Annotated in this window: 50 protein-coding genes and 4 tRNA genes; 45 read left to right on the forward strand and 9 right to left on the reverse strand. The window is 64.1% G+C overall.

Annotated elements, in window-relative coordinates; all coding sequences use genetic code 11:
- The first annotated feature begins 22 nt into the window (after positions 1–22).
- From ADE01S_RS06755 to ADE01S_RS06785, 7 genes are all read left to right on the forward strand, one after another.
- Positions 23–229 (forward strand): cold-shock protein, encoded by a 207-nt coding sequence (locus tag ADE01S_RS06755; RefSeq protein WP_006216596.1) that lies wholly within the window; start codon positions 23–25, stop codon positions 227–229.
- 3,407 nt (positions 230–3,636) lie between these two features.
- On the forward strand, positions 3,637–5,556 hold the full coding sequence (mnmG, locus tag ADE01S_RS06760; RefSeq protein WP_062680805.1) for a tRNA uridine-5-carboxymethylaminomethyl(34) synthesis enzyme MnmG: 1,920 nt from the start codon (positions 3,637–3,639) through the stop codon (positions 5,554–5,556).
- Between the two features lie 140 nt (positions 5,557–5,696).
- A complete protein-coding gene (rsmG, locus tag ADE01S_RS06765; RefSeq protein ID WP_062681093.1) occupies positions 5,697–6,353 on the forward strand; it encodes a 16S rRNA (guanine(527)-N(7))-methyltransferase RsmG in 657 nt (218 codons plus the stop codon).
- Complete coding sequence (locus ADE01S_RS06770; protein WP_062680807.1) at positions 6,350–7,150, forward strand: ParA family protein; 801 nt, start codon at positions 6,350–6,352, stop codon at positions 7,148–7,150. Before rsmG ends, ADE01S_RS06770 begins: the two co-directional genes overlap by 4 nt.
- 9 nt (positions 7,151–7,159) lie before the next feature.
- Positions 7,160–7,984, forward strand: a complete 825-nt coding sequence (locus tag ADE01S_RS06775) for a GNAT family N-acetyltransferase (RefSeq protein ID WP_062680809.1) — start codon at positions 7,160–7,162, stop codon at positions 7,982–7,984.
- 43 nt (positions 7,985–8,027) lie between these two features.
- The gene (locus ADE01S_RS06780; RefSeq protein ID WP_062680811.1) at positions 8,028–8,948 is read left to right on the forward strand and encodes a ParB/RepB/Spo0J family partition protein; all 921 of its coding nucleotides are present in this window, start codon (positions 8,028–8,030) and stop codon (positions 8,946–8,948) included.
- On the forward strand, positions 8,941–9,945 hold the full coding sequence (locus tag ADE01S_RS06785) for an asparaginase (RefSeq protein ID WP_062680813.1): 1,005 nt from the start codon (positions 8,941–8,943) through the stop codon (positions 9,943–9,945). Before ADE01S_RS06780 ends, ADE01S_RS06785 begins: the two co-directional genes overlap by 8 nt.
- 16 nt (positions 9,946–9,961) lie before the next feature.
- Here the strand turns inward: ADE01S_RS06785 and ADE01S_RS06790 are convergent, their stop codons facing one another.
- Positions 9,962–10,837: a LysR substrate-binding domain-containing protein gene (locus ADE01S_RS06790; protein ID WP_062680816.1), complete on the reverse strand. Its 876-nt coding sequence runs from the start codon at positions 10,835–10,837 to the stop codon at positions 9,962–9,964.
- 114 nt (positions 10,838–10,951) lie between these two features.
- On the opposite strand from ADE01S_RS06790, the gene ADE01S_RS06795 reads away from it, so the two are divergent.
- The 4 genes from ADE01S_RS06795 to ADE01S_RS06810 all read left to right on the forward strand — a co-directional run bounded on the left by ADE01S_RS06795 (position 10,952) and on the right by ADE01S_RS06810 (position 15,489).
- Positions 10,952–11,539 (forward strand): cysteine dioxygenase family protein, encoded by a 588-nt coding sequence (locus ADE01S_RS06795; RefSeq protein WP_062680817.1) that lies wholly within the window; start codon positions 10,952–10,954, stop codon positions 11,537–11,539.
- A 2-nt stretch (positions 11,540–11,541) separates the two neighbouring features.
- Complete coding sequence (metC, locus tag ADE01S_RS06800) at positions 11,542–12,726, forward strand: cystathionine beta-lyase (protein WP_062680819.1); 1,185 nt, start codon at positions 11,542–11,544, stop codon at positions 12,724–12,726.
- A gap of 5 nt (positions 12,727–12,731) precedes the next feature.
- Positions 12,732–14,330, forward strand: a complete 1,599-nt coding sequence (locus ADE01S_RS06805; RefSeq protein WP_062680821.1) for a rhodanese-like domain-containing protein — start codon at positions 12,732–12,734, stop codon at positions 14,328–14,330.
- Between the two features lie 163 nt (positions 14,331–14,493).
- Positions 14,494–15,489, forward strand: a complete 996-nt coding sequence (locus tag ADE01S_RS06810; protein ID WP_062680824.1) for a Bug family tripartite tricarboxylate transporter substrate binding protein — start codon at positions 14,494–14,496, stop codon at positions 15,487–15,489.
- Positions 15,490–15,496: 7 nt separating this feature from the next.
- On the opposite strand, the gene ADE01S_RS06815 is transcribed toward ADE01S_RS06810, so the two are convergent.
- From ADE01S_RS06815 to ADE01S_RS06830, 4 genes are read right to left on the reverse strand one after another with little or no spacing between them, the layout of a single operon-like run.
- The gene (locus ADE01S_RS06815; protein ID WP_062680826.1) at positions 15,497–16,258 is read right to left on the reverse strand and encodes a DeoR/GlpR family DNA-binding transcription regulator; all 762 of its coding nucleotides are present in this window, start codon (positions 16,256–16,258) and stop codon (positions 15,497–15,499) included.
- A gap of 25 nt (positions 16,259–16,283) precedes the next feature.
- Positions 16,284–17,966: an ABC transporter permease subunit gene (locus tag ADE01S_RS06820; protein ID WP_062680828.1), complete on the reverse strand. Its 1,683-nt coding sequence runs from the start codon at positions 17,964–17,966 to the stop codon at positions 16,284–16,286.
- A 31-nt stretch (positions 17,967–17,997) separates the two neighbouring features.
- A complete protein-coding gene (locus tag ADE01S_RS06825) occupies positions 17,998–19,005 on the reverse strand; it encodes an ABC transporter ATP-binding protein (protein ID WP_062680830.1) in 1,008 nt (335 codons plus the stop codon).
- Between the two features lie 47 nt (positions 19,006–19,052).
- Positions 19,053–20,060: an ABC transporter substrate-binding protein gene (locus tag ADE01S_RS06830; RefSeq protein WP_087881321.1), complete on the reverse strand. Its 1,008-nt coding sequence runs from the start codon at positions 20,058–20,060 to the stop codon at positions 19,053–19,055.
- 255 nt (positions 20,061–20,315) lie between these two features.
- On the opposite strand from ADE01S_RS06830, the gene hisN reads away from it, so the two are divergent.
- The 17 genes from hisN (at position 20,316) to rpoC (ending at position 39,096) form a co-directional block, all read left to right on the forward strand.
- Positions 20,316–21,122, forward strand: a complete 807-nt coding sequence (gene hisN / locus ADE01S_RS06835; protein ID WP_062680832.1) for a histidinol-phosphatase — start codon at positions 20,316–20,318, stop codon at positions 21,120–21,122.
- 60 nt (positions 21,123–21,182) lie between these two features.
- Complete coding sequence (locus ADE01S_RS06840) at positions 21,183–22,568, forward strand: glutamine synthetase family protein (RefSeq protein WP_062680834.1); 1,386 nt, start codon at positions 21,183–21,185, stop codon at positions 22,566–22,568.
- Between the two features lie 30 nt (positions 22,569–22,598).
- The gene (locus ADE01S_RS06845; RefSeq protein WP_062680836.1) at positions 22,599–23,987 is read left to right on the forward strand and encodes an aldehyde dehydrogenase family protein; all 1,389 of its coding nucleotides are present in this window, start codon (positions 22,599–22,601) and stop codon (positions 23,985–23,987) included.
- A gap of 24 nt (positions 23,988–24,011) precedes the next feature.
- Entirely contained in the window at positions 24,012–25,175 is a 1,164-nt protein-coding gene (locus ADE01S_RS06850; RefSeq protein WP_062680838.1) for an iron-containing alcohol dehydrogenase, read from the forward strand.
- A 109-nt stretch (positions 25,176–25,284) separates the two neighbouring features.
- Positions 25,285–25,371 (forward strand) — tRNA-Tyr (locus ADE01S_RS06855).
- Positions 25,372–25,520: 149 nt separating this feature from the next.
- Positions 25,521–25,594: transfer RNA gene (locus ADE01S_RS06860), tRNA-Gly, on the forward strand.
- Positions 25,595–25,604: 10 nt separating this feature from the next.
- Positions 25,605–25,679, forward strand: a tRNA-Thr gene (locus ADE01S_RS06865).
- A gap of 57 nt (positions 25,680–25,736) precedes the next feature.
- On the forward strand, positions 25,737–26,927 hold the full coding sequence (gene tuf, locus ADE01S_RS06870) for an elongation factor Tu (protein WP_062680839.1): 1,191 nt from the start codon (positions 25,737–25,739) through the stop codon (positions 26,925–26,927).
- A 131-nt stretch (positions 26,928–27,058) separates the two neighbouring features.
- Positions 27,059–27,134 (forward strand) — tRNA-Trp (locus tag ADE01S_RS06875).
- Between the two features lie 64 nt (positions 27,135–27,198).
- The gene (gene secE / locus ADE01S_RS06880) at positions 27,199–27,579 is read left to right on the forward strand and encodes a preprotein translocase subunit SecE (protein ID WP_062680841.1); all 381 of its coding nucleotides are present in this window, start codon (positions 27,199–27,201) and stop codon (positions 27,577–27,579) included.
- Between the two features lie 9 nt (positions 27,580–27,588).
- Positions 27,589–28,122: a transcription termination/antitermination protein NusG gene (gene nusG / locus ADE01S_RS06885; protein ID WP_006389586.1), complete on the forward strand. Its 534-nt coding sequence runs from the start codon at positions 27,589–27,591 to the stop codon at positions 28,120–28,122.
- A 65-nt stretch (positions 28,123–28,187) separates the two neighbouring features.
- On the forward strand, positions 28,188–28,619 hold the full coding sequence (rplK, locus tag ADE01S_RS06890; RefSeq protein WP_043542688.1) for a 50S ribosomal protein L11: 432 nt from the start codon (positions 28,188–28,190) through the stop codon (positions 28,617–28,619).
- Between the two features lie 2 nt (positions 28,620–28,621).
- On the forward strand, positions 28,622–29,317 hold the full coding sequence (gene rplA / locus ADE01S_RS06895) for a 50S ribosomal protein L1 (RefSeq protein ID WP_062680843.1): 696 nt from the start codon (positions 28,622–28,624) through the stop codon (positions 29,315–29,317).
- Between the two features lie 272 nt (positions 29,318–29,589).
- On the forward strand, positions 29,590–30,114 hold the full coding sequence (rplJ, locus tag ADE01S_RS06900) for a 50S ribosomal protein L10 (RefSeq protein ID WP_062680845.1): 525 nt from the start codon (positions 29,590–29,592) through the stop codon (positions 30,112–30,114).
- 81 nt (positions 30,115–30,195) lie between these two features.
- A complete protein-coding gene (gene rplL / locus ADE01S_RS06905; RefSeq protein WP_006389590.1) occupies positions 30,196–30,576 on the forward strand; it encodes a 50S ribosomal protein L7/L12 in 381 nt (126 codons plus the stop codon).
- 163 nt (positions 30,577–30,739) lie between these two features.
- A complete protein-coding gene (gene rpoB / locus ADE01S_RS06910; RefSeq protein ID WP_062680847.1) occupies positions 30,740–34,852 on the forward strand; it encodes a DNA-directed RNA polymerase subunit beta in 4,113 nt (1,370 codons plus the stop codon).
- Positions 34,852–39,096: a DNA-directed RNA polymerase subunit beta' gene (gene rpoC, locus ADE01S_RS06915; RefSeq protein ID WP_062680850.1), complete on the forward strand. Its 4,245-nt coding sequence runs from the start codon at positions 34,852–34,854 to the stop codon at positions 39,094–39,096. Before rpoB ends, rpoC begins: the two co-directional genes overlap by 1 nt.
- Positions 39,097–39,233: 137 nt before the next feature.
- Here the strand turns inward: rpoC and ADE01S_RS06920 are convergent, their stop codons facing one another.
- Entirely contained in the window at positions 39,234–39,629 is a 396-nt protein-coding gene (locus ADE01S_RS06920; protein ID WP_062680852.1) for a TssQ family T6SS-associated lipoprotein, read from the reverse strand.
- A 156-nt stretch (positions 39,630–39,785) separates the two neighbouring features.
- Between ADE01S_RS06920 and ADE01S_RS06925 the strand changes: the two genes are divergently transcribed.
- Positions 39,786–41,012, forward strand: coding sequence for a serine/threonine-protein kinase (locus ADE01S_RS06925; protein WP_062680854.1), 1,227 nt, complete (start codon positions 39,786–39,788; stop codon positions 41,010–41,012).
- A gap of 33 nt (positions 41,013–41,045) precedes the next feature.
- Here the strand turns inward: ADE01S_RS06925 and ADE01S_RS06930 are convergent, their stop codons facing one another.
- Genes ADE01S_RS06930 through ADE01S_RS06940 form a run of 3 tightly spaced genes read right to left on the reverse strand, consistent with a single transcriptional unit; the run spans position 41,046 to position 45,272 of the window.
- A complete protein-coding gene (locus tag ADE01S_RS06930; protein ID WP_062680856.1) occupies positions 41,046–43,382 on the reverse strand; it encodes a CHASE2 domain-containing protein in 2,337 nt (778 codons plus the stop codon).
- A 28-nt stretch (positions 43,383–43,410) separates the two neighbouring features.
- The gene (locus ADE01S_RS06935; RefSeq protein ID WP_062680858.1) at positions 43,411–44,520 is read right to left on the reverse strand and encodes a FecR family protein; all 1,110 of its coding nucleotides are present in this window, start codon (positions 44,518–44,520) and stop codon (positions 43,411–43,413) included.
- Positions 44,521–44,555: 35 nt separating this feature from the next.
- Complete coding sequence (locus ADE01S_RS06940; protein ID WP_062680860.1) at positions 44,556–45,272, reverse strand: response regulator transcription factor; 717 nt, start codon at positions 45,270–45,272, stop codon at positions 44,556–44,558.
- A 278-nt stretch (positions 45,273–45,550) separates the two neighbouring features.
- On the opposite strand from ADE01S_RS06940, the gene ADE01S_RS06945 reads away from it, so the two are divergent.
- The 16 genes from ADE01S_RS06945 (at position 45,551) to rpsQ (ending at position 56,638) form a co-directional block, all read left to right on the forward strand.
- Positions 45,551–46,231 (forward strand): response regulator transcription factor, encoded by a 681-nt coding sequence (locus tag ADE01S_RS06945; RefSeq protein ID WP_370511521.1) that lies wholly within the window; start codon positions 45,551–45,553, stop codon positions 46,229–46,231.
- A gap of 535 nt (positions 46,232–46,766) precedes the next feature.
- Positions 46,767–47,144 carry a 30S ribosomal protein S12 gene (gene rpsL / locus ADE01S_RS06950; RefSeq protein ID WP_005017264.1) on the forward strand — a complete coding sequence of 126 codons (378 nt, stop codon included), beginning with the start codon at positions 46,767–46,769 and terminating at the stop codon, positions 47,142–47,144.
- Between the two features lie 166 nt (positions 47,145–47,310).
- Entirely contained in the window at positions 47,311–47,781 is a 471-nt protein-coding gene (rpsG, locus tag ADE01S_RS06955) for a 30S ribosomal protein S7 (RefSeq protein WP_006216561.1), read from the forward strand.
- 18 nt (positions 47,782–47,799) lie between these two features.
- Positions 47,800–49,902 (forward strand): elongation factor G, encoded by a 2,103-nt coding sequence (gene fusA, locus ADE01S_RS06960; RefSeq protein WP_062680863.1) that lies wholly within the window; start codon positions 47,800–47,802, stop codon positions 49,900–49,902.
- 77 nt (positions 49,903–49,979) lie between these two features.
- Positions 49,980–51,170, forward strand: coding sequence for an elongation factor Tu (gene tuf, locus ADE01S_RS06965; RefSeq protein WP_062680839.1), 1,191 nt, complete (start codon positions 49,980–49,982; stop codon positions 51,168–51,170).
- Between the two features lie 74 nt (positions 51,171–51,244).
- Positions 51,245–51,556 (forward strand): 30S ribosomal protein S10, encoded by a 312-nt coding sequence (rpsJ, locus tag ADE01S_RS06970; RefSeq protein ID WP_003806903.1) that lies wholly within the window; start codon positions 51,245–51,247, stop codon positions 51,554–51,556.
- Between the two features lie 318 nt (positions 51,557–51,874).
- Complete coding sequence (gene rplC, locus ADE01S_RS06975; RefSeq protein WP_062680865.1) at positions 51,875–52,564, forward strand: 50S ribosomal protein L3; 690 nt, start codon at positions 51,875–51,877, stop codon at positions 52,562–52,564.
- Between the two features lie 4 nt (positions 52,565–52,568).
- The gene (gene rplD, locus ADE01S_RS06980; protein WP_042795904.1) at positions 52,569–53,189 is read left to right on the forward strand and encodes a 50S ribosomal protein L4; all 621 of its coding nucleotides are present in this window, start codon (positions 52,569–52,571) and stop codon (positions 53,187–53,189) included.
- A complete protein-coding gene (gene rplW, locus ADE01S_RS06985) occupies positions 53,186–53,482 on the forward strand; it encodes a 50S ribosomal protein L23 (protein WP_006216557.1) in 297 nt (98 codons plus the stop codon). Before rplD ends, rplW begins: the two co-directional genes overlap by 4 nt.
- Complete coding sequence (gene rplB / locus ADE01S_RS06990) at positions 53,483–54,310, forward strand: 50S ribosomal protein L2 (RefSeq protein WP_062680867.1); 828 nt, start codon at positions 53,483–53,485, stop codon at positions 54,308–54,310.
- Positions 54,311–54,322: 12 nt separating this feature from the next.
- Positions 54,323–54,598 (forward strand): 30S ribosomal protein S19, encoded by a 276-nt coding sequence (rpsS, locus tag ADE01S_RS06995; RefSeq protein ID WP_006216555.1) that lies wholly within the window; start codon positions 54,323–54,325, stop codon positions 54,596–54,598.
- 3 nt (positions 54,599–54,601) lie between these two features.
- On the forward strand, positions 54,602–54,931 hold the full coding sequence (rplV, locus tag ADE01S_RS07000; RefSeq protein WP_043541551.1) for a 50S ribosomal protein L22: 330 nt from the start codon (positions 54,602–54,604) through the stop codon (positions 54,929–54,931).
- Positions 54,932–54,940: 9 nt separating this feature from the next.
- A complete protein-coding gene (rpsC, locus tag ADE01S_RS07005; protein ID WP_006389609.1) occupies positions 54,941–55,732 on the forward strand; it encodes a 30S ribosomal protein S3 in 792 nt (263 codons plus the stop codon).
- 2 nt (positions 55,733–55,734) lie between these two features.
- Positions 55,735–56,151: a 50S ribosomal protein L16 gene (gene rplP, locus ADE01S_RS07010; RefSeq protein ID WP_006389610.1), complete on the forward strand. Its 417-nt coding sequence runs from the start codon at positions 55,735–55,737 to the stop codon at positions 56,149–56,151.
- An 11-nt stretch (positions 56,152–56,162) separates the two neighbouring features.
- Entirely contained in the window at positions 56,163–56,354 is a 192-nt protein-coding gene (gene rpmC, locus ADE01S_RS07015; protein WP_003806912.1) for a 50S ribosomal protein L29, read from the forward strand.
- A gap of 2 nt (positions 56,355–56,356) precedes the next feature.
- A complete protein-coding gene (gene rpsQ / locus ADE01S_RS07020; RefSeq protein WP_006216549.1) occupies positions 56,357–56,638 on the forward strand; it encodes a 30S ribosomal protein S17 in 282 nt (93 codons plus the stop codon).
- Positions 56,639–56,783 lie beyond the last annotated feature (145 nt).

The following is a 56,783-nucleotide window of genomic DNA, read 5'->3' on the forward strand; positions in this document are numbered from 1 at the left end:
TAATTACAGGACGCTAGAAAAAATGGCTCAGAAGGGCAAAGTTAAGTGGTTCAACGCTGACAAGGGTTACGGTTTCATTACTCCGGACGTCGGCGGTACCGATGTTTTCGCACACTTTTCCGCCATCCAGGGCCGCGGCTATCGCAGCCTGAACGAAGGCCAGGAAGTCGAATTCGAAGTCAAGGATGGTCCGAAAGGACCTCAAGCGGCCGAAATTCGCCCGCTCTAAATCGGGAAATCCCAATTTCCCGTCCGCCAGGCCAGGCCTGGCTGCAACGCCCCAAGACCCTCGGGTCTGGGGCGTTGTTTCGTTTGGGGCCGGGTTCCGCGCCTGCGTCTGGCATAGGGTGGCTTTCACCGATACTTTTCGTCGCGGTGGGAACGGCGCCTGGAAAGTGGAATTCGAAATGAAGGGCCGTTCGCTAAAGACGCCGGGCGGTTGGAGTTCGTCCGCTCTGAATCGGCAGAATGCAATTTTCCTTCAGGCTTGGATAGACCAGATCAAAGCTGGCCAGGCCGAGCTTGACCACTACGACCCGGTCTCCTGCCGGGGCATTCTTTCATTTGGGGCTGGCTTTCACGCCTGCCTTTCGCCATATGTTAGTGCCCACTAACATATTCTCGGTCCGTGGATAAGTTTGTGGATAATTATTTTTGGGCATGAGTATTTTCATGCTCAGTAATGAAGCAACGGGGTTATTCGCCTTGTGCTTTTGCACAGTTATCCCAGTTTTTCGTGAATCTGCCCGCGCCTGCCAGGGGCTCTGGTCGAGGACTATCCAGCTTAGCGAGCCCTAAGGGGAAAAGCCGCTTTTCCCTCGCAAATACCGGCGTTTGGCGCGTTTTTCCGCTGCTTTTGCAAGGAGCGACGGATAGGGCAGGGATTATTTTTTGTGGCCCCATGCGTTGATTTTGTGGGCATCCGGGGACGGTTGTTCACAAAGATATCCCCATCGCGGTTATGCACAGAATTAAGTCTTTTGGCTTCCAAAATCCTGTTTGCTTCCTGTGGATAGAAATGGGGATAGCGGGGTCGGCGGGCGATGGTATGAGTAAGTTTGCCGGTACCGGCCGGCCTGTTCATCCGAGAAAGGACGGCGCATCGATGCAGATCCTGGTTGTGCATTTTCAAGCCCGCGGGTTTTCCACAACGTGCGGAAGATAACTGGAATCTCAGCCAAATGGATGATGGCGGGGTTGACAGGACGAGCGCAAGATAATTGCCTGGTCAATGAATCTTGCGGTCGCGGCGTGTGTAGGCTCGGCAAACACGCGGGATGAAACCAGCATTGGATAAAACTGGGGATAAGTCGATAGGCGCGATCGGCAGGCGATTTGGACTGTTCCATGGGGGCATAGTTCCCGTGGACAAACCTGCTGGCCAGGATCGTGCTTTTCCGTGCCCAAGGGTTGGGGTCCGCATCTTATCCACAAAGTTTTCCACGGCATTTCGCGTTCGCGGAGTGCCCGCCTTTGCGCTTCCTCCTGCGCCTCTTTTCCGTCTTTTATCCATGCCCGACAGCCCGCTCTCATAGGGACGGCGTTGCGCATTTGTGCATTTTCATGGATCTGGGCACTTTGATATCTGCATGAGTCGCGGCCGATCTTTTGGGCCCGGCGCGGATTGTTTGGCCGACTTATCCCCAAACTTGTTCCACGTGAAACGCCTGGCCAATCTTATTGGTTTGCAGGCTCGGGTGTTGATAACCCTGTTATGAACTTGGTCGTCGCGGATGCAGCAGTCAACGGGATCGAGAAAAATTTCCACGCGCTTTTTTTTGGGTCGAATGAACCACGACTTTCATGTGCGTATGCGCCATGCTCTCAAGAGCCATCCATTGCCCGAGGCTGCACTCAAACGGTGGCACCCATTATCCCCGGTTTGCGTTCATGACATTCGCTAGCATGCGCAGCTGCTGTGGCCGTCCTCGTTTCACGTGAAACAACAAAAAAAGGAAGTTTTAGGGGTAGGGGTAGGGTAGGGTCTAAAAAGTCGAATTTTCTTCGACAGTTCTGTCGTGGAGTTGAATGGGACAGAGCGAACTGCCAGATGATTTGTGAGATACCAATCTCATCGCGATGGTCCTTCGGCGGATAGTGGTGGAACATTGGAGCTAGTTTCATCTTTGCTTTTAGCTGACGATCATCGTCCGAATGAGCTGTTTCACGTGGAACAACAGGTCCTTGAAGGATCAATCGACTCATAGTTTGAGTATCTATCCGAAGCCTTGAGTGGTGTTTATGAATCCCGAAAGGGATAGTGTCTGGTGCTATGGGGCCAACACAGGGCTGCTTCTAATTGACGTGGCCCCTGGACGAGGTGCTGTTTCACGTGAAACAACGGCAGTTATTGCGGGACGCACTACCTCCGTCGAGACATCAGACGCCGCCAAAGGACCGGTTCTCATCAGCTGAGGCAAGGAGAAGAGTTGTGCCTCAGCATAGAACATGCATTGATTGGGGGGTAGGGTCGCTGGTTGAGCAGGGAACAGGGCGCCTGGTTTGCGATGTTTCACGTGAAACAATGGCAGTTCTTTATCTCACCCCCCCCCCTTGTTGAGCTTTCGGAATCAGTGAAAGTCACGGCAATTCTCGGCTGTATAAACGGACGGGACAGCCACACCTTAGGGGCGGCCCATACTAAGGGATTGCCACAAGTTGGCGGTCAAAGACACGCTCAGGCTCCCTATGTTTCACGTGAAACATAGGCATTGGCGTTGTATAGATTGGCTCGATAGCCAGGGCTATTGGATGCTGCAAGATCTAGCCTAGGTGTGCGCCTCAAGCACAGGCTGCAAGGTAACGTGTCCTAGAAAGTGGCCATCGCCTGGATTGCCGGGCCACAGACAGGAAGGTGGACTTATCCTTCAGCGAGGAGGCCAGGGCTAAATAGGGCATAGGTATTCATCGGCATTACTCGCTCCCAGGACGCCTGCATCAGGGGGCCAGGAGAACGAGGCGAAGGATTGGTCCTTCATATCGTCGCGAATATCGTGCCTTGTCGCCCTGGGCCGCGCTGAATGACAACTCATTCAAGTCCTAAGTTGGCCTTTGGAGCTGGGTCTATGGGAGCGTCCACGGTATGCGCGCCATTGAAGGATCCATATATAGGGCGGTCAGGCGGCGAGGATACCCGGTTGGCTCGGGGCCTACGCGGTATGTTGGGTGGTATGAGCGGCGGTCAGTCCAGACCGATGCCTGCCTGCCAGACAGATGTTCCACGTGAAACATGAGATCCGAGCGCTCTTCATGCGGCTGCGGATCGGGTTTGGCCGATCACGATATGCGCTGGCGCCCTGGGTATGGCCTCGATGTTTCACGTGGAACATGAGTGATCCAGGCTGGTCGAGAGGAGATTCGCCGGTCGAACTAGCAGCACAAAAGAAGGCAGCGGACCAAACACGCCGGAGAAAGTGGGGTAGGGCGTTACATCCCTTGCAGATGTTCCACGTGAAACATGGGAGTGAAACGCCGGCAAATGCCGACATATTGTGCACGGCTACCGCCTGGTCGTTGCCATTTGCCTACGACGGTTTGCTCAGCGCATGGTCCTTTGCTGCACCGAAACATGTTTCACGTGAAACATGCTAAGCCTGCCTCTATAATGAGCACCGAACGCTCTCTTACCTCCCCATCATGGACTATCCCCGCACATTCGATGTCATCGTCGTTGGTGGCGGCCACGCCGGCACCGAGGCCGCTCTGGCCGCGGCTCGCACCGGCGCCCAGACGCTGCTGCTCACGCATAACATCGAAACCCTAGGCCAAATGTCTTGCAATCCCTCCATCGGTGGGATCGGCAAAGGCCATCTCGTCAAAGAAGTCGACGCCCTGGGCGGTGCGATGGCATTGGCGACCGACGAGTCGGGCATTCAGTTCCGAATCCTGAACGGGTCCAAGGGGCCGGCAGTGCGCGCTACCCGCGCCCAGGCCGACCGTGTGCTTTACCGCAAGGCTATCCGCGGCCGCCTGGAGAACCAGCCCAATCTTTGGCTGTTCCAGCAGGCCGTCGAAGACCTGATTGTGGAGGGCGACCGTGTCGTGGGAGCCGTCACCCAGATCGGCCTGAAGTTCCGAGCCAAGACGGTCGTGCTGACCGCGGGCACGTTCCTCAATGGTCTGATCCACGTGGGGCTGCAGAACTACTCGGGCGGCCGGGCGGGGGATCCTCCCGCCATTTCCCTCGGGCAGCGCCTGAAGGAACTCAAGCTTCCGCAAGGCCGCCTGAAGACGGGCACGCCTCCGCGCATCGACGGCCGTTCGATCAACTACAGCGTGCTCGAAGAGCAGCCGGGCGATCTCGATCCGATCCCCGTTTTCTCGTACCTGGGCAATGTCGCGATGCATCCGCGGCAGCTGCCTTGCTGGATTACGCATACCAACTCGCGCACGCATGACATCATCCGTGGCGGCCTGGATCGTTCGCCCATGTACAGCGGGGTGATCGAAGGGGTGGGGCCGCGCTACTGCCCGTCGATTGAAGACAAGATCCACCGCTTCGCGGACAAGGAGTCGCACCAGGTCTTCCTCGAACCCGAGGGCCTGGACACGCATGAGGTCTACCCGAACGGCGTGTCGACCAGCCTGCCGTTCGATGTACAGCTGGCGCTGATCCATTCCCTCCCGGGTCTGGAGAATGCCCACATCCTGCGTCCCGGCTATGCCATCGAATACGACTACTTTGATCCACGTGGATTGAAGAGCACCCTTGAGACCAAGGCGATCGACGGTCTGTTCTTTGCAGGCCAGATCAACGGCACCACGGGTTATGAAGAGGCCGCCGCGCAGGGTTTGCTCGCCGGCACCAACGCCGCTCTTCTGTCGCTGGAACGAGAGCAGTGGACGCCGCGGCGGGACGAAGCCTACCTGGGCGTGCTGGTCGACGACCTGGTTACGCGCGGCGTGACCGAACCCTATCGCATGTTTACCTCGCGGGCGGAATATCGCCTGAGCCTGCGCGAAGACAACGCCGATCTGCGGTTGACGGAAATCGGTCGCCGGCTTGGCATCGTCGATGACCAGCGCTGGGACGCTTTCAATCGCAAGCGCGATGCCGTCGCCGCCGAAGTCGAACGGTTGAAGTCCTCATGGGTGAATCCTCGCGTGCTGCCTGCCGAAGTCGCAGAACCGCTGCTGGGCAAGGCAATTGAACGTGAGTACTCACTAGCAGACCTGCTGAAACGGCCCAACGTTTCCTACGAAGCCCTGATGTCCGCCCGCGGTACGGACGGCACGTTGCTGGCCGGCCCGGGCGTATCGGCGGACGAGGTGCTGGCCGAGCAGGTCGAGATCCAGGTCAAGTACGCCGGCTACATCGCGCGCCAGCAGGACGAGGTGCAGAAGCACATCGCGCACGAACAGCAGCCCATCCCCGCGGACGTCGATTACGACGCGGTGACCAGCCTGTCGTTCGAAGTGCGCCAGAAGCTCAAGACGCATCGTCCCGAAACCATCGGCCAGGCCGCGCGGATCTCCGGCGTCACCCCCGCCGCCATTTCGCTGCTCCTCATCCACTTGAAGCGCCTGCATTACGGCTCGCGCAAGCAAGCGGCATGAGCCCGCCGGGCCGCCCCAAGGGCGAATACCGCAGCGCGGAGCGCGAAGGCAGTCCTATGAGCCCGCCGGGCCGCCCCAAGGGCGAATACCGTGGCGCGGAGCGCGAAGGCCGTCCGCATGCCGATCAGGCCGGAACCGACATGGCCGGCCGCCTCTCTCGCGCGTGCGAGCAGCTGGGGCTGGATGCCGACGCGGGCGCGATGGCCAAGCTGCTGGACTACCTGTCCCAGATGCAGCGCTGGAACCGCACCTACAACCTCACGGCGATCCGCGACCCGCAGCAGATGCTGGTCCAGCATCTGTTCGACAGCCTTGCGGCCGTAAGGCCCTTCAGCGAGGCGCTGGGCGCGCCGGGCACCGGCGCCAAGGTCTACGACGTCGGATCGGGCGGAGGCCTGCCTGGGGTTGTCCTGGCGATCATGCGACCCGATTGGTCCGTGACCTGCGTGGATGCGGTCGAAAAGAAGACTGCCTTCGTGCGCCAGATGAGCGGCGTACTGGCCTTGCCCAACCTGCAGGCGCGCCATGCACGCATCGAAACGCTGGAGCCCGCCCAGTGCAACATTGTCACGTCGCGCGCCTTTGCATCCTTGGACGATTTTGCGCAACTCGCAGGTCGTCACGTGCGCAACGATGGTACCCTCGTCGCCATGAAGGGCAAGCTCCCCGAGGATGAGATCCAGGCGCTGCATGCGCGCGGGGAATGGCAAGTCGATCATATTCAGCCGCTCCGCGTGCCGGAACTGCAAGCGGAACGCTGCCTGATCTGGCTGCGCCGTAGTCAAGGAACCCTATGAAGAACATACCCCCCAGCACAGCCGCCCGCGTATTCTGCATTGCCAACCAGAAGGGCGGTGTGGGCAAGACGACGACCGCCATCAATCTGGCGGCGGGCCTTGCCACGCACAACCAACGTGTGCTGCTGGTGGACCTGGACCCTCAAGGCAACGCCACGATGGGCAGCGGCATCGACAAGAATTCGCTTGAGTCGAATCTCTACCAGGTGCTGATCGGCGAAGCCAGCATCGAGCAGGCGCGCGTGCGTTCCGAGTCGGGCGGCTACGATGTGCTGCCGGCCAACCGCGAGCTCTCCGGGGCCGAGATCGACCTGGTGCAGATGGAACAGCGCGAGCGCCAGCTGAAGGCCGCAATCGACACCGTTTCGAGCCAATACGATTTCGTCCTGATCGATTGCCCCCCCACGCTGTCCCTGCTGACCTTGAACGGTCTGGCCGCCGCCCATGGCGTCATCATTCCGATGCAGTGCGAGTACTTCGCGCTGGAAGGCCTCTCCGATCTGGTCAACACCATCAAGCGCGTGCATCGCAATATCAACGACGACCTGCGCGTCATCGGCCTTTTGCGCGTGATGTTCGATCCGCGCATGACCTTGCAACAGCAGGTGTCCGCCCAGCTCGAAGCGCACTTCGGCGACAAGGTCTTCAAGACCGTCGTGCCGCGCAACGTGCGGTTGGCCGAAGCACCCAGTTACGGCATGCCCGGCGTCATCTATGACCGCGCGTCACGCGGCGCCCAGGCCTACATTTCATTTGGTGCCGAAATGATCGAGCGCGTAAAGAAGGACTTGAAGTAAGCCGCATCCATGTCCGCTTCCGCGCGCCTTGCTCCGATACAGACGTCCCTTCGTCGCCCGCCGCCCGCCGATGCGCGCGACGGCCTGCGCACGCGTCTGGAGGAAGCCGCGTTGAACGCGACGGCGGTCGGCGCCCAGGTGCTTTATGATGGCTGGCTGGTGCGTTTCGCGCATTCGGCGGCCAAGCGCGTCCGCAGCGTGAATGTGCTGGGGTTATCCACACGTACGCTCGACGAGCGGCTGGCGTATTGTTCATCGTTGTATGCGCGCCATGGCCTGCCCATGGTGTTGCGCATTACCTCCATCGGCCCCGATTTTTCCCTCGACGCCGAGCTGGAGTCCCGCGGCTATACCCTCACCGACGAGACCCGAGTCATGTGCACGCCGCTCGTCCCCAGGCCCTGCGCCCGGGGCGACCTGCAATTCCGTACGGTGGATGCCGGGCGCTTCGCGGCGGCGGTGGGGGAGATGCGCGGCTCGTTGCCCGGGCACGTCTATGAACACAGGACGCGCCTTCAAGGGCTGGCTGTGGATATCCAGCCGGTGCTCGCAACGGACGCGGTCGGGCAGGCCATGGCCGCGGGCCTGGCCGTCCGCGACGGCGATCTGCTGGGCCTGTTCGACATCGTGACCGACCCCGGGCAGCGGCGCAAAGGCTATGCCGGCTCCCTGGTGGAACATTTATTGGCGGAGGGCGCTGCCGGCGGCGCCACGACAGCCTATTTGCAGGTTGAGCCGGAAAATTCAGCCGCGCGCGCCTTGTATGGCCGCTACGGTTTCAAAGACTGTTACGCGTATTGGTACCGCTTGCCCGCCGAGCACGCGGAAGCCTGAGCCTTGCTCGAAATACAAAAACAGAAGGAAAGAGGATTTAACTATGGCCACCAAGAAACCCAAGGGATTGGGCCGCGGACTGGACGCCTTGCTCGGCGCCGACGCGCCCGCCATCGATAACATCGGCAAGGCCGCGGCCAAGCCCGAGGGTCCGCCGTCCACGTTGCCCGTCTCGAAGATGCGCGCTGGCAAATACCAGCCGCGCACGCGCATGGACGAGGGCGCATTGGGCGAGCTGGCCGAATCGATCCGCACGCAAGGCATCATGCAACCCATTCTCGTGCGCGCGCTGGGCGAAGCCGCCCCCGGCCACTACGAAATCATCGCGGGCGAACGCCGTTTCCGCGCCGCCCAGATCGCCGGCCTGAAGGAAGTGCCCGTGCTGGTCCGCGAGGTGGCCGACGAGAATGCGGCAGTCATGGCGCTGATCGAGAACATCCAGCGCGAAGACCTCAATCCCCTGGAAGAAGCGCAGGGCGTGCGCCGCTTGCTGGACGAATTCGGCCTTACGCATGAACAGGCCGCGCAGGCGATCGGCCGCTCGCGTTCCGCCACCAGCAATCTGCTGCGCCTGCTCAACCTGGCCGCGCCGGTGCAGACCATGCTGCTGGCCGGCGACGTGGACATGGGCCATGCCCGCGCGCTGCTGGCCGTGGATGCGGCCACGCAGATCCAGCTGGCCAACCTGATCATCGCGCGCCGCCTGTCGGTGCGCGAAGCCGAAAAGCTGGTCGCCAAGACCGCCAAGGACGCCGACGCGTCCGCCTCGCCCAAGAAAAAGGCCAATGGCGCATCGCGCGACCTGACCCGCCTCGAAGAAGCCCTGTCCGACCATCTCGGCACGCGCGTTGCGCTGAAGGTGGGCGCCAAGGAAAAAGGGCAGATCGTCATCGATTTCCACGGCTGGGAGCACCTGAATTCCCTGCTGGAACGCCAGGGACTGTCCGGAGTGGTGGATGCCTGATCGCGCGCTGCCTGTCATCGCCGTATTGGCGACGGGCGGCACGATCGCCGGCGCCCAGGCCGACGCGACCTCCGCGGGCTACAAGGCGGGGTCGTTCTCCGTCGCCGACCTGCTGGCCGCCGTGCCGCAGTTGGCGGGCATCGCCGACATCCGCGCCGAACAGATCGCCAACGTCGGCAGCCAGAACATGACGCACGACGTGTGGCGGGCCCTGGCCAGCCGCGTGGACGCGTTGTGCCAGGACGCATCGGTGGCGGGCATCGTCATCACGCACGGCACGGACACGCTGGAAGAGACGGCGTATTTCCTCAGCCTGGTGATCCGCCACGATAAGCCCATCGTGCTGGTGGGCGCCATGCGTCCCGCCACCGCGCTGGGCGCCGAGGGCCCGGCCAATCTGTATAACGCCGTGGCGCTGGCGCGCCATCCCGACGCCCGCGGCCGCGGGCCGCTCGTCGTCATGAACGAGGACGTGCACTACGCGCGCGAGATCCAGAAGATCGCCAGCGCCGGATTGTGCGCGTTCGGCTCGCCGAACCGGGGCCGCGCCGGCGTAATGCATGGCGGCGCGCCGGTCTTCTATTCCCGCAACACCACCGCGCACACCACTGAAAGCGAGTTTTCACTCGCATTGCTGGAGAAGGCCGGATGGCCTCGCGTGGACGTGGTCTATGCGCACGCCGATCTTCAGGCCGACCTGATCGATTTCCTGGCAGGCGCGGCCGACGGCATCGTGCTGGCAGGCGTCGGCGACGGCAATGCAACCGATCTCGCCATCGACGGATTGCTGCGCGCGGCGGCCGGCGGCGTGGCGATCGTGCGCTCCAGTCGCACCGGCAGCGGGTTCGTGGCGCGCGATGTCGAGATCGACGATGGCGGCATGGGATTCGTCGCCGCGCGCGACCTGAATCCGCAAAAGGCGCGCATCCTGCTGATGCTGGGCCTGTCCCTCACGCGGGACGCGGTGGCCTTGCAGCGCCTGTTCGACCGCTATTGAAGAAGGGGCGTGGCGGCTAGGCCGCCACGTCGCCTTGCTGCGCCAGGCCGAGATTGGTCCGCAGCATGTCATAGACCTGCCGCGTCAGCGGATTGATCAGGTCGCGCCTTATCCACAGGAAGTACGTCACGTCCGGCAAGGGCGGCAATCCTTCCTTTTCACCCAGCACGCGCATCTCCGGTCCCAGCAGTTCCACGCTGCGCGCCGTCACGCCCAGGCGCGCGCGCAGCGCCGCCTTTATCCCCACCAGGTTCGGCGCCACGTAATTGGTATGCCAGCGCACGCGCGCCTGCTCCAGCGCATTGAGAGCCAGGCGGCGGAAGATGCTGGGCTCGTCAGCCAGCACGAGCGGCACCGGCGCGTGCGGGTCGTGGACATAGTCCGCGGACGCCAGCCACACCGTGGGCGAAGTGCGCAAGGCCACGCCCTCGAAGTCCTGGTCGAAACGCGTGGAGATCGTGAGGTCGATCTCGCCGGCCCGCAGCGCGTCCATCAAGAACGGGCTGCGGTCGGTGCGGATCTCCAGTTTCACGCGCGGCGCCGAGCGCGCGATATGCATGAGCAGCGTGGGCAGGATGGTGTCCGCCACGTCCAGCGGCGCGCCCAGCCGCAGGTCTCCTTCCAGCGGTCCGTCCTGCAGGGCGCGCAGCGCCTCGTCGTTGATGGCGAGGATGTGCCGGGCGTACTCCACCAGGCGCCGGCCGTGGGACGACAGCACTTTGTTGCGGCCCTGTTTTTCGAACAACGGCTGGCCGATGGTGGATTCCAGCCGCTGCATCTGCTGCGTGACGGCCGACTGCGTTTTGTAGAGCCGGTTGGCCGCTTCCGAGAACGTTTCGTACTGGGCGATGGCGGTCAGGGTGCGGAGCAGGTCCAGGTCCAGGTTGCGCATGGAAGCTTCAAAGTATTAGGAACGCTAATGGGATATTAAGGCAATTTAAATTGTTCGAGGTCGAACCGGGGGATACATTAAATCCGATAACGACCGACGACAGGGAAAATCAAAGTGAGCAATCCGCATCCTCATCAAGCCGGCATCGACGGCGCCATCGGAAATATTAAGAAAACTGTAGGAAATAAGGGGCTGAACCGAGACAGTCTGAAGCTGGTCCTGGACGAGCTCGTCGGGCTGGCGGCTCACACCGACTGGTGGGCCGCGGACCGCTATCCCGCTCCGGAAGACGGCGAGCGCCAGGCGCGCTACCTGATCGCCGAAGATGCCGACAAAAGCTATGCGCTCTACCTGAACGTGATGCGCCCCGGCAAGCAGATCGTCCCGCACAATCACACGACCTGGGCCTGTATCGCCGCCGTGGAAGGCGTGGAGCACAACTACGTCTACGACCGCCTCGACGACGGCTCCGTGGCCGGCGTGGGCCGCCTGGAAAAGACCGGCACCGTCGTCGTCGGCCCGGGCGCCGGCATCGCGCTGATGCCGGACGACATCCATGCCGTGGAAATCCAGGGCGACAGCGTCATCCGCCACCTGCACATGTATGGACGCGCGCTGGAAACCCTGAATGAACGCCTGGCGTTCGACCTGGAAGCCGGCACGTGCAAGGTCATGCCGATCGGCGTGCAGACGCGGCGCTGATCATGGAAAAGCGCCTGCGGCCCGCCACGCGCCTGCTGCGCGCCGGGCGTCCCCACCAAGGCTGGGTGAATACGCCCGTCACGCGCGCCAGCACGTACGTCTTCGACAGCGTGCAGGCCTGGCGCGATACGCGCGCCCGCCGCGAAGAGGAACGCCTGCCGTCCTACGGCGCGCGCGGCACGGATAGCACCCATGCGCTCGAAGACGCGCTGATCGAGCTTGAGGCCGGCCATCGCGCCAAGCTGTACCCCACGGGCCAGGCGGCGATCGCCACCGTGCTGCTCGCCTATCTGCGGGCCGGCGACCATGTGCTGCTTACCGACGCGGTGTACGAGCCCGTGCGCCGTTTCTGCGCCGAGCACCTGTCGCGGCTGGGGATCGAATACACCTATTACCGGCCGGACGGCGCCGGCGTCGCGGCGCTCATCCGCCCCAACACGCGGATGATCTACGCGGAATCCCCCGGCTCGTTGACCTACGAGATGCCGGACCTGCCCGCGCTCGCGGAACTGGCGCGCCGGCACGAGTGCTGGCTGGCTGTGGATAACACCTGGGCGTCCGGCCTGCTCCAGCAGCCGCTCGCACTGGGCGCGGACATCTCCATCCTGGCGGCCACCAAATACCTGGGCGGACATGCCGACGTGATGATGGGCGCCGTCGTGACCAACGCGCGCGCCTGGCGCGCCCTGGAGCGCGCCACCATAGACCTGGGCCAGACCGTTGGCGCCGATGACGCCTATCTGGTGCTGCGCGGCATGCGTTCGCTGCCGCTGCGCCTGGCCCAGCACGCCCGCAGCGCCTTGCGCGTCGCGGATTGGCTGCTGGGTCGCCCGGAAGTGGCGCGGGTACTGTGCCCGGCCTTGCCGGGAGATCCTTCGCATGCGCTCTGGCAGCGCGACTGCCGCGGCGCCAACGGCCTGCTGACGGTGGAGTTCTCCCGTGAATACCGCGACGAGGACGTCGAGCGCCTGATCGACGCCCTCCAGCTTTTCGGCATCGGCGCTTCGTGGGGCGGTTTTGAAAGCCTCGTGATCCCGGTGCGCCTGGAAAGCTGCCGGTCTCTGCCCGAAGCCGAGCCGCGCGGGGCCATGGCGCGCCTGCATATCGGCCTGGAGGATCCCGAAGACCTGATCGCCGATCTCGAACACGCGCTGTCCGCGCTTTCCCCCGTTTCCCGTTCCCTCTGAATCCGATGACGCACCCCACCCAAAATTCTTCCGTCGCCGACGTCGACTCGCACACGCTCAAGCAATGGCTGCATGACGGCGGCGAGATCGCCCTGCTGGATGTGCGCGAGCATGGCCAGTATGGCGAGTCCCACCTGTTCTACGCCGTGCCGGTGCCCTACAGCCGGCTGGAGGTGGAGGTGCTGCGGCTGGCGCCGCGGTGCGATGTGCGGATGGCGGTCTATGACGAGGGGGGCGTCGACGATACGGCCGCGCGCGCGGCGCGCGCCCTGGCCGCGCTGGGCTACACCCACGTGCACCGCCTGGCCGGAGGCATCGCCCAGTGGCGGCAGGATGGCTACGCCGCATTCGCCGGCGTGAACGTGCCCAGCAAAACGTTCGGCGAACTGGCCGAAGAAGTTTTCCACACCCCGCGCATCGGCGCGCGCGAGTTGGCCGAGCGCCAGCGGCGCGGCGACGACCTGATCGTGCTGGACGGCAGGCCCTATGCCGAATACCAGAAGATGAGCATTCCGGGCGGCGTGTGCTGCCCCAATGGCGAACTGGCGCTGCGCGCCCATACGCTGGCCAGCAACCCCCGGACCACCATCGTCATCAATTGCGCCGGCCGCACGCGCAGCATCATCGGCGCGCAGACGCTGATCAACCTGGGCGTGCCCAATCCCGTCTATGCCCTGGAAAACGGCACGCAGGGCTGGTATCTGGAAGACCTGCAGCTGGAGCACGGCGCGCTGCGCCGCTATGGCGACGACATTGCCGCGCAGGACGTGCCCGCGCTGGCGCAACGCTCTGCCGCGCTGGGGGAGCGCCATGGCGTGCCCACGGTTTCCGCGGGCGAGGTCCAGGCGTGGCTGCGCGACGGCACGCGCAGCACGTTCCTGTGCGATGTGCGCAGCGCGGAGGAATACGCGCGGGGCAGCCTGCCCGGCGCGCAGCATACGCCGGGCGGGCAGTTGATCCAGGCCACCGACCAGTACGTCGCCGTGCGCGGCGCGCGCATCGTGGTGTTCGATGCCGAAGGCGTGCGCGCGCCGGTCATCGCCAGCTGGCTCAGGCAGATGGGCTGGGACGCCAGCGTGCTGAAGGAAGGCGTGAACGCCGCGCTGCCACGCGCCGAGGACGACACGCCGGCGCCGGCTATCCGCGTGCTGGACGACGCCGAGCTCGCCGCCGCGTTGACGCAAGGCGCGCAGCTTCTCGATATCCGGCCCGGGATGCGCTACCGCGCCCAGCATATCGCCGGCGCGCGCTGGGCGATCCGTCCGCGTTTCGACCGCCTGCGCCTGGACGCTTCGCGGCCGGTGGTGCTGCTGGCCGAAGACATCGCGCTGGCCGCATGGGCGGCGCAGGATCTGCGGGCGCTGGGCGTGAACGATATCAGCGCCAATGCCGGCACGCCGGCCAGCTGGTCGGGGCAGGGCATCGCGCTCGAATCCACGCCCGCCGAGCCCGCCGACGCCGAGTGCATCGATTACCTGTTCTTCGTGCATGACCGCCACGACGGCAACAAGGCGGCGGCGCGCCAGTACCTGGCCTGGGAGACCAACCTGGTCAGGCAGATAGACGAACGCGAGCGCGCGGCCTACCGCTTCCCGGCCCGTTGAGAGGCCGCGCCGTCCGGGCCCGTAGGGGGCCGGCGGCCTGGCCGATGCATCCACACAGACAGTACGCCCCGCGGCGCGCGCCGCCGGGGTGCGGACGGTTCATGGGGAACCGGAACGCAAAGGACGGCCGAATCAGCGGCCGCCAACACAAGGGGAAATCCAGATGAAGCACATCGCATCGAACGTTTGCAGGACCGCGGCCATTGCCGGCCTGTTGTGGGCAGGCGCCGTCCATGCCCAGGCGCCCGCGCCGCTGGCCGACTATCCCAGGCAGGCCATCACCATCGTGTCGCCGTTCCCGCCCGGGGGCGGCAACGACGGCGTCGCCCGCCTCATCGCCCAGGAGCTCGGCACCATCACCGGCCAGAGCGTGGTGGTGGAAAACCGCTCGGGCGCCGGCGGCAACCTCGGCACCGCGCAGGTGTCGCGCGCCAAGGCCGACGGCTATACCCTGGTGATGTCGCAGACCAGCGTGATGGCCGTCAATCCGCGCCTGTACAAGAACGTGGGCTTCGATCCGTTGAAGGATTTCACGCCCATCTCGCAGATCACGTCCGCGCCGCTGGTGCTCGTGGCGCGCACCGAGAGCCCGTACAAGACCCTGAACGACTACCTGGAAGCGGCGCGCAAGCAGCCTGGCGTCATCACCTACGCCACGCCCGGCAACGGCACCATGAGCCACCTGATGGGCGCGCTGGTGTCGCAGAAGGCGGGCGTGAAGCTCGTGCACGTGCCGTACCGCGGCGCGGCGCCGGCCATCACCGACCTGATGGGCGGCACGGTAGACATGCTGATCACTTCCCCGGCATCGGCCGAGCCCATGGTCGCCGCGGGCAAGTTGCGCATCCTGGCGCTCAGCCACGAAAACAGCATCGGCCTGTTCAAGGGCGCGCCCACGCTCAAGCAGGCGGGCATGGAAGGGATCACCGCCGATGACTGGTACGGGCTCTTCGCGCCGGCGGGCACGCCGCCCGAGCGCATCGCCTATCTGGCGCAAGCGGTGGGGCAGGCGATGAAATCGCCCAGCGTGATCGCGAAGATCAACAGCGGCGGCAGCTGGGCGGTGGGCAGCCAGCCCGATGCGTTCAAGGCGCGGCTGCAGGAAGACACGGTCTATTGGGCCGGCATGGTGAAGGCCGCCGGCGTGTCGCTGGATTGATGCCGCCTCAGACGGCGACGACGCGGCCGACCGCCGACTTCAAGGCGGCAAAGGCCGCCGACTTCTGCGCGCTGGTGTTCGTGACCAGGTGGTCGATGCGGTCGGCGCCGCAATAGGACACCCGGCTGCACAGGCCGATCTTGCTGAAATCGGCCAGCAGCACCAGCTGCTTGGCGTTGGCGGTCATGGCGCGCGCCACTTCGGCCTCGCGCAGGTCGTAGTTGGTGGCGCCGCATTCCGCGTCCACGCCCACCGGCGACAGCAGGGCCAGGTCGGCGCGGTAGCGGTGTATCTCCGCGATGGTGATCTCGCCGGCGGTGGCGCACACCGGGCCGCCGACCGAGCCGCCCAGCATGATGAGCTGGTTCGCGCCACTGCCCGCAGTGCCCACTTTCAAGGCCACGTCGAAAGAGTTGGTGATGACGGTCAGGCCGGACAGCTTGGCCAGTTCGTCGGCCAGCACGCTGGTGGTGCTGCCGGCATCCAGGAACAGGGTCTGGCCGCTGGACACCAGGCCCGCCGCCGCGCGGGCGATGGCGCGCTTGTACTTGACGCGGGTGTGCACGCGTTCCGCGATGGGAGGCTCGCTGTGCACCGGCACGGCGCCGCCGTGCACGCGGCGCAGTTCTCCCAGCGCTTCCAGTTCCAGCAGATCGCGCCTGACGGTTTCGCGCGATACCCCGAGTTCTCCGACGATACGGTCGGTCGATACCTGCTGCAATGAAGACAGCAGGGCGCGGATTCTCTGATACCGCTCTTCTTGCCACATGTCCGATGCTTCCTAGTCTATGTCCCTATGTCCGCCGCCGCGCGGCCCAGGCAATGAGCGCGCGCAACACCAGCAGGGAACCTCCCACGACCAGCATGATAAGCGTTGAATAGGCGGCCGCCTGCGACACGAATCCGGCTTCGTCCAGGCGCAGTACGGAAACCGGCGCAACGCTGACGGACGGCGTGACCAGGAAGATCACCGCGGAAAGGGTGACCATGGAGCGCATGAACAAAAAGAAGAACACGCCGAGCACGGTCGGCCCGATGAGCGGCAGCACCGCGTCGCGCAGCACCCGCAGCGTGCCGCCTCCCAGGCAGCTGACCGCTTCCTCAAGGGCCTGGGGCACGGCGCGCATGCCCGTCATCATCGTCAGGAAACCCTGCGTGTGATAGTGGTAGAAATTGCACAGGGCGATCAGGGCGGCGCTGCCGTAGAGCGCGTATAGCGGCGTGCCGGGCGCGTTGAAGGCGAAGATATAGGACAGGCCCAGCACCAGGCCCGGCACGCCCACGGGCAGGACCGCCAGCATGTACACGGGCTTGGCCCAGGCGCGCGGGATGCGGCACACGCCGAAGCTCAGGAAGAAGAGCAGCAGCACGCCGCCGCCGGCGGCGGCCAGCGACAGGTACAGCGAAGTCCAGAGAGGCGCGTAGCCGCCGCTGACCGTAATGTCGTAGTGCTTCAGCGTCCATTCCATGCGATAGGGCCAGAGCCGCATGAAGCTGGCGAATACCACCGTGGCCACGGTGACGATGATGGTGCCGCAGGCCAGCAGCACGCCGATGCCGAAGGCCGTGTCGCGTCCCCGGGCGGGCTGCGGCGTGACCGGCAGGCCGCTGGGCGAAGCCGACCCGAACTGGCGCTGCGAGGCCACGCGTTCTATCTGCACCGATATCAACGACGGCAACAGCAGCAGGATGCCCACCACGGATCCCATGCCGAAGTTCATCTGGCCGGATACCTGGCTATAAATCTCGGTCGCAAGCACGCGGTAGTTGCCGCCGATCACCGCGGCATTGCCGAAGTCGGTGATGGTGATGACGAACACCACGAAGGCCGCGCTGAGCAGGCCGAACTTGCAGTTGGGCAGGGTGATGTCGAAGAACTGTCGGGCGCTGGACGCGCCCATGACTTCCGCCGCGTCGTAATAGCGGGCGTCCATATTGCGCAGCGCCGCCTGCAGGATCAGCACCGCCTGGGGCAGGGCGTAGAACACATTGGAGATGAGCAGGCCCCAGAATCCGTAGATATCGATTTCCCAGCCTGTCCAGCGATGCACCAGGCCATTGCGCCCCAGCAGGAAGATCAGCCCCAGGCCCTGCACCAGCGACGGGGCCAGCAGCGGCAGCACCAGCGCCACGCGCACGACGGCCTTGCCGCGCATGCAGCTGCGGTCCAGGCCGTAGGCGATGGCGAAGCCCAGCACGATGCTGACGGCGGTGGTGGCGACGCTCATGACCAGGCTGTTCAGCGTGGCGGTCAGGATGCCCCGGGTGGCGAAGACTTCGGCGTAGTTGCCCAGGCCGATCGAGCCGTCCTTTTCGACCAGGCTGTGCCAGGCGACGGTGGCCAGCGGATAGAGGAAGAACAGCGCAAGGCCCGCCATCGGGATGCCGACGCAGGTCCAGAGCAGCAGCCGGTCCGCCGACCAGGGCGCGCGCCCTGCCGGCGCCGCGATGGCCGTGCTTGCGTGGGAGGCGCTCATGCAGGGATTCCTCGCGAAAGGAGAGCGCTCCTCATACGCTGACCCAGGCGCACTGGCCCGGCTCCGCGTCCAGGCGCACGGGGGCGCCCCGCGACAGTCCGGCGGCGCCGTGCTGTTCCACGACCAGTTCGCGCCCGCGCCAGGCGACGCGCAGGCGGGTGAGATTGCCCATGAACGTCATGTCCTGCACGCGGCCGGCGCCGCGTTCGTCCGCCGCCACGCGCAGGTTCTCGGGCCGCAGGCAGGCTTCGTAGCGCTCGCTTGCGCCTTCGGGCCGCGTGGCCAGCAGTTCGGGCATGGCATCGCGCACCCAGTCCGTCGGCAGCAGATTGCTCAACCCGATGAAGTTCGCCACGAAGCGCGTGCGCGGCCGCAGGTACAGGTCGGAGGGCGAGCCCACCTGTTCGATGCGGCCGTCGTTCATGCAGACGATCTTGTCGGCCAGCGTCAGCGCCTCTTCCTGATCGTGGGTCACCATGATGGTCGGAATCTTCAGGCGGCGCTGCACCTCGTGGATTTCGGCGCGCATGTCGGTGCGCACGCGGGCATCCAGCGCGGACAAGGGTTCGTCCAGCAGGATCAACGCGGGATCCACCGCCAGCGCGCGCGCCAATGCCACGCGCTGCTGCTGGCCGCCAGACAGCTGGTGCGGATAGCGTCCGGCGTAGTCGGGCAGTTTGATCAGCGTCAGCAGCTCCCGCACCCGAGACGCGATGCGCTCGCGGCACTCGCCGCGGATGCGCAGCCCGTAGCCGACGTTCTCGGCCACGGTCATGTTGGGGAACAGGGAATAGGACTGGAAAACGATGCCGAAGCCTCGCTTGCGCGCGGGCAGGGCGCTCAGGTCCCGCCCGCCCAGAGTGATGGCGCCGCGGTCGAATGGCAGCAGCCCGGCCACGATGCGCAGCAAGGTGGTCTTGCCGCAGCCGCTGGGACCGAGCAGGCAGACGAATTCATGCTCGCCGACGGACAGGTCGATGTCTTCGAGCGCGACCGATCCGTCGAACGTCTTGCGTATTCCGCGCAATTCCAGGTACATGGCGTCTCCAGGACGGGCGGCGGCCGGCGCGGCCGGCCGCCAAGCCGTCAACGCTTGATGGTGTCCTGCCAGGTCTTGATCGTGGCGTCGCGTTCCGCCGCCGATTTCTGGAAGTCCACGGGATACAGCACCGTGCCCAGGTCCTTGGGCAGCCCCGCCGCTTCCGCCGCCTTGTTGGGGGCGGCGCCCGGGATGGTCACGAGTTCCTTGTACTTGCTGTACAGCCCGCCCGCCTGTTCGGACAGGGTCCAGTCGAGGAAGCGCTTGGCGTCGGCCGGGTTCTTGGCCGTCTTCATCAGGCCGGATGCTTCGAGTTCATAGCCCACCCATTTGGCGGGGATCACCATCTTGATGGGGTAGCCCTCTTCGATGGACTGCATGGCCGGGAAGGCGAAGGACACGCCGATCGCGTACTCGCCGGCGCGCGCCATCTTGCAGGGGCGCGAGCCCGAGGGCGTGTACTGCGCCACGTTCTTGTCCAGGTCCTTGAGCAGGGCCCAGCCTTTTTCCTGGCCCAGGCCCTGCAGCAGCGCGACAATCTGCAGGTAGCCCGTGCCGGAAGCCGCCGGGCTGGGGATGACGATCTCGCCCTTGTAGACCGGCTTGGCCAGGTCTTCCCAGGACGTGGGCATGGGCAGGTTCTTGGACTTCAGCCTGTCGGTGTTCACACAGAAGGCGGCCACGTAGCCGGTGGCGGCGAACCACTTCTTGTCGGCCCCCTTGTACTGCGCGGGCAGGGCATCCATGCCCTTGGCGGCATAGGGTTCCAGGAGGTTCTGCAGGCGCGGATCCAGCATGTTGCTGACGGCGAACCCCCAGATGACGTCCTGCTGCGGATTGGAAGCCTCGGCGATCAGGCGCGCGCCCAGGTCGCCGGTGGACAGCCGCAGCACATTGACCTTGAGGTCGGGCATGGCCGCGTTGGCCGCCTTCAGGTAGGCCGCGATCTCGTCTTCTTCGAGCGCGGTGTAGACGGTGATCGCGCCGGCATGCGCCTGCGCATAGCTTAGGGAAATTACTGCAACCACAAGACTGAGCTTCTTCATACATTGCATGATGGGACTCCGGTGGGAATACACGGCAACGGTGGCGAGCTACGTATGCGGACTGCGGCCTGCAAGACCAGGAAGCGAGTTGCAGTTTTATGTATGTTTGCAAATTTGTGGCAACGTGTCTAGACTGGAAAAACCTGTAGGCAGGGATTTTTTTGGCCTAGGGCCGGCCCCAGCTAGCACGCCCTTCCGGGGCGGCGCGGGAGCATTTATCTGGCTTGGGCGCATCCTGCCGCGCCGTGCCTGGAGGCATCCTCGATGCAGACTTCATTGCCGCTATCCCCGCCGCAGCTGGCCGCCTATTCCTCGTTCGCCCAGGGGCTGGCGGACAAGGTCCGGCCCTTGTCGCGCAAATGGTTCCGGCATCCGCTCGCGGTCGATACCAAGGCGGACGAAAGCCCGGTCACCCAGGCCGACCGGGAGGTCGAGGCCGCCTTGCGCGAGGCCATTGCCCGGGAATACCCGGAGCATGGCATCTTCGGCGAGGAATTCGGCGCATCGCGCGCCGAGGCCGAGCTGGTGTGGTCGCTGGACCCCATAGACGGCACGCGCGCCTTCATTTCCGGCAATCCGCTATGGGGCACGCTGTTGGCCCTGCTGCACCGGGGCAGGCCCGTGTTCGGGCTGATCGACATCCCCATGCTCGATGAACGCTGGATCGGCGCGGCGGACCTGCCCGCCAGCCTGAATGGCGAGGCCTGCCGCGTCAGCGGCTGTACCGAATTGCGCCAGGCCATCCTTTACGCCACCTCGCCGGATATCTTCGCCGGCGCGGAGCTGGCCGGTTTCGACGCGCTGGCGCAGGCGGCGCGCATGCGCCGCTACGGCGGCGACTGCTACAGCTACGGACTCCTGGCCAGCGGCCACGTCGACCTGGTGGTCGAGGCCGGCCTGCAGCCGTACGACTACCTGGCGCTGATGCCCGTGATCGAAGGGGCTGGCGGCGTCATTACCGATTGGTCGGGGCAGCCGCTGGGCCTCGGTTCCCAGGGCCGCGTGGTCGCGGCCGCCACGCCGCAGCTGCATCGCCAGGCGATGCGGGTGCTGGGGGCGGCCATGGCCTGAATGCCGCGCCGCCCGCCCGCAGGTCAACGCAACGCTTCAGCCACATCGAGGTGAACGAGCATGCATGCACTAGGGGTAGCAACGGTGGAAGACGCGGAGCGGCTGGTGCAAGCCAGCACGCTCTCGCACATCAAGGTCGGCTTGTCCGACGTCGACGGCGTCATGCTGGGCAAGTACCTGCGCCGCGACAAATTCCTGGGCGCGCTGCGCTCGGGGCTGGCATTTTGCGACGTGGTGTTCGGCTGGGATCTCGACGACCAGCTCTACGACAACACCAAGTACACCGGCTGGCATACCGCCTATCCCGACGCCAAGCTCAGGATCGTCCCGCATACAGGCCGCCGGCTGCCCCTCGAACAAGGCCCGGGGGGCGAGGACATGCTGCTGTTCCTCGCGGAGTTCGAGGGCGAGGCGGGCGCCATCTGCCCCCGGCGCCTGCTACACCGGATCCTGGACCGCGCCGCCGCCATGGGCTACGACGCCTACGCCGCCCTGGAATACGAGTTCTTCATGTTCCGTGAAACGCCGCACTCGGTGCGCGCGAAACACTACCGCAACCTCGAAAACTGGACCCCCGGCAACTTCGGCTACTCGGTGTTGCGCAGCACGGTGGAAGGCGATTTCTACCGCAAGCTCCTGGACATGTGCGAACGCATGGACATGCCCATCGAGGGCCTGCATACCGAGACGGGGCCGGGCGTGCTGGAGGCCGCCATCGCGGTCGACCTGGCCGCGGCGGCCGGGGACAAGGCGTTTCTCTTCAAGACCTTCACCAAGGCGCTGGCGCAGCAGAATGGGCTGATGGCGACCTTCATGGCGAAGTGGTCGCACGACCATCCGGGCCAGAGCGGTCACATCCATCTGTCGTTGCGTGACAGGAAGACGGGCCGCTCCGCCTTCTTCGACGAATCGCGCCCGCACGGCATGAGCGCGACGCAGTCCTCGTTCATGGCCGGGGTGCAGCGCTATCTGCCCGAGTTCATGGCCTTATATGCGCAGACCGTCAACAGCTACTCGCGTTTGGTGCCGGGGTATTGGGCGCCGCTCGATGCCACGTGGGGCATGGAGAACCGCACCACCGCGTTGCGGCTCATCCCCGGCAGCGACAAATCGCAGCGGGTCGAAGTGCGCATCGGGTCGGCCGACGCCAACCCGTACCTGGCCCTGGCCGCCGCGCTCGCGTCCGGCCTGCACGGCATCGAACAGGGCCTGGAGCCGGAGCCGATGGTGCAGGGCAATGCCTATACCCAGCAGTTTCCCGGCCACTTGCGGCTGCCGAATACCTTGTGGGAGGCCGCCCAGCGCCTGCGCGCATCCGAAGCCGCGCGCCAGCTGTTCGGCGACGCGTTTGTCGAGCATTACGTGGCGACCCGGGAATGGGAAGAACGCCAGTTCAGACGCCACGTGACCGATTGGGAACTGGCCCGTTACTTCGAAATCATCTGATCCCCATCCACCCGCTTGCGCAGGGCAGCCATGACCCAGGAACTCATCACCATCAGTCCGATCGACGGCCGCGAAGTGGTTCGCCGCCCCTACGCCAGCGACGCGCAGATCGCGCAGGCGCTTGCCGATGCCCAGGCCGCGCAGCCGGACTGGCAGGCGCTGGGCGTGCAGGCGCGAGGCCGCATCGTGTCCGACGCGGTGGATCGCTTCGTCGCATGGAAGGACGACATCGCGCGCGCCATCACCGTCCAGATGGGGCGGCCGCTGCGCTACACGCCGGGCGAGGTCGCGGGCTTCGAGGCGCGCGCGCGCCACATGATCGCCATCGCGGACGAGGCGCTGGCGCCGATCCGGATCCCCGCGCAGGCGGGCTTCACGCGTTTCATCTGCCGCGAACCCATCGGCGTCGCGTTGACGATCGCACCGTGGAACTACCCTTTGCTGACTGCCGTGAACAGCATCGTGCCCGCCTTGATGGCGGGAAACACCGTCATCCTCAAGCACTCCGACCAGACGCCCTTGTGCGCGGAATTCATCGGACGCGCATTCCGGGAAGCCGGCGCGCCCAAGGGCGTGTTCCAGTACCTGCACGCCAGCCACGACATCGCGCAGCGGCTGATCCGCGCGCCGGAGATAGGCTATGTGTCGTTCACCGGCTCCGTGCGGGGCGGACGCGCCGTGGAGGAGGGCGCGGCGGGGCGGTTCATCGGCGTCGGCCTGGAACTGGGCGGCAACGACCCGGCCTATGTGCGGGCGGACGCCAGGCTCGACCACGCGGTGGAGACGCTGGTGGACGGGGCCTATTTCAACTCGGGCCAGTCATGCTGCGGGATCCAGCGCATCTACGTGGCGAGGCCCCGGTACGAGGAGTTCGTGGAGCGTGCCGTCGCGCTGACGCAGGACTACGTGCTGGGCGATCCGCTGCACGCCGACACGACGCTCGGGCCGGTGGTGCGGACGCGGGCCGCGGAGGAAATCCGCGGGATCGTCGACGAGGCCGTGGCGGCGGGCGCCAGAAACCTGATAGATCCTTCGCGTTTCATTAAAGCGAGTAAAGGCTCGCCTTATGTCGCGCCGGCGTTGTTGACCCAGGTGGACCATCGCATGCGCGTTATGAACGACGAGTGCTTCGGTCCGGTTGTGGGCATCATGCCGGTCGACAGCGACGAGGAGGCCGTCGCGTTGATGAACGACAGCCCCTACGGCCTGACCGCGGCGGCGTTCACGCAGGACGAAGAGGCCGCGCTGCGCATTGGCCGGCAGCTCAGGACGGGCACGTTCTTCATGAACCGCTGCGACTATCTCGATCCCGCCCTGGCCTGGACCGGAGTGAAGAACTCGGGGCGCGGCGTATCGCTGTCGGCGGTCGGGTACGAGCCCCTCACGCAAGCGAAATCCTTTCATCTGCGCAGCGTCTGACGCGGCGCCCACAGGAAGCAGACCATGACCGTGCCCAGCGTTAACTGGAATTACCCCACCGCCATCAAGGCCGGCCCCGGCCGCATCAAGGAGCTGCCCGCCTGGTGCCGCGAGCTCGGCATGGCGCGTCCGCTTCTCGTGACGGATCCGGGGCTCGCGGCCTTGCCGATGGTGAGCGGCGCGGTCGCGGCGTGCAGGCAGGCGGGGCTGGAATGCGGGCTGTTCCACGGCATCAAGGGAAATCCCACCGGCCGCAATGTCGATGATGGCGTGGCGGCCTACAGGCAGGGGCGCCATGACGGCGTGATTGCATTGGGAGGTGGGTCGGCGCTGGATGCCGCGAAGGCCATCGCGCTGATGGCGGGGCAGACGCGGCCCTTGTGGGACTTCGAGGACGTCGGCGACAACTACCTGCGAGTGGACGTGGCGGGCATGGCGCCGGTGGTGGCGGTGCCGACCACTGCCGGCACGGGATCGGAGGTCGGGCGCGCGTCGGTCATCACGGACGAGACGGCCGAGGTCAAACGCATCATCTTCCATGCGCGCATGCTGCCGGCGATCGTGATCCTGGATCCCGAACTGACGGTCGGGCTGCCGCCGAAGATCACCGCCGCGACCGGCATGGATGCGCTCTCGCATAATCTGGAGGCCTACTGTTCGCCGTTCTTCCACCCGATGGCCGCGGGCATCGCGCTCGAAGGCATGCGCCTCATCAAGGAATACCTGCCCCAGGCGGTGGCCGACGGAAGCGATTTGCAGGCGCGCCAGCAGATGCTGGTGGCCTCCAGCATGGGCGCCACGGCCTTCCAGCGCGGACTCGGCGCGATGCACGCGCTGGCGCATCCGCTGGGGGCGCTGTACGACGCGCACCACGGCACGCTCAACGCCATCCTCATGCCCTATGTGCTGAAGGCCAATCAGCAGGCGGTGGCGCCGCGGCTGGAGGCCCTGGCGCGCTATCTGGACCTGCCTTCCGAGGGCCCCGGCGCCGTGCTCGATTGGGTGCTGGCGCTGCGCGAGGGGTTGGGCATCCCCCATACCCTGGCGGATATCGGCATCGACGAGGCCCAGGCCGAGCGGGTCGGACGCATGGCGGCCGAAGATCCGTCGGCCGGCACCAACCCGGTCGACTACACGGCGCAGCAATACGCCGATCTTTTTCGTGCAGCGATTCGCGGAAAGTTGTAAGCTACGCCCCCTCTGCGCGAAATCGCGGGGTGGCTGATCAAGATTTTTGAATATTTCGCCCGAATCGTTTGACACGGGATCCGAATGTGTTCATAATCTCGAATTCTCTGGAGGGGTGCCCGAGTGGTTAAAGGGGGCAGACTGTAAATCTGTTGGCCTTGCGCCTACGTTGGTTCGAATCCAACCTCCTCCACCAGAGAACCCATACCCAAATCCAGGCGCAGTTGGCCTGGATTTGCAATGTTTAAGTCCAGAAAGTGCTGGGCTGCCTTTGCAAGGAAGGCGGCAAGGCTTTCTGGGCTTGGAGTTGAAAAGGTTTGGGAAAGAGAAGGTGAAAGGGTAGCCGCGGGTGTAGCTCAATGGTAGAGCAGAAGCCTTCCAAGCTTACGACGAGGGTTCGATTCCCTTCACCCGCTCCAAGCTTTATATGCCCATGTGGCTCAGTGGTAGAGCACTCCCTTGGTAAGGGAGAGGTCGCGCGTTCGATCCGCGCCATGGGCACCACTAATTTCCAAAGTTCTTTTCTTCAGTCAGAAGCGCAATCCAGGTCAGGAGTCAGCCATGGCAAAAGGCAAGTTTGAACGTACCAAGCCGCACGTGAACGTGGGTACGATTGGTCACGTTGACCACGGCAAAACGACGTTGACGGCGGCGATCACGACCGTTCTGTCGAACAAGTTTGGCGGCGAAGCCAAGGGCTACGACCAGATCGACGCGACTCCCGAAGAAAAGGCTCGCGGCATCACGATCAACACGGCTCACGTCGAGTACGAAACGGAATCGCGTCACTACGCGCACGTTGACTGCCCGGGCCACGCTGACTACGTGAAGAACATGATCACGGGCGCGGCGCAAATGGACGGCGCGATCCTGGTGGTGTCGGCCGCTGACGGCCCGATGCCGCAAACGCGCGAACACATCCTGCTGAGCCGCCAGGTTGGCGTGCCGTACATCATCGTCTTCCTGAACAAGGCCGACATGGTTGACGACGCCGAGCTGCTTGAGCTGGTGGAAATGGAAGTTCGCGAGCTGCTGAGCAAGTACGACTTCCCGGGCGACGACACCCCGATCGTGAAGGGTTCGGCCAAGCTGGCGCTGGAAGGCGACAAGGGCGAACTGGGCGAACAGGCCATCATGGCGCTGGCCGCTGCGCTGGACTCGTACATCCCGACGCCTGAGCGTGCCGTTGACGGCGCGTTCCTGATGCCGGTTGAAGACGTGTTCTCGATCTCGGGTCGCGGCACCGTGGTGACCGGCCGTATCGAACGCGGCATCATCAAGGTCGGCGAGGAAATCGAAATCGTCGGTCTGGTGCCGACGGTGAAGACGACCTGCACGGGCGTGGAAATGTTCCGCAAGCTGCTGGACCAAGGTCAAGCCGGCGACAACGTGGGCATCCTACTGCGCGGCACCAAGCGTGAAGACGTCCAGCGCGGCCAGGTTCTGGCCAAGCCGGGCTCGATCACCCCGCACACGGACTTCACGTCCGAGGTGTACATCCTGTCCAAGGAAGAAGGCGGCCGTCATACTCCGTTCTTCCAAGGCTATCGTCCCCAGTTCTACTTCCGCACGACGGACGTGACGGGCACGATCGAGCTGCCGGCCGACAAGGAAATGGTCCTGCCGGGCGACAACGTGGCCATGACGGTCAAGCTGCTGGCTCCGATCGCCATGGAAGAAGGCCTGCGTTTCGCCATCCGTGAAGGCGGTCGTACCGTCGGCGCCGGCGTCGTCGCCAAGATCCTGAAGTAAGCAATACCCGGATGGGTAGAGTGGGCTTTCGAGCCCCTCTATCCATCTGTGCTGTAAAAGTAGTATGATGTATGGTTCCGCAAGCTATTGCATGTAATGCGGAAGCTGCTGTAGTGCAAGTGTAGTGTTTTAGGGGCATAGCTCAATTGGCAGAGCGTCGGTCTCCAAAACCGAAGGTTGTAGGTTCGATTCCTACTGCCCCTGCCACCGCCAGGATAAACCCGCGGGAGATCATCGCGAGTTACGCATTCACGGCGGCTCGCGTCGCAATATGTCTAATACCAGCGTAGAAACCGTAACCAGTACCGCCGACCGGGTGAAGCTCGGGCTGGCGGTTCTTGTCGTTATTGCTGGCATCGTCGGGTTCTCCGTGCTCAGCGCGCAGCCGATGCCTGCCCGTATCGGCGTGTTCGTCGGCGGCCTCGTGATCGCAGCCGCGATTGCCTGGTTCAGCGAGCCCGGCCGCCGTACCCTGAGCTTCGCTAGCGAGTCCTACAACGAAGTCAAGCGTGTCTCGTGGCCCACGCGCAAGGAAACGACCCAGATGACGGGCATCGTTTTCGCGTTTGTGGCGGTCATGGGCATTTTCATGTGGGTGCTCGACAAGGGCATCGAATGGATTCTCTACGGCCTGTTGCTGGGCTGGAAATAAGGACGGCGAATGAGTAAGCGTTGGTATGTCGTCCATGTGTACTCCGGCATGGAAAAAAGCGTACACAAGGCCCTGAACGAGCGCATCGAGCGCGCGGGCCTGCAAACGTCTTTTGGCCGCATTCTTGTGCCCTCCGAGGAAGTCGTCGAGGTCAAGGGTGGCCAGAAGTCGATCACCGAACGCCGCATTTTCCCCGGTTACGTCCTGGTTGAAATGGACCTGACCGACGAAACGTGGCACCTGGTCAAGAACACCAACCGCGTCACCGGCTTTTTGGGTGGCTCGGGCAACCGTCCGACCCCGATTTCCGAGAAGGAAGTCGAGAAGATCCTCTCCCAGATGGAAGAGGGGGTCGAGAAACCCCGCCCCAAGATCCTGTTCGAAGTGGGCGAGATGGTTCGGGTCAAGGAAGGTCCGTTTGCAGACTTCAACGGCAACGTCGAAGAAGTCAATTACGAAAAGAGCAAGGTGCGCGTGTCTGTCACCATTTTTGGTCGCGCCACGCCCGTCGAACTCGATTTCAGTCAGGTCGAAAAGACCTAATTTCAAACCCCGGGGAGCTTCGGGCCTGAGTGGCGCGGAGCGATATAACCCGCAAGGAGCAAAGCATGGCGAAGAAGATCGTCGGCTTTATCAAGCTGCAAGTACCGGCTGGTAAGGCTAACCCCTCCCCCCCGATTGGCCCGGCCCTGGGTCAGCGTGGCCTGAACATCATGGAATTCTGCAAGGCGTTCAACGCCAAGACGCAGGGCATGGAGCCCGGTCTGCCGATTCCGGTGGTGATCACCGCCTTCGCGGACAAGAGCTTCACCTTCATCATGAAGACCCCGCCCGCGACGGTCCTCATCAAGAAGGCCGCCGGCGTGCAAAAGGGTTCGGCCAAGCCGCATACCGACAAGGTCGGCACGCTGACCCGCGCTCAAGCTGAAGAGATCGCCAAGGCCAAGGGCCCCGATCTGACCGCCGCTGATCTGGAAGCCGCCGTGCGCACGATCGCTGGCAGCGCCCGCAGCATGGGCATCACGGTTGAGGGGATCTAATCATGGCAAAACTGTCCAAGCGCGCTGCTGCCATTGCGCAGAAGATCGACCGCACGAAGCTGTACCCGGTCGCTGAAGCCCTGACCCTGGTCAAGGAAACCGCCGTCGCCAAGTTCGATGAGTCCATCGACGTGGCCGTGCAACTCGGCATCGACCCGAAGAAGTCGGACCAACTGGTCCGCGGTTCGGTCGTGCTGCCCGCCGGCACTGGCAAGTCGGTCCGCGTCGCCGTGTTCGCCCAAGGCGACAAGGCTGAAGCCGCCAAGGCCGCCGGCGCCGACATCGTCGGTCTGGACGACCTGGCCGACCAGATCAAGGCCGGTCAAATGGACTTCGACGTGGTCATCGCCTCGCCCGACACGATGCGTGTCGTGGGTGCCCTGGGCCAGATCCTGGGTCCCCGTGGCTTGATGCCGAACCCGAAGGTCGGCACCGTGACCCCCGACGTCGTCACCGCCGTCAAGAACGCCAAGGCCGGTCAGGTTCAGTACCGTACCGACAAGGCCGGCATCATCCACGCAACGATCGGCCGCGCGTCGTTCGGCGTGGAACAGCTGCAAACCAACCTGGCCGCTCTGGTCGACGCCCTGCAAAAGGCCCGTCCCGCAGCCGCCAAGGGCATTTACCTGCGCAAGCTGGCCGTTTCGTCCACGATGGGCGGCGGTGCGCGCGTGGAAATCGCCTCGCTGTCGGCTTAAGCCCGACAGTTGTAAACGTACTTTGGGCCGCATCCGGATTTCTCCGGATGCTGCTGTCAAAGACCGCTGGAGCAGGGCAGTACCGAGTCTCGCTTTTCCGCAAGGAAGGCAGTTCCCGCTGCCCCGCTTAATCCCGAAGCTCGCATAGTTCGGATCCAGCGTAGACGGCGTCCCCAGGAAGATTTCTTTATATGAAGAACTCGACCAGGCGCCGCATTCGGTTGACGCGCAAGGCAATCGCCCCAAGCGTCTTTTGATGGAGTGTTCAAACCGTGAGTCTCAATCGTCAAGAGAAAGCGGTGGTGATCGAGGAAGTCTCGGCTGAAGTTGCCAAGGCCCAATCGATCGTTATCGCCGAGTACCGTGGTCTGGACGTCGCCTCTGTCACCGTACTGCGCAAAACTGCGCGTGAATCGGGCGTGTATCTGCGTGTTCTGAAGAACTCGCTGGCCCGTCGTGCTGTTGCCGGCACGGCTTTCGAGCCGTTGGCCGAGCAACTGACCGGTCCGCTGATCTACGGTATCAGCGCTGATCCGGTTTCGGCGGCCAAGGTCCTCGCAGGTTTCGCGAAAAGCAACGACAAGCTGGTCATCAAGGCGGGCGCTCTGCCCAACAACCTGTTGAACCAAGACGGCGTGAAGGCCCTGGCCACCATGCCCTCGCGCGAAGAGTTGCTGTCGAAACTGCTGGGCACCATGCAAGCCCCCATCGCGCAATTCGTGCGTACGCTCAACGAAGTTCCGACCAAGTTCGCCCGTGGCCTCGCCGCCGTGCGCGACCAGAAGGCAGCGGCCTAATCGCCCTGCTGTCCGGAATTCGCTGAACGACCGAGCGACACCCAAACCCTGGCATTACCAAAATTTTTGGAGTTCTGAAAAATGGCACTTAACAAAGCTGAAATCCTTGACGCCATCGCTGGCATGACCGTGCTCGAGCTGTCCGAGCTGATCAAGGAAATGGAAGAGAAGTTCGGCGTGTCGGCTGCTGCCGCCGCTGTCGCTGTCGCTGCTCCCGCCGCTGGTGGCGCTGCCGCCGCCGCTGAAGAGCAAACCGAGTTCACCGTTGTCCTGGCTGAAGCCGGCGCCAACAAGGTTTCCGTCATCAAGGCCGTGCGCGAGCTGACCGGTCTGGGCCTGAAGGAAGCCAAGGACCTGGTCGACGGCGCTCCGAAGCCCGTCAAGGAAGGCGTTGCCAAGGCTGACGCCGAAGCCGCCAAGAAGAAGCTGGAAGAAGCTGGCGCCAAGGTCGAAGTCAAGTAAGACCTGCGTCAACTTGCCCGGGGACAGCGCAGTTTGCAGTCCCCGGGCTTTTGCGTTTCCAGGAAACCCCTGCTGGGGTCATGCCTTTTACAGAGGGGTTTCCTGGAGTCGTATCACCTGGGGCCGTGGTTGACGGCCCATGCAACCTCGAGTCGGAGTGCTCATGCCTTACTCGTACACCGAAAAAAAGCGCATCCGCAAAAGCTTCGCCAAGCGTGAAGACGTTCAAAACGTTCCCTTCCTGTTGGCGACACAGCTTCAATCCTACCTAACTTTCCTGCAGGCGGATACCGCCCCGTCCGATCGCGTAGCCGACGGTTTGCAGGCGGCGTTCTCGTCGATTTTCCCGATCGTTAGTCACAACGGTATGGCGCGCTTGGAGTTCGTGAGCTATGTGCTCGGCGAACCGGTGTTCGATGTCAAGGAATGTCAGCAACGTGGCCTGACCTATGCCTCGCCCCTGCGAGCCAAGGTCCGCCTGGTGCTGCTCGACCGCGAAGTCAGCAAGCCCACCGTGAAGGAAGTGAAGGAACAGGAAGTCTACATGGGCGAAATTCCGCTCATGACGGGCACGGGTTCCTTCGTCATCAACGGCACCGAGCGTGTCATCGTTTCGCAGCTGCACCGTTCGCCCGGCGTGTTCTTCGAGCACGACCGCGGCAAGACCCACAGCTCCGGCAAGCTCCTGTTCTCGGCCCGCGTGATTCCCTACCGCGGTTCGTGGCTGGACTTCGAATTCGACCCGAAGGACGTCCTGTTCTTCCGCGTCGACCGCCGCCGCAAGATGCCCGTCACGATCCTGTGCAAGGCCATCGGCATGACGCCGGAATCGATCCTGGCCAACTTCTTCGACTTCGACAACTTCGAACTGAAGAGCGAAGGCGCGATGATGGAATTCGTGGCTGAGCGCTGGAAGGGTGAAATGGCCCGTTTCGACATCTCCGACCGCTCCGGCAAGGTGATCGTCGAGAAGGACAAGCGCATCAACGCGAAGCACCTGCGCGACTTGGCTGCCGGCGGCATCCAGCGCATCTCCGTGCCGGAAGACTTCCTGTACGGCCGCGTGCTGGCCAAGAACATCGTTGATCCGGACACCGGCGAAGTCATCGCCAACGCCAACGACGAAATCACGGAAAGCGTGCTGGGCGCCCTGCGCGCCGCCAGCGTGCACGACATCCAGACGCTCTACACGAACGACCTGGATCGCGGCCCGTACATCTCGCAGACCCTGCGCACCGACGAAACCGCCGACCAGATGGCCGCGCGCGTTGCCATCTATCGCATGATGCGCCCTGGCGAGCCCCCCACCGAAGAAGCGGTGGAGGCCCTGTTCCAACGCCTGTTCTACAGCGAAGAAACGTACGATCTGTCGCGCGTCGGCCGCATGAAGGTCAACAGCCGTCTGGGCCGTGGTGAAGACACCTCGGGTCCGATGACGCTGACCAACGAAGACATCCTTGAAACCATCAAGGTGCTGGTCGAGCTGCGTAACGGCCGTGGCCAGATCGACGACATCGATCACCTGGGCAACCGCCGCGTGCGTTGCGTCGGCGAACTGGCCGAAAACCAGTTCCGCGCCGGCCTCGTGCGTGTGGAGCGCGCCGTCAAGGAACGTCTGGGCCAGGCCGAGACGGAAAACCTAATGCCGCACGACCTGATCAACTCCAAGCCGATCTCGGCCGCCATCAAGGAGTTCTTCGGTTCGAGCCAGCTGTCGCAGTTCATGGACCAGACCAACCCGCTGTCGGAAATCACGCACAAGCGTCGTGTTTCCGCTCTGGGCCCGGGCGGTCTGACCCGCGAGCGCGCCGGCTTCGAAGTCCGCGACGTGCACCCGACCCACTACGGCCGCGTCTGCCCGATCGAAACGCCGGAAGGCCCGAATATCGGCCTGATCAACTCCATGGCGCTGTACGCTCGTCTGAACGAGTACGGCTTCCTGGAAACGCCGTACCGCAAGATCATCGACGGCCGCGTCAGCGAGCAGATCGATTACCTGTCGGCCATCGAAGAAAGCCACTACGTCATTGCACAGGCCAACGCCGCGCTCGACGAAGAAGGCCGCTTCGTGGACGACCTGGTCGCTTGCCGTGAAGCTGGCGAAACCATGCTGACCGCCCCGGCCAACGTGCACTACATGGACGTGGCCCCGTCGCAGATCGTGTCGGTCGCTGCCTCGCTGATTCCGTTCCTGGAGCACGACGACGCGAACCGCGCGCTGATGGGCGCCAACATGCAACGTCAGGCCGTGCCTTGCCTGCGTCCGGAAAAGCCGGTCGTGGGCACCGGTATCGAGCGCACCGTGGCCGTTGACTCGGGCACCACCGTGCAGGCGCTGCGTGGCGGCCTGGTCGACCACGTCGACGCCGAGCGTGTCGTGATCCGCGTGAACGATGAAGAAAACGTCGCTGGCGAAGTCGGCGTCGACATCTACAACCTGATCAAGTACACGCGTTCCAACCAGAACACGAACATCAACCAGCGTCCCATCGTCAAGCGCGGCGACCGTGTCGCCAAGGGTGACGTGCTGGCCGACGGCGCATCGACGGACCTGGGCGAACTCGCCCTGGGCCAGAACATGCTGATCGCGTTCATGCCCTGGAACGGCTACAACTTCGAAGACTCGATCCTGATCTCCGAGAAGGTCGTGGCCGATGACCGCTACACCTCGGTGCACATCGAGGAACTGACGGTCGTCGCGCGCGACACGAAGCTTGGACCGGAAGAAATCACGCGCGACATCAGCAACCTGGCCGAGACGCAACTGAACCGTCTGGACGACTCCGGCATCACCTACATCGGCGCCGAAGTCAGCGCCGACGACGTGCTGGTCGGCAAGGTCACGCCGAAGGGCGAAACCCAGCTGACGCCGGAAGAAAAGCTGCTGCGCGCCATCTTCGGCGAAAAGGCGTCCGACGTTAAGGACACCTCGCTGCGCGTGCCCTCGGGCATGACCGGCACCGTGATCGACGTGCAGGTGTTCACCCGCGAAGGCATCGTGCGCGACAAGCGCGCCCAGTCCATCATCGACGATGAACTGCGCCGCTATCGCCAGGACCTGAACGACCAGCTGCGCATCGTTGAAAACGACCAGTTCGACCGTATCGAAAAGATGCTGGTGAACAAGACCGTCAACGGCGGCCCGCGCAAGCTGGCCAAGGGCGCGACGATCACCAAGGCCTACCTGGCCGATCTGGACCGCTGGCAGTGGTTCGACATCCGTCTGGCCGACGAGCCGCACGCTGTCGTGCTGGAACAAGCCAAGGAATCGCTGGAGCAGAAGCGTCACCAGTTCGATCTGGCCTTCGAAGAGAAGCGCAAGAAGCTGACGCAAGGCGACGAGCTGCCCCCGGGCGTGCTGAAGATGATCAAGGTCTACCTGGCCGTGAAGCGTCGTCTGCAGCCTGGCGACAAGATGGCAGGCCGTCACGGCAACAAGGGCGTGGTCTCGCGCATCACCCCGGTGGAAGACATGCCCCACATGGCTGACGGCACGCCGGCCGACATCGTTCTGAACCCGCTGGGCGTGCCCTCGCGGATGAACGTGGGTCAGGTGCTGGAAGTTCACCTGGGCTGGGCCGCCAAGGGCGTGGGTCACCGCATCGCCGACATGCTGCGCGACGAGCGCACCGCGCAGGTCAAGAACGTCCGCGCCTACCTGGACAAGGTCTACAACACGACCGGCTCCGGCGCGCGCATCGACGAGCTGACCGACGACGAAGTCATGGAAATGGCCCAGAACCTCAAGAACGGCGTGCCGTTCGCGACGCCCGTCTTCGACGGCGCGACCGAAGAGGAAATCACCACGATGCTGGAACTGGCCTATCCGGACGAAGTCGCCAAGCGCATGGCGCTGACGCCTTCGCGCACGCAGGCGTGGCTGTTCGACGGCCGCACCGGCGAGCAGTTCGAGCGTCCCGTGACCGTCGGCTACATGCACTACCTGAAGCTGCACCACTTGGTCGACGACAAGATGCACGCGCGTTCGACCGGCCCGTACTCCTTGGTTACCCAGCAGCCGCTGGGCGGCAAGGCGCAGTTCGGCGGCCAGCGTTTCGGGGAAATGGAAGTGTGGGCGCTGGAAGCCTACGGCGCCGCCTACACCCTGCAGGAAATGCTGACGGTGAAGTCCGACGACATCACCGGCCGTACCAAGGTATACGAAAACATCGTCAAGGGCGATCACGTCATCGATGCCGGCATGCCGGAATCGTTCAACGTGCTGGTCAAGGAAATCCGCTCGTTGGCCCTGGACATGGATTTGGAGCGTAACTAATGAAAGCGCTACTCGACCTCTTTAAGCAAGTCTCGCAAGACGAGCAGTTCGATGCCATCAAGATCGGCATCGCCTCGCCCGAGAAGATCCGTTCGTGGTCTTACGGCGAAGTTCGCAAGCCCGAGACCATCAACTACCGCACGTTCAAGCCCGAGCGCGACGGCCTGTTCTGCTCCAAGATCTTCGGCCCCATCAAGGACTACGAGTGCTTGTGCGGCAAGTACAAGCGCCTGAAGCACCGCGGCGTGATCTGCGAGAAGTGCGGCGTCGAAGTGACCGTCGCCAAGGTTCGCCGTGAACGCATGGGCCACATCGAGCTGGCCAGCCCCGTCGCGCACATCTGGTTCCTGAAGAGCCTGCCGTCGCGTCTGGGCATGGTGCTCGACATGACCCTGCGCGACATCGAACGCGTTCTGTACTTCGAAGCCTGGTGCGTGATCGAACCCGGCATGACGCCGCTCAAGCGCGGCCAGATCATGTCGGATGACGATTTCCTCGCCAAGACCGAAGAGTACGGCGACGACTTCCGTGCCCTGATGGGCGCGGAAGCCGTGCGCGAACTGCTGCGCACCATCGACATCGACCGCGAAGTGGAAACGCTGCGCGGCGAACTGAAGGCCACCAGCTCGGAAGCCAAGATCAAGAAGATCTCCAAGCGCCTGAAGGTGCTGGAAGGCTTCCAGAAGTCCGGCATCAAGGCCGAGTGGATGGTCATGGAAGTGCTGCCCGTGCTGCCGCCGGACCTGCGTCCGCTGGTGCCGCTGGACGGCGGCCGCTTCGCGACCTCCGACCTGAACGACCTGTACCGCCGCGTCATCAACCGCAACAACCGCTTGAAGCGCCTGCTGGAGCTGAAGGCTCCGGAAATCATCCTGCGTAACGAAAAGCGGATGCTGCAGGAAGCCGTCGACTCGCTGCTGGACAACGGTCGCCGCGGCAAGGCCATGACGGGCGCCAACAAGCGCCAGCTCAAGTCCCTGGCCGACATGATCAAGGGCAAGAGCGGTCGTTTCCGTCAGAACCTGCTGGGCAAGCGCGTCGACTACTCGGGCCGTTCGGTCATCGTGGTGGGTCCGCAGCTGAAGCTGCACCAGTGCGGCCTGCCCAAACTGATGGCCCTGGAACTGTTCAAGCCGTTCATCTTCAATCGTCTGGAGATGATGGGCCTGGCCACGACCATCAAGGCCGCCAAGAAACTGGTGGAAAGCCAGGAACCGGTGGTCTGGGACATCCTGGAAGAAGTCATCCGCGAACACCCGGTCATGCTGAACCGTGCGCCCACGCTGCACCGTTTGGGCATCCAGGCGTTCGAGCCCGTCCTGATCGAAGGCAAGGCCATCCAGCTGCACCCGCTGGTTTGCGCGGCGTTCAACGCCGACTTCGACGGTGACCAGATGGCCGTTCACGTGCCGCTGTCGCTGGAAGCCCAGCTGGAAGCCCGCACCCTGATGCTGGCCTCCAACAACGTGCTGTTCCCGGCCAACGGCGAACCGTCGATCGTGCCGTCGCAGGATATCGTGCTGGGTCTGTACTACACGACCCGCGAACGTATCAATGGCAAGGGCGAAGGCATCTTCTTCATGGACGTCGCTGAAGTCCAGCGCGCCTATGACAACGGCGAAGTCGAGCTGCAAAGCCGCATCACCGTGCGCCTGAAGGAACACGAGCGCGACGAAAACGGCGACTGGCAGCCGGTGATCCGCCGTCACGAGACGACGGTCGGCCGCGCGCTGCTGTCCGAGATCCTGCCCAAGGGCCTGCCCTTCACGGTGCTGAACAAGGCGCTGAAGAAGAAGGAAATCTCGCGCCTGATCAACCAGTCGTTCCGCCGCTGCGGCCTGCGCGACACGGTGATCTTCGCCGACAAGCTGATGCAGTCGGGCTTCCGCCTGGCCACGCGCGGCGGTATCTCGATCGCCATGGGCGACATGCTGATCCCGACCGCCAAGGAAGGCATCCTGGCCGAAGCTAGCCGCGAAGTGAAGGAAATCGACAAGCAGTACTCGTCGGGTCTGGTCACGTCCCAGGAACGCTACAACAACGTGGTGGACATCTGGGGCAAGGCCGGCGACAAGGTCGGCAAGGCGATGATGGAACAGCTGGCCACCGAGCCCGTGACCAACCGTCACGGCGAAGAAGTGCGCCAGGAATCGTTCAACTCGATCTACATGATGGCCGACTCGGGCGCCCGCGGTTCGGCCGCCCAGATCCGCCAGCTGGCCGGTATGCGCGGCCTGATGGCCAAGCCGGACGGCTCCATTATCGAAACGCCGATTACCGCGAACTTCCGTGAAGGCCTGAACGTACTCCAGTACTTCATCTCGACTCACGGCGCGCGTAAGGGTCTGGCCGATACGGCACTGAAGACCGCCAACTCGGGTTACCTGACCCGTCGTCTGGTCGACGTGACGCAGGACCTGGTGATCACCGAGGACGATTGCGGCACTTCGCAGGGCTACAACATGAAAGCCCTGGTCGAAGGCGGCGAAGTCATCGAGCCGTTGCGCGACCGCATCCTGGGCCGCGTGGCTGCCGTGGACATCGTCAACCCGGACACGCAGGAAACGGCCATCGTCGCCGGCACCCTGCTGGACGAAGACATGGTCGACACCATCGACCGCATCGGCGTGGACGAAGTCAAGGTCCGCACGCCGCTGACTTGCGAAACGCGCCATGGCCTGTGCGCGCACTGCTACGGCCGTGACCTCGGCCGCGGCTCGCCGGTCAACCAGGGCGAAGCGGTTGGCGTCATCGCCGCCCAGTCCATCGGTGAACCGGGCACGCAGCTCACGATGCGTACGTTCCACATCGGTGGCGCGGCGTCGCGTTCGGCCCTGGCCAGCGCGGTGGAAACCAAGTCCAGCGGTACCGTCGGCTTTGCGAGCACGATGCGCTACGTCACGAACGCCAAGGGCGAACGCGTGGCCATCTCGCGTTCCGGCGAACTGGCGATCTTCGACGACAACGGCCGCGAACGCGAACGCCACAAGATCCCGTACGGCGCGACCGTGCTGGTGGGCGACGGCGAAGCCGTGAAGGCTGGCGCGCGTCTGGCGACGTGGGATCCGCTGACCCGTCCGATCGTGTCGGAATACGGCGGCGCCGTCCGCTTCGAGAACATCGAAGAAGGCGTGACCGTTGCCAAGCAGGTGGACGAAGTCACCGGCCTGTCGACGCTCGTCGTCATCACGCCGAAGACCCGTGGCGGCAAGATCGTCATGCGTCCGCAGATCAAGCTGGTCAACGAGAACGGCGAAGACGTCAAGATCGCCGGCACCGATCACTCGGTGAACATCTCGTTCCCGGTGGGCGCGCTGATCACGGTGCGCGACGGCCAGCAGGTTGCCGTGGGTGAAGTTCTGGCGCGTATTCCGCAAGAATCGCAAAAGACCCGCGACATTACCGGCGGTCTGCCGCGCGTGGCCGAGCTGTTCGAAGCCCGTTCGCCGAAGGATGCCGGTATGCTCGCCGACGTCACTGGCACGGTGTCGTTCGGCAAGGACACCAAGGGCAAGCAGCGCCTGGTCATCACCGACCTGGAAGGCGTGAGCCACGAGTTCCTGATTCCGAAGGAAAAGCAGGTTCTGGTGCACGACGGCCAAGTGGTGAACAAGGGCGAAATGATCGTGGACGGCCCGGCCGATCCCCACGACATCCTGCGCCTGCAAGGCATCGAGAAGCTGGCGACCTACATCGTCGACGAAGTGCAGGACGTGTACCGTCTGCAGGGCGTGAAGATCAACGACAAGCACATTGAAGTGATCGTCCGCCAGATGCTGCGCCGCGTGAACATCGTCGACGCCGGCGATACCGAGTTCATCCCGGGCGAGCAGGTCGAGCGCTCCGAGCTGTTGAACGAGAACGACCGCGTCACGGCTGAAGACCGCCGTCCGGCCAGCTACGACAACGTGCTGCTGGGTATCACTAAGGCCTCGCTGTCGACCGACTCGTTCATCTCGGCCGCTTCGTTCCAGGAAACCACTCGGGTCCTGACCGAAGCCGCCATCATGGGCAAGCGCGACGACCTGCGCGGCTTGAAGGAAAACGTCATCGTCGGCCGCCTGATCCCGGCGGGTACCGGCCTGGCTTACCACCATGCCCGCAAGGACAAGGAAGCCCTGGAGGCGGCGGAACGCGAAGCCGCCCGCCAGCAGGCCAACCCGTTCGAGGACTCGCCGGTCACGGTGGGTTCGGACGCGGAAACGCCTGCCGCCGATCTGGGCACCGAAGACGCCGCCGAATAAGCGGAATTCACCGAAGAATCCCCGCGCCGCGCGGCGCGGGATTCCCGGAAGCAAAAAGGCCGCTGATGCGAATCAGCGGCCTTTTTTTATCCGTGGGCCCGGCGCGACGGGCGTCTGCCGGGCGGCCGACGGCGGTATTACTGCGGGGCGTTCGCCCGCGCGCGCTGGAAGACGGGGCCCCAAACGGGGTGCCCAGCCTCGTTGGGCGCCAGCGCGAAGCTCGGATCCAGGGCCAGGATGCGGGAGAAACTGTCCTCGCAAAGCTGCGGATACCGGCTGACGCAATAGCTGAACGCTTGCAGCTTATAGGCTTCGATGCGCACGGCCTTGGTGGACGTGGCGAGGGCGTCGGACGTGGCCACGCCACGGATCACTTCCCCATAGCGGCCCGCGCTGTACTTGTCGCGCACTTGTTGCAATTGATCCAGCGCTTCCGCGGTGGGCGGCCCCTCCGGCGGCAGGGAGGTGACGCCGGCGCAACCCGTCAGGAGGGCGGATAAGCCAAGCAGACTACTCAGAACGCGAATTTTCATGGGCTTCCAAAGGGGGAGGGTGATGTGACTATCCGCTATCGTGCCACAGCCTGATGCGCTCGGACATTTTCGGCAATGTCCTTGCGTAGCGGATTGGATAATATTCGGCCTATTCACATTTCAATCCGTATTCGCGCCGTGGCGCAACTCTCGATCATGTCTCCTTCCGCCGGCCTGTTGACGCCGCGTGGCCCTTTTTCCGGCGCTGCGCCGCTAGCGCTGCGCCCGTTGAGCGCCATCGCCGCCAGTGTGGCGGGAGGGGTGCCCGAATCGCGCATCAAGCGCCTGCTGTCCGATCTGCTGCCGTCCCTGATATCCCTGCATGCGCAGGGTGAGATCTGCGGTGACATCTCCCTGGAAACCGTGGGGATGGACGAAAGCGCGCGGGCCCACTTGGTGCCGGAGCTGATCGTGGCGCGCTCGCGCCGCGTCAGCCGCTCTCCCACGCCGGGTTTCGCGCCGTTCGAGCTCTATACCGACTCGATGGAATGGCCGCGGGGCCCCTGGACGGACATCTACGCGCTGTGCGCGGTCATGCATGCGCTGGTTACCGGACGCCGGCCGCCGCCCGCGCCGGAACGCCGCGCGTCCGACACCTACGAACCGCTCGCTTCCCTGGGCTTGCCGAAATACAGCCAGGATTTCCTGTCCGTGATCGACGCCGGCCTGTCCATGGAGCCGGCCGACCGGCCGCAAACCCTGGCCGAACTGGCGGAGATGCTGGGCGTTGCCGCGCAGGTGGAAACCGCGCCCGCCCAGCCCGATTCTCCCGAAGCCGCCGCGGCCCAGGCCGTCCCGCCGGCGGCGGCCGCCACGGCGCGCCGCCCGGCGCGCGCCGGCCGCGCCCTGCTGTGGCTGCTCTTCTTCGTGGTTTTGGTCGGCGGCGGTATCTACGCCTGGCTGGTGTCGGGGCTGGGCGCCCAGAATGCGCTGATCACCCGTTCCGAGGTCGTGCAGCCGAATCCGCCTGTCGTCCACCCCTTGCCGCAAGCCGCGCCGCAGCCCGCTCCGTCGCAGCCCCCGCCCGAAGCGCCCGGCGAGGCGGCCCCCGCGCAGCATACCGAGCCGGCCGTGCCGCCCGCCGAAGCGCCGACCGTGGAGCAGGCGCCGGCGGCGTCGGCGTTTCCCGAGACGCCCGCCGCCACGGCCGACGAGGCCGCCAAGCCCAAGCCCGTGCCGGTGCTGGTGCGGCTGGACATCCGTCCGTGGGGCGAGGTATGGATCAACGGCGTGGCGCGGGGCATCAGTCCGCCCGTCAAGGAACTCAGGCTGATTCCGGGCAAATACCAGGTGGTCTTGCGCAACGCCGACCTGCCGCCCTACCGCACGACGCTGGAGGTCAAGGCCGGCCGGCCCGGCGTCATTTCGCACACCTTCCAGTAGCGGCCGGCGGGGTGCGGCCGGCGAGGCCCGGTGCTACGCCGCCGGCCTGGGACCAGCAGGCGGTTCCTCGGGGGCGATCGGCAGGCGCAGCGTGAAGACCGAGCCCGCGCCCAGTTCGCTGCTCACGTCCACGGAGCCGCCGTGGCGTTCGGCCACGGTGCGCACGAACGCCAATCCCAGGCCGGCGCCGCCGACGTCGCCGCGTGTTTCGATTCCCACGCGTGAAAACGGCTCGAACAAGCGGGACAGGTCTTCGGCCGCGATGCCCAGCCCCTGGTCGCGTATGCCGACCCGCCAGAAGCCGGGTTCTTCGTCGATGCCGCATTCGATGCGGGTCTGCGCGGGGCTGTACTTGATCGCGTTGTCGATCAGGTTGCATAGCGCGCGCATGAGCAGGGTCTGGTCGCCGCGGATATAGGCGACGGGCAGCGGGAGCCGCAGGTCCAGCGCGATGTCGCGCTTTTGCGCCGAGGCCCAGAATTCGTCCACGGCATCCTGCAGCAGACTGCCCAGGTCCAGCTCCACCTCGCTGATGGTCATGGATTCGGCCCGCGTGAGGTGGACGAAGTCATCGACCAGGTGCAGCGTGCGCCTGGCCAGCGTGGCGATGCGGCTGAGGGTCTCGCTTTGCGCGTCTTGCGATCCGCTTTCCTGCTTCATTTCCACCAGCGCCAGGATGGAGCTCTGGGGCGCGCGCATGTCGTGCGAAATGAAGCGCAGCGTCTCTTCGCGCTGGCGCTCCGCCTGGCGGATGCGCGAGATGTCCGTCAGCGTGGCGACGGTGCCGGCAAAGTTGCCTTCGGCCGTGTGGATGGGGGCGCATTTCAGGATGAGGTCGCGCCCGGCGCGATCGCGCAGTTCGAGGTCCGCGCTCCACGGCGACGTCTCGGCGATCGATCCCTGGCCGCTGAGCGCCTCGGCCACGCGTTGCCGCGTGGCGGGATCGGAGATGGTTTTCTCCAGCAGATGGATGGCGGGGCGGCCGACCCGGGGAGGGCGCATGCCCAGGCGCTGGAAGTACATGACGGCGGCCTGATTGCGGAATCGCATGCGGCCGTCCTGGTCGAAGACGAGCGTGGCGTCGGCCATGCCGTCCAGGCCGTCGGCCAGGAAGCGCCGCAGGTTGCGCACGCGCGCGAGCGCTCGGCGCAGCTCGCCGACGCGGCTTTCCAGCGATGCGCTGGGCCCGGCGGCCTGGGCGCGCGCCTCGTTCAGGACCGGCGGATATTCGCGCTGCAGGCGCCGCAGCTCGTTGTCCATATAGCGCAGGGCGGCCTCCTGGCTGCGCCAGCTCCAGAGCGGATAGCACAGCGCCACGCCCAGAAGCGCCGCGGTCGGGGCGAACCAGAAATTGCCATAGGCCAGCAGCAGCAGCGCGGCCAGCAGGATGCCGGCCAGCAGCGCGACGCAGACCAGCAGGGCCCGCTTGGGCGAAAGCCGCCACAGCGCGAGGCAAGCGAGCATCACGGGCAGGGCCGAGAACAGCCCGTTCCACCACCCCGGCGGCTGCTGGAAGGCGATATCGTCGCGTGCCGCCTGCAGGAGGTTAGCGATGATTTCCACGCCGGCCATGCCGCTGACATCGTGGGAAACAGGCGTGGGATACGCGTCGCCCAGGCCGGTGGCCCAGGCGCCGACCAGCACGTACTTGCCCTGGAGCTCCGTGGCGGACAGGTCTCCGCGCAAGACCGACAGATAGGGCACGGTGCGCACGTGCGCGATGGGGCCGGCATAAGGGATCAGGATGCTGCCGTCCGGCCCCGCGCGCCTCAGGAGCCGTTGCGCCTTGTCGGCCTCGCCACCGACTTCCAGCATCGAGATGGCCAGGTGGTTCCAGCGCTTGCCGGCCACCTGAGCGGTCAGCACCGCCTCGCGCACCGCGCCGTCCGGGTCGAGCCGGGCGTTGATGAATCCTTCGGAGGCCGCTGCCTGCGCCAGGACGGGAATGGCGGCGCTGACGGCGGATGGATGGTTGAGGCGGTCCAGCACGACGGGCAGCACGGTGTGCCCGTTGCGGCGGATGCTGTCGGCGAGCAGGCGGTCGTCGTGGGGGTTGACCGTGTCCGCTTCGCCGAAGATCAGGTCCAGTCCGACCGCGCGCGCGCCGCGCAGCCGGTCCAGCAGCGCGGCGTGGACCGCGCGCCGCCACGGCCAGCGCCCCAGGGCGTCGATGCTGGCGTCGTCGATCGCCACGATCAGGATGTCGGGATCGGCGGCGCGGCCGGTCGCCGAGACGGCGCGGTCATACAGAATCTGGTCGACTCGACCCAGGCCGTTGAGCGAGCCCAGGAGGGCGGCCAGCACCGCCAGCGCCACCGTCAGCCACAGCCCTGAGCGTGAGGTCCGGTCCGGGGGATCGGCGGCGGCCATGACGTTCTTTCCCGTGCGCCGGCAGGCCTTAGTAGTCGGTGAGCGTGATGAAACCGCCCGTGCCGCTTGCGACGCCCAGGCCGAAGGAGGTCATGAGCTGGTTGGCGCCCTCGAAGGTGGCGATCGCGTCGGCGCCGCCCAGGCCCAGATCGTCGACGGCCCGCACGGAGACGTAGTAGGTGCCCGGCCCTGGCGCCGAAAAACGGATGTCGTTGTTGGGGAAGCTCGCCGACGACACGGGCAATGCGCCATCGGCGTCGCGCGATACGCGCACCAGGTACGCCTGCGCGCCCGCCACCGGGGATACCTCGGTGGTCCAGGCGCCGCCGCCCGCGCGCACGGGCTCGCCCAGCTGCGGCGCGGCGAGCAGGGGGCGCATGCCCGAGACCACGCCGTCCGCGCCGATCGCCGCGCCGTAGCCCTTGGCCACCGCGACGGGCTTGTCGGGTCGGGCGCCCGGCGCATGGGGCTGCAGGCGGACGCTGCCGTCCAGCACTTCGCTGTGCACGCCGTGCTCGCTGCTTTGCACCCGGAACCGCGTGCCGCGTACTCCCGTCACCGCGACGGGGGGGCGGACTTCGAAGCGGCCCACGCCTTCGCCAGCAGGGGCCACCGAGGATTCGACGCCGCCGCGCTGCACGTTGACGACCGAATCCGTAAGCGCCGTGCCTTCGAACTGGCGCAGCCGCGTCAGCTCGACCGCTCCGCCGGCCGGCAGGGTCAGCTTGGAGCCGTCGGCCAGTTCCAGCGTGACGAAGCCATTGGCGGCCGTGGCGACGGTGCTGCCTTCGGCGACGGTATCGCCGGCCCGCAGCGATTTGCCGTCGAGGCTGGCCTGGCCGCTCACGTGCAGCACGCGCGCGTTGGCGGCGCGTACCGGGATCATGGACAGCGGAATGTGCAATTCCAGCCCCACCGGGAGACGTTCCGGCGTGACGATCTGGTTCAGGGTCTGGAGGCGGTTCCAGTTGGCCTGGTTGCGGGTGTAGCGCGTGGCCAGGTCGATCAGGGTGTCGCCCTGCCGGATGCGATAGATGAAATCGTCGCCCAGCGCGCCCGCGGGCTGGCTGCGCGCCGGCCCCGCGAGCATCAGGCAGGACATCAGGACAAACAAAGAAAGCGCGCGGCAGCGGCTCATGTCGATCGATTCTCCGGGAATGCGCGAGAGCGCGCTTACTGCGGATTGGATGGGACGTCTTCGGCCGGGCTGGTCAGCTCAAGCCGGTAGCCCAGGGCATAGGAGGAGGACAGGCGCACCCCGTGCTCGGGGCGCAGCTGGAGCTTTTGCCGGATATTCGACAAATGCGTGTCCAGGGTGCGGGAGGTGGCGGGGATTTCCCGGTTCCAGACGCATTCGGCCAGCACGTCGCGCGACATGAGGCGGCCGACGTTGCGGAAGAACAGCAGCGCCAGATCGAATTCCTTGGGGGCCAGCGTGATCGGGTTGGCGTCGAGGGCGATCGCGCGCGCCGCGGGCTCGATGCGGTAGCGGGCCACGTCGAAGGCGTCGTTGGCGGGCTCGGCGATCTGGCTGCGGCGCAGCAACGCCGCCACGCGGGCCAGCAATTCCTGGGGGCGCAGGGGTTTGACGATGTAGTCGTCGGCGCCGGCGCGCAGGCCTTCCACGAGATCGTCCTCGCTGGAACGATTGGTCAGGAAAATGACCGGGATGCGGGGGCCCATATTGGTGCGCAGCCAGCGCACGACGTCGTCGCCGTCGATATCGGGCAGGTGCCAGTCCAGCAATACCAGGTCGAAGTGCTCGGTGCGCAGCGCGGCCAGGAGATCCCGGCTTTGCTGGTAGCTGGTGCAGGTGTATCCCGCGGTGGTCAAAACTTGCTGGATGCGGCGGGCTTGGTCCAGGTCATCTTCCAGCGACGCGATTTTCATCAGACGTGTTCTCGCGAAGGTTTGCTACGCAAGCGCGCGCTACGGCGCCCTACTGCAAGAGGGGTAAGGGGATTCGGGTAAACGAATGATAACTCGGGGAGGGTCCCCGCTGGCTACGTTATGGCAAGAACTGTCAAACATTGCAAAGTTGACGAATCTTGACTGGAGTTGTTGCGTAACAACGCGCCACACTGTCTCAATCGTCCCATCGCCGGCTGCATCGACGTGAGCGGGTCGAATTGCTTGACGGAACAACTATGAATCAATTGCGCATACTTATGATGTCACCGGACGAGACGGCCCGCGCGGCCGCCGTGTCCGCCCTGCTGCAGGCCGGTATTTCCGCGCGCGGCTGTTCGACGTCTCTCGAATTGTTCGGATTGCTCAATGGCGGCGCGTACGATGTGGTGGTCCTCGATGTGGGAACCCTGGGAGAAATCGGCTATGCCCTGGTGGCGCGCCTGCACGGCTCGTCCTCGCTGGGTATCGTGGTGATGGGGAACAATATGTCGGTGGACACGCGGCTGCGCTGCCTGCAGAGCGGCGCCGACGCGTGCCTGCCCGAACCGCAGGATCCCCGCGAACTGGCCTGTATCCTGCTGTCCCTGGCGCGCCGCCTGCCGGCCACCCAGGACGCGATCGACGCCGAAACGGCCGCGAACGGCCAATGGGAGCTGCGCGACCAGGGCTGGACGCTGGCCGCGCCCACCGGCACGACGATCTCCCTGTCGGCGAACGAGCGGCTGATCGTGCGTTCGCTGCTCGAAGTGGCCGGCCGGGCTGTCGGCCGCAGCGAACTGGGCGAGGAATTGCAGGTCGAGGGCGGCAACGCGCGCGCCAGCGGATCCCGCAGCATCGACGTGATCGTCAGCCGGTTGCGGCGCAAGGCCGAACTGGCCGGCCTCATCCTGCCGATCCGCACCGTCTACGGCAGCGGCTACCTGTTCGCCGACCAATAAGGCGGTAGGGAAAGCCGGGCTGGGCGGGGTAAACTGCGCCCCTGGCCGCCGGCTTGCGCGGCCCTGCCGCGGCCCCGCGAATTCCCGCAACCGGGATCCGGAAATCCGCTTTATGCGGCCCCCAATTTCCATGACTGGCGCCTATCCGGCCGTCTTCTGCCGGCAACGCGCGGCGCGGCTCGGGCTTACAATTTTCTTTGACAGTGCGCCAGAATCTCAGTTATGCTAAAGGGCTAACTGCTTTATCTCGCGTGCAAAATCTGGTCGCGGTAGGGTTCGGAAGTTCAGGGTCAGGAAACGAGGTGCGTCACGAGCCTTTCGTTTCATGGCACATCAAGCGGGGTTCTGCCCCGCGGCATCTACCCCACGGCATCCAGTTTTGTGCGTTTTGTCACAGTTTGTTGGCAAACCCGCTCTTTTACGTATACGAACGTTTGAGGCGGTTTTGCGCGAACTGCCTTCTCCGAAGCTCACCGCCTGAGGAGATTAGTACGCAAGTACTTACCAGTGGTACGTAAAAGGGATTTCAAAGGTCATGCCTACCATTAGCCAACTCGTGCGCAAGCCGCGCGAAGTCAGCATCATCAAAAGCAAGAGCCCCGCGCTCGAAAACTGCCCGCAACGCCGCGGCGTGTGCACTCGCGTGTACACCACCACCCCCAAGAAGCCGAACTCCGCTCTGCGTAAGGTTGCCAAAGTGCGTCTGACCAACGGTTACGAAGTCATTTCGTACATCGGCGGTGAAGGCCACAACCTGCAAGAGCACTCGGTGGTTCTGGTGCGCGGCGGTCGTGTGAAGGACTTGCCCGGTGTGCGTTATCACATCGTGCGCGGTTCCCTCGACCTGCAAGGCGTCAAGGATCGTAAGCAAGCCCGCTCGAAGTACGGCGCCAAGCGCCCGAAGAAGGCCTGATAACGAATCAGTAGTACCCCGAAATGGCGGAAGTCCGTCATCCGGGAAGTGCAACCGCGCCATCCACGATGCAGGAAGGTGCGCGGCACGTAAGGGGTCGTCCCAGTGGGCGGCCATGGCCGTGTAATGAAACACGGTTCAACTGAACAGACACAAGGAAGCAACAATGCCCCGTCGTCGCGAAGTACCCAAGCGCGAGATTCTGCCCGATCCCAAGTTCGGCAGCGTCGAGCTCGCCAAGTTCATGAACGTCGTCATGCTGGACGGCAAGAAGGCCGTCGCCGAGCGCATCGTCTACGGTGCCCTTGAGCAAGTGCAAACCAAGACCGGCAAGGAGCCGATCGAAGTTTTCAGCCTGGCGATCAACAACATCAAGCCGATCGTCGAAGTGAAGAGTCGCCGCGTTGGCGGTGCCAACTACCAAGTGCCGGTTGAAGTGCGCCCCGTGCGCCGCCTGGCCCTGGCTATGCGTTGGCTCCGTGAAGCCGCTAAGAAGCGTGGCGAGAAGTCGATGGATCTGCGTCTTGCTGGCGAACTGATCGACGCCTCCGAAGGTCGTGGCGCCGCGATGAAGAAGCGCGAAGACACGCACAAGATGGCAGAGGCCAACAAGGCCTTCAGCCATTTCCGCTGGTAATTTAAGGACTAACCCACCATGGCCCGCAAAACCCCGATCGAGCGCTATCGCAACATTGGTATCTCTGCGCACATCGATGCAGGGAAAACCACCACGACCGAACGCATCCTGTTCTACACCGGCGTCAATCACAAGATTGGCGAAGTGCATGATGGCGCAGCCACCATGGACTGGATGGAACAAGAGCAAGAGCGTGGCATCACCATTACGTCGGCAGCTACGACGGCGTTTTGGCGTGGCATGGCTAAGAACTATCCCGAACACCGCATCAACATCATCGACACCCCGGGACACGTGGACTTCACCATCGAGGTGGAGCGTTCCATGCGCGTCCTGGACGGTGCTTGCATGGTCTACTGCGCGGTGGGCGGCGTTCAGCCTCAGTCCGAAACCGTGTGGCGCCAAGCCAACAAGTACGGCGTGCCGCGTCTGGCCTTCGTGAACAAGATGGACCGTACCGGTGCCAACTTCTTCAAGGTCTACGAGCAGCTGAAGATGCGCCTGCGCGCCAATCCCGTGCCCGTGGTGATCCCCATCGGCGCCGAAGACACCTTCAAGGGCGTCATCGACCTCGTCAAGATGAAAGCGATCATCTGGGACGAAGCCAGCCAGGGCATCAAGTTCGACTACGAAGACATTCCGGCCGAACTGCAGAGCACCGCCGAAGAATGGCGTGAAAAGCTGGTCGAGGCGGCTGCCGAGTCGTCCGAGGAACTGATGAACAAGTACCTCGAGACCGGTTCGCTGGACGAAGCCGAGATCAACCTGGCCATCCGCCAGCGCACGATCGCCGGTGAAATCCAGCCGATGCTGTGCGGCACCGCCTTCAAGAACAAGGGCGTGCAGCGCATGCTCGACGCCGTCATCGACTACCTGCCGTCGCCCGTGGACATCCCCCCGGTCGAAGGCACCGATGACGCCGGCAACGAAGTCAAGCGCTCGGCCGACGACAGCGAGAAGTTCTCGGCGCTGGCGTTCAAGCTGATGACGGACCCGTTCGTCGGTCAGCTGACCTTCGTTCGCGTGTACTCGGGCGTCCTGAAGTCGGGCGACACCGTTTACAACCCGATCAAGGGCAAGAAGGAACGTATCGGCCGCATCCTGCAGATGCACGCGAACAACCGCGAGGAAATCAAGGAAGTTCTGGCAGGCGACATCGCCGCCGTCGTGGGCCTGAAGGACGTGACCACCGGCGAAACGCTGTGCGATGTCGATTCGCACGTGACGCTGGAGCGCATGGAGTTCCCCGAGCCCGTGATTTCGCAGGCCGTCGAACCCAAGTCCAAGGCCGACCAGGAAAAGATGGGCCTGGCGCTGTCGCGCCTGGCGCAGGAAGACCCGTCGTTCCGCGTGCGTAGCGACGAAGAATCCGGCCAGACCATCATTTCCGGCATGGGCGAGCTGCACCTGGAAATTCTGGTCGACCGCATGAAGCGCGAATTCGGCGTGGAAGCCAACGTGGGCAAGCCCCAAGTGGCCTACCGCGAAACGATCCGCAAGACCTGCGAAGAAGTCGAAGGCAAGTTCGTCAAGCAGTCGGGCGGTCGTGGTCAGTACGGTCACGTGGTCCTGAAGGTCGAACCGCTGCCCCCGGGCGGTGGCTACGAGTTCGTGGACGCCATCAAGGGCGGCGTGGTGCCGCGCGAGTTCATCCCCGCGGTGGACAAGGGCATCACCGAAACGCTGCCGTCGGGCATCCTGGCCGGCTACCCGGTCGTGGACGTCAAGGTCACGCTGTTCTTCGGTTCGTACCACGACGTCGACTCGAACGAAAACGCGTTCAAGATGGCCGGCTCGATGGCATTCAAGGAAGGCATGCGCAAGGCTAGCCCCGTGCTGCTGGAACCGATGATGGCCGTTGAAGTCGAAACGCCTGAAGACTACGCCGGTACCGTGATGGGCGATCTGTCCTCGCGTCGCGGCATGGTTCAGGGCATGGACGACATGGTTGGCGGCGGCAAGACCATCAAGGCCGAAGTTCCGCTGGCCGAGATGTTCGGTTACGCCACGAACCTGCGTTCGCTGACGCAAGGTCGTGCCACGTACACGATGGAATTCAAGCATTACTCCGAGGCCCCCAAGAACGTCGCTGACGAAGTCATCGCCGCTCGGGCCAAGTAAATAACCCTTGCCGGGCCCGCCCCTCGGGCGGTCCCGGCAGATACCAAAGTTTCCTTGAAAGTCAAAGGATAGAGATCATGGCAAAAGGCAAGTTTGAACGTACCAAGCCGCACGTGAACGTGGGTACGATTGGTCACGTTGACCACGGCAAAACGACGTTGACGGCGGCGATCACGACCGTTCTGTCGAACAAGTTTGGCGGCGAAGCCAAGGGCTACGACCAGATCGACGCGACTCCCGAAGAAAAGGCTCGCGGCATCACGATCAACACGGCTCACGTCGAGTACGAAACGGAATCGCGCCACTACGCGCACGTTGACTGCCCGGGCCACGCTGACTACGTGAAGAACATGATCACGGGCGCGGCGCAAATGGACGGCGCGATCCTGGTGGTGTCGGCCGCTGACGGCCCGATGCCGCAAACGCGCGAACACATCCTGCTGAGCCGCCAGGTTGGCGTGCCGTACATCATCGTCTTCCTGAACAAGGCCGACATGGTTGACGACGCCGAGCTGCTTGAGCTGGTGGAAATGGAAGTTCGCGAACTGCTGAGCAAGTACGACTTCCCGGGCGACGACACCCCGATCGTGAAGGGTTCGGCCAAGCTGGCGCTGGAAGGCGACAAGGGCGAACTGGGCGAACAGGCCATCATGGCGCTGGCCGCTGCGCTGGACTCGTACATCCCGACGCCTGAGCGTGCCGTTGACGGCGCGTTCCTGATGCCGGTTGAAGACGTGTTCTCGATCTCGGGTCGCGGCACCGTGGTGACCGGCCGTATCGAACGCGGCATCATCAAGGTCGGCGAGGAAATCGAAATCGTCGGTCTGGTGCCGACGGTGAAGACGACCTGCACGGGCGTGGAAATGTTCCGCAAGCTGCTGGACCAAGGTCAAGCCGGCGACAACGTGGGCATCCTGCTGCGCGGCACCAAGCGTGAAGACGTCCAGCGCGGCCAGGTTCTGGCCAAGCCGGGCTCGATCACCCCGCACACGGACTTCACGTCCGAGGTGTACATCCTGTCCAAGGAAGAAGGCGGCCGTCACACTCCGTTCTTCCAAGGCTATCGTCCCCAGTTCTACTTCCGCACGACGGACGTGACGGGCACGATCGAGCTGCCGGCCGACAAGGAAATGGTCCTGCCGGGCGACAACGTGGCCATGACGGTCAAGCTGCTGGCTCCGATCGCCATGGAAGAAGGCCTGCGTTTCGCCATCCGTGAAGGCGGTCGCACCGTCGGCGCCGGCGTCGTCGCCAAGATCCTGAAGTAATCCGGATCCATTAAGCAGCACCCAACCAGCGAGGGCGCGACGCCGCCCTCGTCTTTCGTTCTTTAGGAAACGCCATGAAAAACCAAAAGATCCGTATCCGCTTGAAAGCCTTCGATTACAAGCTGATCGATCAATCGGCCGCTGAAATCGTCGATACCGCCAAGCGTACCGGCGCCGTTGTCCGTGGCCCGGTGCCGCTGCCCACGCGTATTCGCCGCTACGACGTCCTGCGTTCGCCGCACGTGAACAAGACGTCGCGCGACCAGTTCGAGATCCGTACCCATCAGCGCCTGATGGACATCGTGGATCCCACCGACAAGACCGTTGACGCCCTGATGCGTCTGGACCTGCCGGCCGGCGTCGACGTCGAAATCGCGCTGCAGTAAAGCGCCCAGCGAGCCTGCTACCTTCGCCGGTAGGCTCGTGAAGAATGGCCGCATTCCCCAGGAGTGCGGCCATTTTGTTTTTCGGGCGCAACGTTCAAATGCGCTAAGTGCTTGTGCTGCCTGAAAAAAACATGCTAATATGCCAAGCTTGCCATTTTGTGGCAGGTCTAACTATGGCGAGGCGCGCGCAATCCCGGGAGTTTCCCCGGAAATTTCGGGCATGCAACCCCAAGCCAGGTTGAACATAGTCGTAGGGCAAAGGCCGTTACCTTTTGCCTGATTAGCCCCGACCAATCGCAGTCGGGAATGGAGAAAACGATGTCGAATTCGACACCCACGCCCGCCGCTCACCGGCTGGGGCTGGTGGGTCGCAAGGTCGGCATGACCCGCATTTTTACCGAGGAAGGTGAATCCATCCCGGTGACCGTGCTGGACGTGTCGAACAACCGCGTGACCCAAGTTAAGTCGCTGGAAACCGACGGCTACGCCGCGATCCAGGTGGCTTATGGCACTCGTCGTGCCTCGCGCGTGGCTCAGCCGCAAACGGGCCACTACGCCAAGGCCGGCACCGAAGCCGGTAGCATCCTCAAAGAATTCCGCCTTGATCCCGCCCGCGCCGCCGAATTCGCGGCTGGTGCCGTGATCGCCGTGGAATCGGTGTTCGAAGCCGGCCAACAGGTCGACGTCACGGGCACCACCATCGGTAAAGGCTTTGCCGGTACCATCAAGCGCCACAACTTCGGTTCGCAACGCGCGTCGCACGGTAACTCCCGTTCGCACCGCGTCCCGGGCTCGATTGGTCAAGCTCAAGATCCGGGCCGTATTTTCCCGGGTAAGCGCATGGCCGGTCACCTGGGTGATGTCACCCGCACCGTTCAAAACCTCGACGTCGTTCGCGTTGACGCTGAGCGCGGCCTGCTGCTGGTCAAGGGCGCTGTCCCCGGCCACGCTGGCGCCGACATCGTCGTGCGCCCGGCCATCAAGGCCCCGGCCAAGAAGGGAGCGTAAGTAAATGGATCTCAAGCTCCTGAACGACCAAGGTCAGGCCGCTGCTACGTTCAGCGCTCCCGACACGATCTTCGGCCGTGACTTCAACGAAGCTCTGATTCATCAGATCGTGGTGGCTTTCCAAGCCAACGCCCGTTCGGGTAACCGCGCTCAGAAGGATCGCACTGAAGTCAAGCACTCGACCAAGAAGCCCTGGCGCCAGAAGGGTACCGGCCGCGCTCGCGCCGGTATGACTTCGTCGCCGCTGTGGCGTGGCGGTGGTCGGATTTTCCCGAACTCGCCCGAAGAGAACTTCAGCCAGAAGGTCAACAAGAAGATGTACCGCGCCGGGATCCGTTCGATCCTGTCGCAGTTGGCTCGCGAAGACCGCATCGCCGTCGTCGAATCGTTCGATCTGGAATCGCCCAAGACCAAGGCTGCCGCTGCAAAGCTGAAGAGCCTGGGCCTGGACTCGGTCCTGATCATCACCGACAGCGTTGATGAAAATGTTTACCTCGCCACCCGCAACCTGCCGCACGTTGCCGTTGTCGAGCCCCGTTACGCCGATCCGTTGTCGCTGGTCCACTACAAGAAAGTGCTGATCACCAAGCCGGCCATCGCTCAACTCGAGGAGATGCTGGGATGAACGCTGAACGCTTGATGCAAGTCATTCTTGCGCCGATCGTGACCGAAAAGGCCACCTTCGTTGCCGAGAAGAATCAGCAAGTCGCTTTCCGTGTCGTGGCTGACGCTACCAAGCCGGAAATCAAGGCTGCCGTCGAACTGCTCTTCAAGGTGCAGGTCGAGTCCGTGCAGGTCCTCAACCGTAAGGGCAAAGTCAAGCGCTTTGGCCGATTCGTTGGCCGTCGTCGCAATGAGCGCAAGGCCTACGTCTCGCTCAAGGACGGCCAGGAAATCGACTTTGCGGAGGTGAAGTAAATGGCCCTCGTAAAAGTTAAGCCGACTTCGGCTGGCCGCCGTGGCATGGTGAAGGTTGTCAGCCCGAACCTGCACAAGGGCGAGCCCTACGCGCCGCTGCTGGAAAAGAAGACCCGTGGTTCCGGCCGTAACAACAACGGTCACATCACGATCCGTCATCGTGGCGGTGGCCACAAGCAGCACTACCGCGTCGTCGACTTCCGTCGCGACAAGGACGGCATCCCGGCGAAGGTCGAGCGTCTGGAATATGACCCCAACCGTACGGCGCACATCGCTCTGCTGTGCTACGCCGACGGCGAACGTCGTTACATCATCGCTCCGCGCGGTCTGGAAGTGGGCGCCACGCTGGTGTCGGGCATCGAAGCCCCGATCCGCGCCGGCAACACGCTGCCGATCCGCAACATCCCGGTGGGTACGACGATTCACTGCGTCGAAATGATCCCTGGCAAGGGTGCCCAGATGGTCCGCTCGGCCGGCGCTTCCGCCGTCCTGCTGGCTCGCGAAGGCGTCTACGCTCAGGTGCGTCTGCGCTCGGGTGAAGTCCGCCGTGTGCACATCGAATGCCGCGCCACCATCGGTGAAGTCGGTAACGAAGAACACAGCCTGCGCCAAATCGGCAAGGCCGGTGCAATGCGTTGGCGTGGTATCCGCCCGACGGTCCGTGGCGTTGCCATGAACCCGGTGGATCACCCGCACGGTGGCGGCGAAGGCCGTACCGGTGAAGCACGCGAACCGGTCAGCCCGTGGGGCACTCCGGCGAAGGGTTTCAAGACCCGTCGCAACAAGCGGACGAACAATATGATCGTCCAACGGCGCAAGCGCAAGTAAGAGGCGAACACTATGTCACGTTCGATCAAGAAAGGCCCGTTTGTCGATGCTCACCTGATCAAGAAGGTGGACACGGCCGTCGCGGGCAAAGACAAGAAGCCGATCAAGACCTGGTCGCGTCGCTCGACGATCCTGCCCGAGTTCATCGGTCTGACGATCGCTGTGCACAACGGCAAGCAGCACGTTCCCGTTTACATCAACGAGAACATGGTCGGTCACAAGCTGGGCGAGTTCGCGCTGACCCGTACGTTCAAGGGTCACGCCGCGGACAAGAAGGCGAAGAGGTAAGCGATGGAAACTACTGCCATTATCCGTGGGGTTCACATCTCCGCTCAAAAGACGCGTCTGGTTGCGGATCTGATCCGCGGCAAGTCGGTCTCGCAAGCGCTGAACATCCTCACCTTCTCGCCGAAGAAGGCCGCCGCCATCCTGAAGAAGGCTGTCGAGTCCGCCATCGCCAACGCCGAGCACAACGACGGCGCCGATATCGACGAACTGAAGGTCACCACGATTTTCGTGGACAAGGCTCAGTCGATGAAGCGCTTCTCCGCTCGCGCCAAGGGCCGCGGCAACCGTATCGAGAAGCAGACCTGCCACATCACGGTCAAGGTCGGAGCTTAAGGAGTCACGATGGGTCAGAAAATTCACCCCACTGGGTTCCGTCTCGCGGTCACCCGTAATTGGTCCTCGCGTTGGTTCGCCGACGACAAGGCCTTCGGCTCGATGCTGGCCGAAGACATTCGCGTTCGCGAGTACCTGAAGAAGAAGCTCAAGAGCGCCTCCGTCGGTCGCGTGATCATCGAGCGTCCCGCCAAGAATGCCCGCATCACCGTCTACTCGGCTCGTCCGGGCGTGGTGATCGGCAAGCGCGGCGAGGACATCGAAAGCCTGAAGGCTGATCTGCAGCGCCTGATGGGCGTGCCCGTGCACGTCAACATCGAAGAAATCCGCAAGCCGGAAACCGATGCTCAACTGATCGCCGACTCGATCTCGCAACAGCTCGAGAAGCGCATCATGTTCCGTCGCGCCATGAAGCGCGCGATGCAGAACGCCATGCGTCTGGGTGCCCAAGGCATCAAGATCATGAGCTCGGGCCGTCTGAACGGTATCGAAATTGCTCGCACCGAGTGGTATCGCGAAGGCCGTGTGCCGCTGCACACCCTCAAGGCCAACATCGACTACGGCACCTCCGAAGCCCACACCACGTACGGCGTGATCGGCATCAAGGTCTGGGTCTACAAGGGCGACATGCTGGCCAACGGCGAATTGCCGCCGGAAACCGCCGCCCCGCGTGAAGAAGAACGTCGTCCGCGCCGCGCTCCGCGTGGTGATCGTCCGGACGGTGCTCGCACCGGTCGTCCGGGTGGTCGTGGCCGTGGTCCCCGCAAGGCGGACGCTGCTCCGGCGCCTGAAGGAGAATAACCATGCTGCAACCCTCTCGCAGAAAGTATCGCAAAGAGCAGAAGGGCCGCAACACCGGTCTGGCGACCCGTGGCACCCACGTGTCGTTCGGCGAATTCGGTCTGAAGGCCACCGGCCGTGGCCGTCTGACCGCCCGTCAGATCGAAGCCGCTCGTCGTGCCATCAACCGTCACATCAAGCGTGGCGGCCGTATCTGGATTCGCATTTTCCCGGATAAGCCCATCTCGCAGAAGCCTGCCGAAGTCCGTATGGGTAACGGTAAGGGCAACCCGGAGTACTGGGTCGCCGAAATTCAGCCCGGCAAGGTGCTCTACGAAATGGAAGGGGTTAGCGAAGAGCTCGCGCGTGAAGCTTTCCGCCTGGCCGCTGCCAAGCTGCCGATTTCGACCACGTTCGTCGCGCGTCATATCGGTGCTTAAGGAGTACTAAGATGAAAGCCAGCGAACTCCGTTCGAAAGACGCCGCCGAGCTCGGCAAAGAGCTCGAAAGCCTGCTGAAGGCACAATTCGGTCTGCGTATGCAGAAGGCCACGCAGCAGCTTGCCAATACCAGCCAGCTGCGCAACGTGCGTCGCGACATCGCGCGCGTGCGTACCTTGCTGACCGAGAAGGCAGGGAAATAAAGATGAGCGAAACTCAAAACACCCAAGTGGCCAAGCGCCAGCGTACGCTGGTTGGCAAGGTCGTCAGCAACAAGATGGACAAGACTGTCGTTGTGCTCGTCGAGCGCCGCGTCAAGCACCCCATCTTCGGCAAGATCATCATGCGTTCCGCGAAGTACAAGGCGCACGATGAATCGAACCAGTACAACGAAGGCGATACGGTTGAAATCGCTGAAGGCCGTCCCATCTCGCGCTCGAAGTCGTGGCGCGTGGTGCGTCTGGTTGAAGCCGCACGTATCATCTAAGTAAAAGCAGGACATCCGAACGGTTCGCCGTTCTGATATAAGACGGCAAGGGCCAACACCCTTGCCGTTTTTTTTCGCCTCGCGGGAATGTCCGCGCATGGGCACGGCGGGGCAAAAGGAAGAGATATGGGGCGCGGTTTTCCGG

The organism is Achromobacter denitrificans NBRC 15125 (assembly GCF_001571365.1).
GTDB classification, from domain to species: Bacteria; Pseudomonadota; Gammaproteobacteria; order Burkholderiales; family Burkholderiaceae_B; genus Achromobacter; species Achromobacter denitrificans.

What these genes read in the sequence shown, in the direction of transcription:
- ADE01S_RS06755 (WP_006216596.1), top strand. Translation starts at nt 23, where the DNA reads ATGGCTCAGAAGGGCAAAGTTAAGTGGTTCAACGCTGACAAGGGTTAC.
- mnmG (WP_062680805.1), top strand. Translation starts at nt 3,637, where the DNA reads ATGGACTATCCCCGCACATTCGATGTCATCGTCGTTGGTGGCGGCCAC.
- rsmG (WP_062681093.1), top strand. Translation starts at nt 5,697, where the DNA reads ATGGCCGGCCGCCTCTCTCGCGCGTGCGAGCAGCTGGGGCTGGATGCC.
- ADE01S_RS06770 (WP_062680807.1), top strand. Translation starts at nt 6,350, where the DNA reads ATGAAGAACATACCCCCCAGCACAGCCGCCCGCGTATTCTGCATTGCC.
- ADE01S_RS06775 (WP_062680809.1), top strand. Translation starts at nt 7,160, where the DNA reads ATGTCCGCTTCCGCGCGCCTTGCTCCGATACAGACGTCCCTTCGTCGC.
- ADE01S_RS06780 (WP_062680811.1), top strand. Translation starts at nt 8,028, where the DNA reads ATGGCCACCAAGAAACCCAAGGGATTGGGCCGCGGACTGGACGCCTTG.
- ADE01S_RS06785 (WP_062680813.1), top strand. Translation starts at nt 8,941, where the DNA reads ATGCCTGATCGCGCGCTGCCTGTCATCGCCGTATTGGCGACGGGCGGC.
- ADE01S_RS06790 (WP_062680816.1), bottom strand. Translation starts at nt 10,837, where the DNA reads ATGCGCAACCTGGACCTGGACCTGCTCCGCACCCTGACCGCCATCGCC.
- metC (WP_062680819.1), top strand. Translation starts at nt 11,542, where the DNA reads ATGGAAAAGCGCCTGCGGCCCGCCACGCGCCTGCTGCGCGCCGGGCGT.
- ADE01S_RS06805 (WP_062680821.1), top strand. Translation starts at nt 12,732, where the DNA reads ATGACGCACCCCACCCAAAATTCTTCCGTCGCCGACGTCGACTCGCAC.
- ADE01S_RS06810 (WP_062680824.1), top strand. Translation starts at nt 14,494, where the DNA reads ATGAAGCACATCGCATCGAACGTTTGCAGGACCGCGGCCATTGCCGGC.
- ADE01S_RS06815 (WP_062680826.1), bottom strand. Translation starts at nt 16,258, where the DNA reads ATGTGGCAAGAAGAGCGGTATCAGAGAATCCGCGCCCTGCTGTCTTCA.
- ADE01S_RS06820 (WP_062680828.1), bottom strand. Translation starts at nt 17,966, where the DNA reads ATGAGCGCCTCCCACGCAAGCACGGCCATCGCGGCGCCGGCAGGGCGC.
- ADE01S_RS06825 (WP_062680830.1), bottom strand. Translation starts at nt 19,005, where the DNA reads ATGTACCTGGAATTGCGCGGAATACGCAAGACGTTCGACGGATCGGTC.
- ADE01S_RS06830 (WP_087881321.1), bottom strand. Translation starts at nt 20,060, where the DNA reads ATGCAATGTATGAAGAAGCTCAGTCTTGTGGTTGCAGTAATTTCCCTA.
- hisN (WP_062680832.1), top strand. Translation starts at nt 20,316, where the DNA reads ATGCAGACTTCATTGCCGCTATCCCCGCCGCAGCTGGCCGCCTATTCC.
- ADE01S_RS06840 (WP_062680834.1), top strand. Translation starts at nt 21,183, where the DNA reads ATGCATGCACTAGGGGTAGCAACGGTGGAAGACGCGGAGCGGCTGGTG.
- ADE01S_RS06845 (WP_062680836.1), top strand. Translation starts at nt 22,599, where the DNA reads ATGACCCAGGAACTCATCACCATCAGTCCGATCGACGGCCGCGAAGTG.
- ADE01S_RS06850 (WP_062680838.1), top strand. Translation starts at nt 24,012, where the DNA reads ATGACCGTGCCCAGCGTTAACTGGAATTACCCCACCGCCATCAAGGCC.
- tuf (WP_062680839.1), top strand. Translation starts at nt 25,737, where the DNA reads ATGGCAAAAGGCAAGTTTGAACGTACCAAGCCGCACGTGAACGTGGGT.
- secE (WP_062680841.1), top strand. Translation starts at nt 27,199, where the DNA reads ATGTCTAATACCAGCGTAGAAACCGTAACCAGTACCGCCGACCGGGTG.
- nusG (WP_006389586.1), top strand. Translation starts at nt 27,589, where the DNA reads ATGAGTAAGCGTTGGTATGTCGTCCATGTGTACTCCGGCATGGAAAAA.
- rplK (WP_043542688.1), top strand. Translation starts at nt 28,188, where the DNA reads ATGGCGAAGAAGATCGTCGGCTTTATCAAGCTGCAAGTACCGGCTGGT.
- rplA (WP_062680843.1), top strand. Translation starts at nt 28,622, where the DNA reads ATGGCAAAACTGTCCAAGCGCGCTGCTGCCATTGCGCAGAAGATCGAC.
- rplL (WP_006389590.1), top strand. Translation starts at nt 30,196, where the DNA reads ATGGCACTTAACAAAGCTGAAATCCTTGACGCCATCGCTGGCATGACC.
- rpoB (WP_062680847.1), top strand. Translation starts at nt 30,740, where the DNA reads ATGCCTTACTCGTACACCGAAAAAAAGCGCATCCGCAAAAGCTTCGCC.
- rpoC (WP_062680850.1), top strand. Translation starts at nt 34,852, where the DNA reads ATGAAAGCGCTACTCGACCTCTTTAAGCAAGTCTCGCAAGACGAGCAG.
- ADE01S_RS06920 (WP_062680852.1), bottom strand. Translation starts at nt 39,629, where the DNA reads ATGAAAATTCGCGTTCTGAGTAGTCTGCTTGGCTTATCCGCCCTCCTG.
- ADE01S_RS06925 (WP_062680854.1), top strand. Translation starts at nt 39,786, where the DNA reads ATGTCTCCTTCCGCCGGCCTGTTGACGCCGCGTGGCCCTTTTTCCGGC.
- ADE01S_RS06930 (WP_062680856.1), bottom strand. Translation starts at nt 43,382, where the DNA reads ATGGCCGCCGCCGATCCCCCGGACCGGACCTCACGCTCAGGGCTGTGG.
- ADE01S_RS06935 (WP_062680858.1), bottom strand. Translation starts at nt 44,520, where the DNA reads ATGAGCCGCTGCCGCGCGCTTTCTTTGTTTGTCCTGATGTCCTGCCTG.
- ADE01S_RS06940 (WP_062680860.1), bottom strand. Translation starts at nt 45,272, where the DNA reads ATGAAAATCGCGTCGCTGGAAGATGACCTGGACCAAGCCCGCCGCATC.
- ADE01S_RS06945 (WP_370511521.1), top strand. Translation starts at nt 45,551, where the DNA reads ATGATGTCACCGGACGAGACGGCCCGCGCGGCCGCCGTGTCCGCCCTG.
- rpsL (WP_005017264.1), top strand. Translation starts at nt 46,767, where the DNA reads ATGCCTACCATTAGCCAACTCGTGCGCAAGCCGCGCGAAGTCAGCATC.
- rpsG (WP_006216561.1), top strand. Translation starts at nt 47,311, where the DNA reads ATGCCCCGTCGTCGCGAAGTACCCAAGCGCGAGATTCTGCCCGATCCC.
- fusA (WP_062680863.1), top strand. Translation starts at nt 47,800, where the DNA reads ATGGCCCGCAAAACCCCGATCGAGCGCTATCGCAACATTGGTATCTCT.
- tuf (WP_062680839.1), top strand. Translation starts at nt 49,980, where the DNA reads ATGGCAAAAGGCAAGTTTGAACGTACCAAGCCGCACGTGAACGTGGGT.
- rpsJ (WP_003806903.1), top strand. Translation starts at nt 51,245, where the DNA reads ATGAAAAACCAAAAGATCCGTATCCGCTTGAAAGCCTTCGATTACAAG.
- rplC (WP_062680865.1), top strand. Translation starts at nt 51,875, where the DNA reads ATGTCGAATTCGACACCCACGCCCGCCGCTCACCGGCTGGGGCTGGTG.
- rplD (WP_042795904.1), top strand. Translation starts at nt 52,569, where the DNA reads ATGGATCTCAAGCTCCTGAACGACCAAGGTCAGGCCGCTGCTACGTTC.
- rplW (WP_006216557.1), top strand. Translation starts at nt 53,186, where the DNA reads ATGAACGCTGAACGCTTGATGCAAGTCATTCTTGCGCCGATCGTGACC.
- rplB (WP_062680867.1), top strand. Translation starts at nt 53,483, where the DNA reads ATGGCCCTCGTAAAAGTTAAGCCGACTTCGGCTGGCCGCCGTGGCATG.
- rpsS (WP_006216555.1), top strand. Translation starts at nt 54,323, where the DNA reads ATGTCACGTTCGATCAAGAAAGGCCCGTTTGTCGATGCTCACCTGATC.
- rplV (WP_043541551.1), top strand. Translation starts at nt 54,602, where the DNA reads ATGGAAACTACTGCCATTATCCGTGGGGTTCACATCTCCGCTCAAAAG.
- rpsC (WP_006389609.1), top strand. Translation starts at nt 54,941, where the DNA reads ATGGGTCAGAAAATTCACCCCACTGGGTTCCGTCTCGCGGTCACCCGT.
- rplP (WP_006389610.1), top strand. Translation starts at nt 55,735, where the DNA reads ATGCTGCAACCCTCTCGCAGAAAGTATCGCAAAGAGCAGAAGGGCCGC.
- rpmC (WP_003806912.1), top strand. Translation starts at nt 56,163, where the DNA reads ATGAAAGCCAGCGAACTCCGTTCGAAAGACGCCGCCGAGCTCGGCAAA.
- rpsQ (WP_006216549.1), top strand. Translation starts at nt 56,357, where the DNA reads ATGAGCGAAACTCAAAACACCCAAGTGGCCAAGCGCCAGCGTACGCTG.